Source organism: Flavobacterium sp. GQ95 (assembly GCF_059758655.1).
The window spans coordinates 115,343-170,651 of the sequence record NZ_JCAXEB010000003.1 but is presented as its reverse complement, the minus strand read 5'-3'; the positions used below and the strand labels follow the sequence as shown (position 1 = coordinate 170,651).

General features: G+C 34.1%; 69 protein-coding genes and 1 tRNA gene (2 of these 70 cut by a window edge). 49 read left to right on the top strand and 21 right to left on the bottom strand.

The window, feature by feature from the left end; genetic code table 11:
- Positions 1-255: the 5' end (the start) of a Crp/Fnr family transcriptional regulator gene (locus tag AC6CH4_RS07915; protein WP_498101835.1), read on the bottom strand. Its footprint begins 423 nt before the window's first position; only the first 255 of its 678 coding nucleotides appear in the window; its start codon is at positions 253-255; its stop codon lies off the left edge, out of view.
- 108 nt (positions 256-363) lie between these two features.
- Positions 364-1,506, bottom strand: a complete 1,143-nt coding sequence (locus AC6CH4_RS07910; protein ID WP_498101833.1) for an acyl-CoA dehydrogenase — start codon at positions 1,504-1,506, stop codon at positions 364-366.
- 484 nt (positions 1,507-1,990) lie between these two features.
- Between AC6CH4_RS07910 and AC6CH4_RS07905 the strand changes: the two genes are divergently transcribed.
- The 3 genes from AC6CH4_RS07905 to AC6CH4_RS07895 all read left to right on the top strand — a co-directional run bounded on the left by AC6CH4_RS07905 (position 1,991) and on the right by AC6CH4_RS07895 (position 5,156).
- Positions 1,991-2,566, top strand: coding sequence for a chalcone isomerase family protein (locus AC6CH4_RS07905; RefSeq protein ID WP_498101831.1), 576 nt, complete (start codon positions 1,991-1,993; stop codon positions 2,564-2,566).
- A gap of 142 nt (positions 2,567-2,708) precedes the next feature.
- Complete coding sequence (locus tag AC6CH4_RS07900; RefSeq protein ID WP_056189076.1) at positions 2,709-3,935, top strand: Glu/Leu/Phe/Val dehydrogenase dimerization domain-containing protein; 1,227 nt, start codon at positions 2,709-2,711, stop codon at positions 3,933-3,935.
- A gap of 315 nt (positions 3,936-4,250) precedes the next feature.
- Positions 4,251-5,156 carry an energy transducer TonB gene (locus AC6CH4_RS07895; RefSeq protein ID WP_498101829.1) on the top strand — a complete coding sequence of 302 codons (906 nt, stop codon included), beginning with the start codon at positions 4,251-4,253 and terminating at the stop codon, positions 5,154-5,156.
- A gap of 942 nt (positions 5,157-6,098) precedes the next feature.
- Here the strand turns inward: AC6CH4_RS07895 and AC6CH4_RS07890 are convergent.
- Positions 6,099-6,896 (bottom strand): XRE family transcriptional regulator, encoded by a 798-nt coding sequence (locus AC6CH4_RS07890; RefSeq protein WP_498101827.1) that lies wholly within the window; start codon positions 6,894-6,896, stop codon positions 6,099-6,101.
- Between the two features lie 90 nt (positions 6,897-6,986).
- Here AC6CH4_RS07890 and AC6CH4_RS07885 point away from each other — a divergent pair, with 90 nt between their 5' ends.
- From AC6CH4_RS07885 to AC6CH4_RS07820, 14 genes are all read left to right on the top strand, one after another.
- Complete coding sequence (locus AC6CH4_RS07885; RefSeq protein WP_498101825.1) at positions 6,987-7,193, top strand: hypothetical protein; 207 nt, start codon at positions 6,987-6,989, stop codon at positions 7,191-7,193.
- Between the two features lie 3 nt (positions 7,194-7,196).
- Positions 7,197-9,176 (top strand): transposase family protein, encoded by a 1,980-nt coding sequence (locus tag AC6CH4_RS07880; protein ID WP_498101823.1) that lies wholly within the window; start codon positions 7,197-7,199, stop codon positions 9,174-9,176.
- 33 nt (positions 9,177-9,209) lie between these two features.
- A complete protein-coding gene (locus tag AC6CH4_RS07875; RefSeq protein WP_498101821.1) occupies positions 9,210-10,055 on the top strand; it encodes an AAA family ATPase in 846 nt (281 codons plus the stop codon).
- Positions 10,055-10,495 (top strand): helix-turn-helix domain-containing protein, encoded by a 441-nt coding sequence (locus AC6CH4_RS07870; protein ID WP_498101819.1) that lies wholly within the window; start codon positions 10,055-10,057, stop codon positions 10,493-10,495. The genes AC6CH4_RS07875 and AC6CH4_RS07870 overlap by 1 nt, the downstream gene beginning before the upstream one ends.
- Positions 10,479-11,114: a P-loop NTPase family protein gene (locus tag AC6CH4_RS07865; protein ID WP_498101817.1), complete on the top strand. Its 636-nt coding sequence runs from the start codon at positions 10,479-10,481 to the stop codon at positions 11,112-11,114. The genes AC6CH4_RS07870 and AC6CH4_RS07865 overlap by 17 nt, the downstream gene beginning before the upstream one ends.
- A gap of 10 nt (positions 11,115-11,124) precedes the next feature.
- Positions 11,125-11,520, top strand: a complete 396-nt coding sequence (locus tag AC6CH4_RS07860; RefSeq protein WP_498101815.1) for a hypothetical protein — start codon at positions 11,125-11,127, stop codon at positions 11,518-11,520.
- 2 nt (positions 11,521-11,522) lie between these two features.
- Positions 11,523-11,660, top strand: coding sequence for a hypothetical protein (locus tag AC6CH4_RS07855; RefSeq protein WP_498101813.1), 138 nt, complete (start codon positions 11,523-11,525; stop codon positions 11,658-11,660).
- Positions 11,657-11,989 (top strand): hypothetical protein, encoded by a 333-nt coding sequence (locus AC6CH4_RS07850; protein WP_498101811.1) that lies wholly within the window; start codon positions 11,657-11,659, stop codon positions 11,987-11,989. Before AC6CH4_RS07855 ends, AC6CH4_RS07850 begins: the two co-directional genes overlap by 4 nt.
- Before the next feature lie 22 nt (positions 11,990-12,011).
- Positions 12,012-12,716, top strand: a complete 705-nt coding sequence (locus AC6CH4_RS07845) for a DUF3164 family protein (protein WP_498101809.1) — start codon at positions 12,012-12,014, stop codon at positions 12,714-12,716.
- 4 nt (positions 12,717-12,720) lie between these two features.
- Complete coding sequence (locus AC6CH4_RS07840; RefSeq protein WP_498101807.1) at positions 12,721-13,155, top strand: hypothetical protein; 435 nt, start codon at positions 12,721-12,723, stop codon at positions 13,153-13,155.
- A gap of 225 nt (positions 13,156-13,380) precedes the next feature.
- Positions 13,381-13,524: a hypothetical protein gene (locus tag AC6CH4_RS07835; protein WP_498101805.1), complete on the top strand. Its 144-nt coding sequence runs from the start codon at positions 13,381-13,383 to the stop codon at positions 13,522-13,524.
- Complete coding sequence (locus AC6CH4_RS07830; RefSeq protein ID WP_498101803.1) at positions 13,525-13,887, top strand: hypothetical protein; 363 nt, start codon at positions 13,525-13,527, stop codon at positions 13,885-13,887. It abuts the gene before it with no gap.
- Positions 13,884-14,216 carry a hypothetical protein gene (locus AC6CH4_RS07825; protein ID WP_498101801.1) on the top strand — a complete coding sequence of 111 codons (333 nt, stop codon included), beginning with the start codon at positions 13,884-13,886 and terminating at the stop codon, positions 14,214-14,216. The genes AC6CH4_RS07830 and AC6CH4_RS07825 overlap by 4 nt, the downstream gene beginning before the upstream one ends.
- A 1-nt stretch (position 14,217) precedes the next feature.
- The gene (locus AC6CH4_RS07820) at positions 14,218-14,652 is read left to right on the top strand and encodes an LvrA C-terminal domain-related protein (RefSeq protein WP_498101799.1); all 435 of its coding nucleotides are present in this window, start codon (positions 14,218-14,220) and stop codon (positions 14,650-14,652) included.
- 101 nt (positions 14,653-14,753) lie between these two features.
- Here the strand turns inward: AC6CH4_RS07820 and AC6CH4_RS07815 are convergent, their stop codons facing one another.
- The gene (locus tag AC6CH4_RS07815; protein WP_498101797.1) at positions 14,754-15,299 is read right to left on the bottom strand and encodes a DUF6705 family protein; all 546 of its coding nucleotides are present in this window, start codon (positions 15,297-15,299) and stop codon (positions 14,754-14,756) included.
- Between the two features lie 12 nt (positions 15,300-15,311).
- Positions 15,312-16,739 carry a hypothetical protein gene (locus tag AC6CH4_RS07810; protein WP_498101795.1) on the bottom strand — a complete coding sequence of 476 codons (1,428 nt, stop codon included), beginning with the start codon at positions 16,737-16,739 and terminating at the stop codon, positions 15,312-15,314.
- A 606-nt stretch (positions 16,740-17,345) separates the two neighbouring features.
- Here AC6CH4_RS07810 and AC6CH4_RS07805 point away from each other — a divergent pair.
- The gene (locus AC6CH4_RS07805; protein WP_498101793.1) at positions 17,346-17,576 is read left to right on the top strand and encodes a hypothetical protein; all 231 of its coding nucleotides are present in this window, start codon (positions 17,346-17,348) and stop codon (positions 17,574-17,576) included.
- A gap of 84 nt (positions 17,577-17,660) precedes the next feature.
- Here the strand turns inward: AC6CH4_RS07805 and AC6CH4_RS07800 are convergent, their stop codons facing one another.
- The 8 genes from AC6CH4_RS07800 to AC6CH4_RS07765 all read right to left on the bottom strand — a co-directional run bounded on the left by AC6CH4_RS07800 (position 17,661) and on the right by AC6CH4_RS07765 (position 23,895).
- Complete coding sequence (locus tag AC6CH4_RS07800) at positions 17,661-18,548, bottom strand: phage head morphogenesis protein (protein ID WP_498102338.1); 888 nt, start codon at positions 18,546-18,548, stop codon at positions 17,661-17,663.
- Between the two features lie 380 nt (positions 18,549-18,928).
- Positions 18,929-20,200, bottom strand: a complete 1,272-nt coding sequence (locus AC6CH4_RS07795) for a phage portal protein family protein (RefSeq protein WP_498101791.1) — start codon at positions 20,198-20,200, stop codon at positions 18,929-18,931.
- 1 nt (position 20,201) lies between these two features.
- Positions 20,202-20,693: a phage morphogenesis protein gene (locus tag AC6CH4_RS07790; RefSeq protein WP_498101789.1), complete on the bottom strand. Its 492-nt coding sequence runs from the start codon at positions 20,691-20,693 to the stop codon at positions 20,202-20,204.
- Complete coding sequence (locus tag AC6CH4_RS07785; protein ID WP_498101787.1) at positions 20,683-21,114, bottom strand: phage protein Gp36 family protein; 432 nt, start codon at positions 21,112-21,114, stop codon at positions 20,683-20,685. The genes AC6CH4_RS07790 and AC6CH4_RS07785 overlap by 11 nt, the downstream gene beginning before the upstream one ends.
- Positions 21,114-21,590 carry a hypothetical protein gene (locus AC6CH4_RS07780; RefSeq protein WP_498101785.1) on the bottom strand — a complete coding sequence of 159 codons (477 nt, stop codon included), beginning with the start codon at positions 21,588-21,590 and terminating at the stop codon, positions 21,114-21,116. The genes AC6CH4_RS07785 and AC6CH4_RS07780 overlap by 1 nt, the downstream gene beginning before the upstream one ends.
- Positions 21,587-23,143, bottom strand: a complete 1,557-nt coding sequence (locus tag AC6CH4_RS07775; RefSeq protein WP_498101783.1) for a hypothetical protein — start codon at positions 23,141-23,143, stop codon at positions 21,587-21,589. Before AC6CH4_RS07775 ends, AC6CH4_RS07780 begins: the two co-directional genes overlap by 4 nt.
- Complete coding sequence (locus AC6CH4_RS07770; protein ID WP_498101781.1) at positions 23,136-23,624, bottom strand: terminase gpP N-terminus-related DNA-binding protein; 489 nt, start codon at positions 23,622-23,624, stop codon at positions 23,136-23,138. The genes AC6CH4_RS07775 and AC6CH4_RS07770 overlap by 8 nt, the downstream gene beginning before the upstream one ends.
- Positions 23,608-23,895, bottom strand: a complete 288-nt coding sequence (locus tag AC6CH4_RS07765) for an oxidase (protein ID WP_498101779.1) — start codon at positions 23,893-23,895, stop codon at positions 23,608-23,610. The genes AC6CH4_RS07770 and AC6CH4_RS07765 overlap by 17 nt, the downstream gene beginning before the upstream one ends.
- A gap of 174 nt (positions 23,896-24,069) precedes the next feature.
- Here AC6CH4_RS07765 and AC6CH4_RS07760 point away from each other — a divergent pair, with 174 nt between their 5' ends.
- From AC6CH4_RS07760 to AC6CH4_RS07650, 23 genes are all read left to right on the top strand, one after another.
- The gene (locus tag AC6CH4_RS07760; RefSeq protein WP_498101777.1) at positions 24,070-25,071 is read left to right on the top strand and encodes an HK97 family phage prohead protease; all 1,002 of its coding nucleotides are present in this window, start codon (positions 24,070-24,072) and stop codon (positions 25,069-25,071) included.
- A 29-nt stretch (positions 25,072-25,100) separates the two neighbouring features.
- Positions 25,101-25,946, top strand: a complete 846-nt coding sequence (locus tag AC6CH4_RS07755) for a hypothetical protein (protein WP_498101775.1) — start codon at positions 25,101-25,103, stop codon at positions 25,944-25,946.
- A gap of 1 nt (position 25,947) precedes the next feature.
- Positions 25,948-26,358 (top strand): hypothetical protein, encoded by a 411-nt coding sequence (locus AC6CH4_RS07750; RefSeq protein WP_498101773.1) that lies wholly within the window; start codon positions 25,948-25,950, stop codon positions 26,356-26,358.
- Between the two features lie 3 nt (positions 26,359-26,361).
- Entirely contained in the window at positions 26,362-26,775 is a 414-nt protein-coding gene (locus tag AC6CH4_RS07745; RefSeq protein WP_498101771.1) for an N-acetylmuramoyl-L-alanine amidase, read from the top strand.
- Between the two features lie 3 nt (positions 26,776-26,778).
- Positions 26,779-27,285 (top strand): hypothetical protein, encoded by a 507-nt coding sequence (locus AC6CH4_RS07740; RefSeq protein ID WP_498101769.1) that lies wholly within the window; start codon positions 26,779-26,781, stop codon positions 27,283-27,285.
- Positions 27,282-28,457, top strand: coding sequence for a DUF2586 family protein (locus AC6CH4_RS07735; RefSeq protein ID WP_498101767.1), 1,176 nt, complete (start codon positions 27,282-27,284; stop codon positions 28,455-28,457). Before AC6CH4_RS07740 ends, AC6CH4_RS07735 begins: the two co-directional genes overlap by 4 nt.
- The gene (locus AC6CH4_RS07730) at positions 28,457-28,873 is read left to right on the top strand and encodes a hypothetical protein (RefSeq protein WP_498101765.1); all 417 of its coding nucleotides are present in this window, start codon (positions 28,457-28,459) and stop codon (positions 28,871-28,873) included. The genes AC6CH4_RS07735 and AC6CH4_RS07730 overlap by 1 nt, the downstream gene beginning before the upstream one ends.
- 72 nt (positions 28,874-28,945) lie before the next feature.
- Positions 28,946-29,521 carry a hypothetical protein gene (locus AC6CH4_RS07725; protein WP_498101763.1) on the top strand — a complete coding sequence of 192 codons (576 nt, stop codon included), beginning with the start codon at positions 28,946-28,948 and terminating at the stop codon, positions 29,519-29,521.
- A gap of 220 nt (positions 29,522-29,741) precedes the next feature.
- A complete protein-coding gene (locus tag AC6CH4_RS07720; RefSeq protein ID WP_498101761.1) occupies positions 29,742-31,577 on the top strand; it encodes a tape measure protein in 1,836 nt (611 codons plus the stop codon).
- On the top strand, positions 31,577-32,176 hold the full coding sequence (locus AC6CH4_RS07715) for a DUF6046 domain-containing protein (protein WP_498101759.1): 600 nt from the start codon (positions 31,577-31,579) through the stop codon (positions 32,174-32,176). The genes AC6CH4_RS07720 and AC6CH4_RS07715 overlap by 1 nt, the downstream gene beginning before the upstream one ends.
- Positions 32,176-33,141: a late control protein gene (locus tag AC6CH4_RS07710; protein ID WP_498101757.1), complete on the top strand. Its 966-nt coding sequence runs from the start codon at positions 32,176-32,178 to the stop codon at positions 33,139-33,141. The genes AC6CH4_RS07715 and AC6CH4_RS07710 overlap by 1 nt, the downstream gene beginning before the upstream one ends.
- Positions 33,141-33,644 carry a hypothetical protein gene (locus AC6CH4_RS07705; protein ID WP_498101755.1) on the top strand — a complete coding sequence of 168 codons (504 nt, stop codon included), beginning with the start codon at positions 33,141-33,143 and terminating at the stop codon, positions 33,642-33,644. The genes AC6CH4_RS07710 and AC6CH4_RS07705 overlap by 1 nt, the downstream gene beginning before the upstream one ends.
- The gene (locus AC6CH4_RS07700) at positions 33,645-34,031 is read left to right on the top strand and encodes a hypothetical protein (protein ID WP_498101753.1); all 387 of its coding nucleotides are present in this window, start codon (positions 33,645-33,647) and stop codon (positions 34,029-34,031) included. It begins immediately after the preceding gene.
- Complete coding sequence (locus AC6CH4_RS07695; RefSeq protein ID WP_498101751.1) at positions 34,009-34,308, top strand: hypothetical protein; 300 nt, start codon at positions 34,009-34,011, stop codon at positions 34,306-34,308. Before AC6CH4_RS07700 ends, AC6CH4_RS07695 begins: the two co-directional genes overlap by 23 nt.
- Entirely contained in the window at positions 34,301-35,140 is an 840-nt protein-coding gene (locus AC6CH4_RS07690) for a nucleotidyltransferase (protein ID WP_498101749.1), read from the top strand. Before AC6CH4_RS07695 ends, AC6CH4_RS07690 begins: the two co-directional genes overlap by 8 nt.
- Positions 35,130-35,594: a hypothetical protein gene (locus tag AC6CH4_RS07685; protein ID WP_498101747.1), complete on the top strand. Its 465-nt coding sequence runs from the start codon at positions 35,130-35,132 to the stop codon at positions 35,592-35,594. Before AC6CH4_RS07690 ends, AC6CH4_RS07685 begins: the two co-directional genes overlap by 11 nt.
- The gene (locus tag AC6CH4_RS07680) at positions 35,591-36,403 is read left to right on the top strand and encodes a hypothetical protein (protein WP_498101745.1); all 813 of its coding nucleotides are present in this window, start codon (positions 35,591-35,593) and stop codon (positions 36,401-36,403) included. The genes AC6CH4_RS07685 and AC6CH4_RS07680 overlap by 4 nt, the downstream gene beginning before the upstream one ends.
- Positions 36,403-37,659: a hypothetical protein gene (locus tag AC6CH4_RS07675; RefSeq protein ID WP_498101743.1), complete on the top strand. Its 1,257-nt coding sequence runs from the start codon at positions 36,403-36,405 to the stop codon at positions 37,657-37,659. The genes AC6CH4_RS07680 and AC6CH4_RS07675 overlap by 1 nt, the downstream gene beginning before the upstream one ends.
- 21 nt (positions 37,660-37,680) lie before the next feature.
- A complete protein-coding gene (locus AC6CH4_RS07670; protein ID WP_498101741.1) occupies positions 37,681-38,100 on the top strand; it encodes a hypothetical protein in 420 nt (139 codons plus the stop codon).
- Between the two features lie 8 nt (positions 38,101-38,108).
- Complete coding sequence (locus AC6CH4_RS07665; protein WP_498101739.1) at positions 38,109-38,528, top strand: DUF1353 domain-containing protein; 420 nt, start codon at positions 38,109-38,111, stop codon at positions 38,526-38,528.
- Positions 38,529-38,708: 180 nt separating this feature from the next.
- Positions 38,709-39,536 (top strand): DNA adenine methylase, encoded by an 828-nt coding sequence (locus tag AC6CH4_RS07660; protein ID WP_498101737.1) that lies wholly within the window; start codon positions 38,709-38,711, stop codon positions 39,534-39,536.
- An 86-nt stretch (positions 39,537-39,622) separates the two neighbouring features.
- Positions 39,623-39,940, top strand: coding sequence for a hypothetical protein (locus AC6CH4_RS07655; protein ID WP_498101735.1), 318 nt, complete (start codon positions 39,623-39,625; stop codon positions 39,938-39,940).
- A 144-nt stretch (positions 39,941-40,084) separates the two neighbouring features.
- Positions 40,085-40,489 carry a hypothetical protein gene (locus tag AC6CH4_RS07650; protein WP_498101733.1) on the top strand — a complete coding sequence of 135 codons (405 nt, stop codon included), beginning with the start codon at positions 40,085-40,087 and terminating at the stop codon, positions 40,487-40,489.
- A gap of 207 nt (positions 40,490-40,696) precedes the next feature.
- Here AC6CH4_RS07650 and AC6CH4_RS07645 read toward each other — a convergent pair whose 3' ends face one another.
- Positions 40,697-41,092 (bottom strand): ExbD/TolR family protein, encoded by a 396-nt coding sequence (locus AC6CH4_RS07645; RefSeq protein WP_192187029.1) that lies wholly within the window; start codon positions 41,090-41,092, stop codon positions 40,697-40,699.
- A 3-nt stretch (positions 41,093-41,095) separates the two neighbouring features.
- Positions 41,096-41,791 carry a MotA/TolQ/ExbB proton channel family protein gene (locus tag AC6CH4_RS07640; RefSeq protein ID WP_498101731.1) on the bottom strand — a complete coding sequence of 232 codons (696 nt, stop codon included), beginning with the start codon at positions 41,789-41,791 and terminating at the stop codon, positions 41,096-41,098.
- A 132-nt stretch (positions 41,792-41,923) separates the two neighbouring features.
- On the opposite strand from AC6CH4_RS07640, the gene AC6CH4_RS07635 reads away from it, so the two are divergent.
- Positions 41,924-43,150, top strand: a complete 1,227-nt coding sequence (locus AC6CH4_RS07635) for a bifunctional folylpolyglutamate synthase/dihydrofolate synthase (protein WP_498101729.1) — start codon at positions 41,924-41,926, stop codon at positions 43,148-43,150.
- Between the two features lie 179 nt (positions 43,151-43,329).
- Positions 43,330-43,404, top strand: a tRNA-Val gene (locus AC6CH4_RS07630).
- Here AC6CH4_RS07630 and AC6CH4_RS07625 read toward each other — a convergent pair.
- The 3 genes from AC6CH4_RS07625 to mobA form a co-directional block, all read right to left on the bottom strand.
- On the bottom strand, positions 43,395-44,918 hold the full coding sequence (locus AC6CH4_RS07625) for a recombinase family protein (RefSeq protein WP_498101727.1): 1,524 nt from the start codon (positions 44,916-44,918) through the stop codon (positions 43,395-43,397). The genes AC6CH4_RS07630 and AC6CH4_RS07625 overlap by 10 nt on opposite strands.
- Complete coding sequence (locus tag AC6CH4_RS07620) at positions 44,902-45,057, bottom strand: hypothetical protein (RefSeq protein WP_498101725.1); 156 nt, start codon at positions 45,055-45,057, stop codon at positions 44,902-44,904. The genes AC6CH4_RS07625 and AC6CH4_RS07620 overlap by 17 nt, the downstream gene beginning before the upstream one ends.
- Positions 45,058-45,209: 152 nt before the next feature.
- On the bottom strand, positions 45,210-45,641 hold the full coding sequence (gene mobA, locus AC6CH4_RS07615) for a conjugal transfer protein MobA (protein ID WP_498101723.1): 432 nt from the start codon (positions 45,639-45,641) through the stop codon (positions 45,210-45,212).
- 223 nt (positions 45,642-45,864) lie between these two features.
- On the opposite strand from mobA, the gene AC6CH4_RS07610 reads away from it, so the two are divergent.
- Both AC6CH4_RS07610 and AC6CH4_RS07605 read left to right on the top strand, forming a co-directional pair.
- Positions 45,865-46,548: a nucleotidyl transferase AbiEii/AbiGii toxin family protein gene (locus AC6CH4_RS07610; RefSeq protein ID WP_498101721.1), complete on the top strand. Its 684-nt coding sequence runs from the start codon at positions 45,865-45,867 to the stop codon at positions 46,546-46,548.
- A gap of 40 nt (positions 46,549-46,588) precedes the next feature.
- Positions 46,589-46,903 carry a DUF6922 domain-containing protein gene (locus AC6CH4_RS07605; RefSeq protein WP_498101719.1) on the top strand — a complete coding sequence of 105 codons (315 nt, stop codon included), beginning with the start codon at positions 46,589-46,591 and terminating at the stop codon, positions 46,901-46,903.
- A 168-nt stretch (positions 46,904-47,071) separates the two neighbouring features.
- Here AC6CH4_RS07605 and AC6CH4_RS07600 read toward each other — a convergent pair whose 3' ends face one another.
- Both AC6CH4_RS07600 and AC6CH4_RS07595 read right to left on the bottom strand, forming a co-directional pair.
- Positions 47,072-47,422: a hypothetical protein gene (locus AC6CH4_RS07600; protein WP_498101717.1), complete on the bottom strand. Its 351-nt coding sequence runs from the start codon at positions 47,420-47,422 to the stop codon at positions 47,072-47,074.
- 857 nt (positions 47,423-48,279) lie between these two features.
- Positions 48,280-48,537: a helix-turn-helix domain-containing protein gene (locus tag AC6CH4_RS07595; RefSeq protein ID WP_419137916.1), complete on the bottom strand. Its 258-nt coding sequence runs from the start codon at positions 48,535-48,537 to the stop codon at positions 48,280-48,282.
- A 240-nt stretch (positions 48,538-48,777) separates the two neighbouring features.
- Between AC6CH4_RS07595 and AC6CH4_RS07590 the strand changes: the two genes are divergently transcribed.
- Both AC6CH4_RS07590 and AC6CH4_RS07585 read left to right on the top strand, forming a co-directional pair.
- Complete coding sequence (locus tag AC6CH4_RS07590) at positions 48,778-50,337, top strand: type I restriction-modification system subunit M (protein ID WP_498101714.1); 1,560 nt, start codon at positions 48,778-48,780, stop codon at positions 50,335-50,337.
- A 47-nt stretch (positions 50,338-50,384) separates the two neighbouring features.
- Positions 50,385-51,593, top strand: a complete 1,209-nt coding sequence (locus AC6CH4_RS07585) for a restriction endonuclease subunit S (RefSeq protein ID WP_498101712.1) — start codon at positions 50,385-50,387, stop codon at positions 51,591-51,593.
- 70 nt (positions 51,594-51,663) lie between these two features.
- Here the strand turns inward: AC6CH4_RS07585 and AC6CH4_RS07580 are convergent, their stop codons facing one another.
- Positions 51,664-52,764: a restriction endonuclease subunit S gene (locus AC6CH4_RS07580; protein WP_498101710.1), complete on the bottom strand. Its 1,101-nt coding sequence runs from the start codon at positions 52,762-52,764 to the stop codon at positions 51,664-51,666.
- 75 nt (positions 52,765-52,839) lie between these two features.
- Here AC6CH4_RS07580 and AC6CH4_RS07575 point away from each other — a divergent pair, with 75 nt between their 5' ends.
- Positions 52,840-53,766: a tyrosine-type recombinase/integrase gene (locus AC6CH4_RS07575; RefSeq protein ID WP_498101708.1), complete on the top strand. Its 927-nt coding sequence runs from the start codon at positions 52,840-52,842 to the stop codon at positions 53,764-53,766.
- A gap of 101 nt (positions 53,767-53,867) precedes the next feature.
- Positions 53,868-55,309 carry the 5' portion of a type I restriction endonuclease subunit R gene (locus tag AC6CH4_RS07570; protein ID WP_498101706.1) on the top strand. The gene runs 1,432 nt beyond the window's last position, so the window shows 1,442 of its 2,874 coding nt (coding positions 1-1,442); its start codon is at positions 53,868-53,870; its stop codon lies off the right edge, out of view.

Here is a 55,309-nt window from a genome sequence, read left to right as displayed (position 1 = left end):
TTCGCCAAACAAATCTCCTTTTTGAATAATGTCTTTTATGGTTTCGTTTCCATTATCATCAACAGCAACAATCTTGATATTCCCTTTTTTAAGTAGAAATATTCGTGGTACATCTGAAGAAGAAAAATAGATAATTTCGCCTTTTGAAGCTTTCTTAAAACCTGTAATAATACACAATTGTTTAATTTGAGAAAAACTCAAAGTCCTGAACAACTTATGATCGCGCAAATACCAATACTTTAATTCTTCGTACATAAAAACAATTTTCTTTATGTAAAGGTAGCCAAATTATAGAGCAAACAAAAAACCCTTTCAGACAGAGAAGTCTAAAAGGGTTTTACAATTTATTTTTTCAGAAGAAAATTATCCTGCGATAACTGATCTTGAAATTACGATTTTTTGAATTTCAGAAGTTCCTTCATAAATCTGAGTAATTTTAGCGTCACGCATAAAACGTTCTACATGATATTCTTTTACGTAACCGTTTCCGCCATGAATCTGAACTGCTTCTATAGCCGTGTCCATTGCTACCTGCGAAGCAAATAATTTTGCCATCGCTCCACTTACATCGTAGTTTTTATTTTGATCTTTGTCCCAGGCCGCTTTCATACATAAATGACGCGCCGCTTCGATATTAACTGCCATGTCTGCCAATTTGAAGGCAATTGCCTGGTGATTGCAGATTTCTGTTCCGAAAGCTTTACGTTCCTTAGAATATTTCAAAGCCAATTCATACGCTCCAGAAGCAATTCCTAAAGCCTGAGAAGCAATTCCGATACGACCTCCGGCAAGCGTTTTCATAGCGAATTTGAATCCGAAACCATCTTCACCAATTCTGTTTTCTTTTGGAACTTTTACATCACTAAACATTAAAGAGTGTGTATCAGAACCACGGATTCCCATTTTTTGTTCTTTTGGTCCAATTGAAAAGCCCGGCATGTCTTTCGTCATGATCAGGGCATTGATTCCTTTATGCTTTTTCTCCGAATGTGTTTGTGCGATTACTAAATAAACTGAAGCCGTATTACCATTAGTAATCCAGTTTTTTGTTCCGTTTACCAAATAATGATCACCCATATCAATAGCGGTAGTTTTTTGAGAAGTTGCATCACTCCCTGCTTCCGGTTCACTTAAGCAAAAAGCACCGTGAATTTCTCCCGAAGCTAAACCCGGTAAATATTTTTGTTTTTGTTCTTCAGTTCCATATTCCTGTAAACCCCAACAAACTAACGAGTTATTCACAGACATTACTACAGAAGCAGAAGCATCAACTTTAGAAATTTCTTCCATTGCAATTACATATGAAATAGCATCAAGTCCGCTTCCTCCGTATTTAGGATCAACCATCATTCCCATGAAGCCCAATTGCCCCATTTTTTTCACTTGTTCTGTTGGAAAAATTTGTTTTTCGTCGCGTTCAATAACTCCGGGCAGCAATTCGTTTTGAGCGAAATCTCGGGCTGCTTGCTGAATCATTAAATGCTCTTCGGTAAGATTGAAATCCATAGTCTGTTAGTTTTATTGTTTTTTTTAAACCAAAATCGAAAAAACTTCGTTAATAGAGATGATTTGGTTTACGTTTTTTTATTTGTTCTTGCTTTTAATGGCCTCCAAAGATAATTTTTAAAAGTCAAATTAACAATGCACGCATATAAAATTAATAGATCAGCAACAATTACGATAACGTTTTCGTAATAATTCTGATATTTTGACTCAGAGACATCAATCCTGCAAGGATTTCTTTAAAATTTAAGAATATAATTGAGCATAAAAACATCATTACTAAAAAAATTTAGTAAAAATTTGATATGAAAAAGATTAAACAATTCTTAAAACGGGTATTTGTACGTAAAATAACTCTTACTAATTTGATTATTAATCTAATACGTTAAAAAAAATCAAAAATTGCAGCAAAAAAACATATAGGATAACAACTAAATATTAATAAATTAACATTATTTTTGCCTAAAAATTATTATTTCGACAGCTTATGAAAAAGATTTTACTATTACTTACATTCCTTATTAGCGCACAATTTTCTACGGTTTCTGCACAAGCCACATTAGAAGTAAACGGTGTAACAGTTCCAAGAAAAATTGAAGTACAAAATAAAACAATGCAACTTAACGGTGCTGGCGGAAGATCAAAAATGTGGCTGGAAGTTTACGTTCAGGCATTATATTTATCGCAACTAAGTCAGGATCCAAAATTCATTATTGACAGTGATACAGAAATGGCAATCAGAATTGAAATTACCTCGTCTATGGTTTCTTCAAACAAATTGACAAAAGCCATGAATACTGGTTTTGAGAAATCTGCAGGAAGTAATTTGGAAGAATTAAGACCAAGAATTGAGCAATTTAAAACACTGTTGAGCGACCCAATTACTGAAAAAGACGTTTTTATATTATGGTACAACCCGTTTGACCAAACATTAAACGTTATTAAAAATGAAGTTGTAAAAGGAAAAATTCCTGGATTTGATTTCAAAAAAGCATTATTCGGGATTTGGTTATCAGACAAACCAGTTGACGAAACTTTAAAAAAGCATTTATTAGGAATATAATTTCCTAAACCTCATAAAAAATTAAAGCCGAAAACGTTATGTTTTCGGCTTTCTTTTTTTCTTTAAATAAAATTGCTGTAAAATACATTATTCGCATTATTCTATTTTATACTTTTACGCAAAATAAACATATCACAACAAAATGAAAGATTTATTACAGCAATTTGAAAATAAAGAACCTGAAATTGTTTTTAACTGGAAAGATTCTGAAACAGAAGCAGAAGGTTGGACAGTAATTAATTCACTTCGTGGAGGAGCCGCAGGAGGTGGAACAAGAATGAGAAAAGGCTTGGATATGAATGAAGTTCTTTCTTTGGCTAAAACAATGGAAGTTAAATTTTCAGTTTCCGGACCTGCAATTGGAGGCGCTAAATCCGGAATTAATTTTGACCCGAACGATCCCCGTAAAAAAGGTGTTTTGCAACGTTGGTACAAAGCGGTTTCGCCTTTGTTAAAAAGTTATTACGGAACGGGTGGTGATTTGAATGTTGATGAAATTCACGAAGTTATTCCGATGACGGAAGAATGTGGTGTCTGGCATCCGCAGGAAGGTGTTTTTAACGGACATTTCAAACCAACCGAAGCTGATAAAATAAATAGAATTGGTCAATTACGTCAAGGTGTTATTAAGGTAATTGAAAATCCTAAATTTTCACCAGATGTAACCAGAAAATATACTGTTGCCGATATGATTACAGGTTATGGCGTTGCCGAAGCGGTTCGTCATTTTTACAATACTTACGGTGGAGATATTAAAGGTAAAAAAGCAATCGTTCAGGGATTTGGAAATGTTGGATCTGCAGCAGCTTTTTATTTAGCCGAAATGGGTGCCAAAGTAATCGGAATTATTGATCGTGACGGAGGATTAATTAATGAAGAAGGTTTTTCTTTTGAAGAAATCAGAACATTGTTTTTAAATAAGGACGGAAACAAATTAGTTGCCGACAATATGATTCCGTTTGAAGAAATCAATTCAAAAATATGGACTATTGGTGCTGAAATTTTCACTCCTTGTGCTGCTTCAAGATTGGTGGCTCAAAGTCAGATTGACAGCTTAATCGCAAACGGATTAGAAGTTATTTCTTGTGGTGCGAATGTTCCTTTTGCTGACAAAGAAATTTTCTTCGGATCTATTATGGAAGAAGTGGATCATAAAGTAAGTTTGATTCCGGATTTTATTTCGAACTGCGGAATGGCGAGAGTTTTTGCTTATTTCATGGAGAAAAAAGTTCAAATGACGGATGAGGCTATTTTTAATGATACTTCAGAAATTATAAAAAATGCGATTGTTAAGGCTCATGCTTTGAATCCATCCAAAACAAATATTAGTGCAACTGCTTTTGAGATTGCATTGAAACAATTAGTATAATATTTTTTATACTCTTCTTTTAAACGGGCTAATTTATTTAGCTCGTTTTTTTTTGGCTTAACCGCAAGGTCCGCTAAGGTCTACGCAAAGTTCGCTAAGCGGTTTATTTTTAATCTCGCAAAGGCGCAGAGGCGCAAAGAAAAACTTAAAAAAGAAAAACTTTGCGACTTCGCGTCTTTGCGAGAAATAAGTTAGCGTTCCTTGCGTAGACCTTAGCGAACCTTGCGGTTAAATTCGGCCCAGCCTTTAATTCTAAACAATTTTTACTACTTTTAAGCGTTTTTAATTAGATACAATACAAAATTCAGAATCATAATGAGTTCCACTATTTCTTCAGATAAAAAGAAATCACTACTACTCACCACGGCGATATATGCAGTCATTTTAGTATTACTGTTTTTTATACGCTTTTGGCCTCCATACAACCCGGAAAATAACGTAGCACTTGCAGAAGGCGGTGGCGGCGGTGGCGTGACTGTGAATTTTGGAGACAGCGATTTAGGGTCTGGAGCGAATTATAAAAGCGAAGTTTTAAACGTAAAAAATCAGGCAAAAGCGACTCCAGCCAAATCAACTCCGGATGAGGCAATCATAACGCAGGAAAATAGCGCAGATGATGCTAATGATGTTGTTATACCCGTAAAAGAAAAACCTAAAAAACCAACTCCAGTTGTAAAACCGGAAACAAAACCAGTTCCTCAAAAACCAAAAGTTTCGAATTCGACAAACGATGCTTTATCGAGTATTATGAAAGGATCAAACAAAGGCGGAGATGGAGATGATAAAGTGGCTGGAAATAAAGGAAAAGCTAACGGAAGCCTCGGTTCTAATGGTTATTACGGCAGCGGAGGTTCTGGTGGCGGAACAGGCGGTGGAAACGGAACCGGAAATGGTATTGGTACCGGAAGCGGTTACGGAGCCGGAAGCGGCGGTGGTTCTGGCGGTGGATCAGGATATTCTTTAAATGGTAGAAAAGCACTTTCGAAACCCAAACCAAATAGCGACTGTAGCAACGAAACAGGTACGGTTGTTGTACAAATTACAGTTGATAAAAATGGTAATACTATCAGTGCCATTCCAGGAGTAAAAGGAACTACAATTGCTGCTAAATGTTTAAGAGAACAGGCTAAAATGGCAGCCATGAACACTAAATGGGATGCAGATAGCAATGCCCCGGCAAAACAAACGGGAACTATTACTTATAATTTTAGTTTGAATTAAAACACTAATTGCACTAATTATCACTAATTATAATTAAACATAAAAAAGGCTTTCTGAAATACTTCAGAAAGCCTTTTTTGTTTTCATCCCAGCTAGTATGTCATTCCGAGGAACGAGGAATCCCCGCGAGAAGCTCGACAAAGATTGGCTACTTTTCGTTGTGGAGTTACTTGCGGGGATTCCTCGTTCCTCGGAATGACAAACAAGGCGATAAAAATGTTAGTGAGGTTGCTTCGTTCCTCGCAATGACATCCTTTATGGTTACTTTATCTTAAATCTTTACTCTTGACTCTTTATTCTTGCCTCTTTATTCTATGTTCTATATTCTATGTTCTATATTCTATGTTCTATATTCTTTTCTCTTTCCTCCGCGTGAGGGATAGGAGGAAGCTACCGCAGTAGCCTGGATAGCCCGACTATAGGGGGTATAACCAAAAGTATCAATATACTTAAACCAAAAAAGCCCTAAAAACCCAATAAAATAAGGGCATAACCCCAAAAAACCGTAAATAGCAACTCAAAACGAAAAGTATTTTAAATGCCTACTATCTACACTTTAATTGCCATTATTAAACACTTTAAACGAATTAACTACAGTTAATATGGTATTTCAACCGTATTAACACCCCTATCCCTTTAAAAACGACATTTAAGCACCTTTTTCGAGCCGTTTAAATATTATTTAAGCGGTTTTTTTATGCCTTTATATTACGGTAGTAATTAAAATGCAATAATGAAAAATTTATACTTTGGGGTTACTTTTGGGGTTACCGTTGGGGTTACTTTTTTATTTAAATAATATATCTATAATATATGCTTAATACTAACAAGCGTTTAAAAAAATAATAAAACATAACCTTTCGTAGGGGGATAATCCCATAAAAAATAATACACATTATTTCCTAACACATTGGCTAACTGATTTTTAATATTTGCTTTTGATTAAAATGTCCTCTTAATGACATGCCAAATACTATAAACATCATCTAATGAATAGGAAAAAGGTTTTGAATCCGGATTACGACTTGTTAAAATAATCTCTCCATTATCAGTTAATGATTCAATGTCTTTATGAAAAATTCCTGTCTTTGCAATAATTACAAAGCCATATTTAGTTTTATGAAAACCGCTAGTCCAAAGAGTACGATTTACCTCTCTTCCTAAAATATCGGATCCAGAAGGGGTGTCATATCCTCCTTCGTTCCACATGCTTTCTCCTAAAGTCTCAAATCCTCTGTAATTACCTCTTCCAATATGATCAACTCTAAATGTAATAGTTGAAAAATCCTCTTTTAATTTGACTTCATCAAACATTTGTTCTACATAAGACGCATGAGCGCTAAATGGTATTTTTAAGACCTCAATTTTTATTGTTCCATCAGGATAAATAAAAAATTTATTTCCATTAGAGTTTGTGAGTTGCTCAGGTTCAAGGTTATCATCAAAAATCTTAACCTCGTCTATTTTATCTGGTACAGTAGTAAAATTATTCAAATATTGATTCTCTTCTGATAAAATCAACTTTCCATCACCCGACACAATAGCAACTTTGTTTATATTTTTATCAATGGCACATAGTTTATCAATAAATTTTTCACTTAGAGGTACTTTTTCATTTAAAATCTGAGAAAAAGAACTCTTTGTATATCCCATTAATTGCGCTAATTCGGCATCATTATCAGCATATCCTTGATAAATCAACCATTTGCACACCTTTTTAATCCTTTGTAATACAGTCATTTATAAAATAATATAAAAAAAGTTTATATTCACTTGCTATAAAATCGAAACAATGTTTATATTTGTGTTAAATAAAACACAGTTTAAGCAATGAACAAACGTACAGAAAAAAATCAGAAATACAATGGAGAAGTCATTAAAGCTCTTATGACAAAGTATGGGTTTAAAGCTAATTACATCAGGATGTCAATACGTGGAGAGCGTGTTGGAACAATACCTATACAAATTCAAGAAGAATATAAGAAACTTGATATAGAAGCAAAAGCCGCTATACAAGCTTCATTAAAAAAAATATAAACTATGTTTCAATACCAACAAAATACGCTCTGCATAGCTTCCAGTTGGATGGTTGAAAACAACATCTTTTCAGAAAGCAACTATAAAAAAATGTGCAGGATAGGAAAAATAAAAAAGCTTTGCATCGGAGGTAATGGTCGTAAAGCATTAGTTGCTTATGAGTCTATTCCTGAACGCTTCAAGAAGCTTATCTGCGAAAAAGTGGGTGATCCATACGCAAGCGTCAAAAACATCGTCTTTAGCGATTACATTAAATGGGATCACAATGCAGAACAATATTTCAGAGATTATCTTTTAGAAAATGGCTCTCATCTACCTGAAGAAAAACAAAAAGAGTACACCCATCAGGCTGTTGTATTTAATGCGGTTAAGCATATTGCGACAAATGTTGTTGTACAAAAACGTTTTGGAGGTAAAAAACAAATGTGGGATAGAATGCTTGAAGCTATTGGAAATTTGCCTGAAACTTGGTTACATACACGCTATAAGAATGTAATTTCATTCAAAAGAGCGATCCAAAAATATGAAGATGAAGGCTATGGTGCAATAGTTTCAGGCAAATGGATGAACAGCAATCCTTCTAAAATTGTCGATGACGTTGCGGATTTTATACTATCTCAATATTGTCTTCCTGTAAAATACACTATTTCGGAAGTTTTGAGAATTTACGAATCTGTACGTGAAGCCAAAGGATGGAAAAGTTTAACAGAGCGATCAATTGGTGCATGGCTTGACAAAACAGAACAAAAACGCATTTGGATGTTAGCACGTGATGGACGTGACGAATACATGAAACATTTTGGTCACACAGTAACAAGAAAACGCTCAGAATGGTTTCCGAATGCTTGGTGGGCTATCGATGGTACTAAGTTAGATTTGGTACACTTCGCCAACAATAAACAAAAGATGGCTGCTGAACTTAAAATAAACGTTGTTCTTGACGTTTACAGCGAAAAAATTATTGGTTGGGATATTGCTTACTCGGAAAATCATGCATCACATTTCAGAGCCGTTAAAATGGCTGTTAACGAATCAGGTTGCCGTCCATTTCTTTTTACTTACGATAAGCAATCGGGACATACCTCAGGAAGAATGCAGGATTTATATAACAGACTTGTTGCAAAAAGCGATGAAAAAGAAGGATTGACAGGTGGTACACACTACAGTCATAAAGTAGGCAGGAAATCAAGTCCAGCAGAACAAATATTTAACAGACTGCAACAACAAGTAATTTCTAAGATGTGGTTTTCGGATAAACAAGGTATCAAGGTAAGAAAAGCAACCAACAAGCCAAATACCGATTTTATTGTTGAGTATAAGTCGGCATTACCAACGGTTGACGAATTCAATAAAATATTCCAAGCCTTAGTGAATAAATGGAATTCAGGAAAACAAGAAGATTGGGAATATAACAGGTTAGAAATGTACAATCAAAAAACTGAACACCGTCAGGAAATCAACATTATGGATCAGCTTTCAATGTTCTGGATTGATGAAACTAAAGTAAAAAAATACTATGCTCACGGAATGCCACTTACCGTTGAAGGTAAAGACTATCTCTACGAAGTGTATGACCAAAACAATAATGTTGATTTGAATTTCAGGCAAAAATGGGTCGGTGAAAATTTAATAGTGCGCTATGATCCTGAAAGATTAGATGAATTTGTTGGGCTTTATGAGTTAACGCCATCAGGAGAAAAGAGGTTTATTGCTTACGCTCAATCTAAACGAATGCATGAATCTATTCCAGTGCTAATGAAAGATAATTCAAAAGCACTATTACTTCAAGACATTGCTATTCGTGATGCAGAATTAAAACGTGATCAGGAAGCTTACGAAAGATTAATACAACGTAGTGGAATTAGTAGAGAAAGCCTAATTGAAGAACAAGAACTCATGGTTAAGTTTCAGGGTCATTTACCCAAAGAGGAGCAAATGGCAACAGATAGCGGTTCTTTTCACTCGAGATTTTCAAAATATTAAAAACTGTTTAAACCCTTATTAAATCTATTAAAAATGATACATCAAGAAAAAATACAAACTGTAGAAGCACTAGAAAGATTTATTGTGCAAAAAGGATCACAGAACCAAGTTGCCGCTGGTATGGCTGGAGTATCAGCAGCAACATTATCGCAAATGCGCAATCATAAATGGGATTTAATTGCTGATGAAATGTGGCGTAAAGTTGCTAAATATGTCGGTGTTACAGCAAGCGGATGGAATTATGCAGAAACCCGCAACTCCCAAGAATTAGAATTGTTTTTCAATGATAGCCAGCAATTCTCATTAGTAATGGCTATTACAGGCAAAGCTGGTGCAGGAAAATCAGAAACGGCTAAAAAGTACGAATCTGAAAACAAAAATGCCTTTTTGTTGTCCTGCAATGAATATTGGGACAAACGTTGGTTTCTTCGTGAATTGCTGGCAAAAATGGGTAAAGATCATGCGGGCTTAACCTTGCCGGAAATGATGCACAAAGCCGTTTTACTTCTAAAATCATTAGAATCCCCAATCATTATCTTGGATGAAGCCGATAAACTAGCCGATAACGTATTGCTGTTTTTCATCACCTTATATAACGCACTTGAAAATCACTGTGGCATCGTGCTAATGGCAACACACTTTCTCGAAAAAAGAATTAGAAGAGGAGTTGCAATGGAAAAAAAAGGCTACAGAGAAATTTACAGCCGTGTTGGGCTTCGATTTATTGAACTTGAAAACACCAGCTACAGTGATGTTGAAAAAATATGTATCGCAAATGGTTTGGAAGATACTGCAATCATAAGAACTATATCAAAAGATTGTGACGGTGACATGAGACGTGTAAGAAGATTGATTTTTTCACATAAAAGAGCATCATAATGGACTTTCGATATCATCCAATAATCGAAGGGCTTAGGATAAACGAAGATGGCACGGAGATTTATTTTAATGATGTTTTGTTAAGATCATTTGAAAATGATAAAACAAGGAAAAACCCAACTCTAAAAGTAAATTTCATCAATAAAGCACATTCAGTAACGAAGTTAGTTTGTGAGGCTTGGAACGGGTTACGAGAACATTCAGGACAAAGAGTAAGCAAAATTAATTCACTTTCTAATAATCACTATTCGAATTTAGAATGGAAAGAAGGATCATCAAACGGTGTTGGGAATTTTAAGCAAAAACTACAGCAATCTGATGTTGATGAGATTGGCGAGTTATTAAAAAATAACCAATCTGTAGGCAAAATAGCCCAAATCTACAACGTCAATACTGCAACTATTTACAGAATTAAAAAGAAGTATGACAAAGATAAATAGAGCCTATTCTGTATCAAACGTTCTTTCAAAAAAATTCAATCCTCTTGGATTCTCTGGTGAGTGGGAAACCACACTTGGAAGTCCTGATAAAGCTTTTTCGGCAATTATTTTCGGCGGTTCCGGTCATGGTAAAACAGAAGCAGCAATAAAGTTAGCCAAGTATCTGACCAATTTTGGCAAAGTGGCTTACGATTCTTTAGAGCAGGGACTTTCTGCAACAATACAAAATGCTCTTATAAGAAATCATATGGATACCTGCGGTAATTCGTTCATTTTGCTTGATAGAGAGCCGTTTGATGATCTTATGCTAAGAATGAGTAAACCAAAATCGCCGGACTTTCTTTTTGTCGATTCTGTTCAATATACAAGGATTAACAGAGCACAATACTACCAATTAAAGGAATTGATGCTGAAAAAGGGCAAAGGAATTATTTGGGTATCGCAAGCCAAAGGAAAAGAGCCTAAAGGAGCGTTGGCGGATGATATTAGATACGATGTTGATTTAAAATTATGGGTTGAGGGATTTAAGTTATTCCCTGATGGAAGGTTAAACGGAGGAGGCGAACCATTCGTCATATCTCCGGAGAGAGCAGCAAAATATTGGAAAGAAATTATTTAAAAGTACAGTTATGAGTAAAATATTCACAAAAGAATCAGCAGCAGATTATTTAATGAGCCATCTAGAAGTATGTAAAACCAAAGAAGATTTAATACTTGTCTTCTGGTTTTATTGGGTTGAAAGTGTAACAACAAATGCAATTGACTTTCAGAAAGTCTTAGCTCGCTCAGCAGTTAACAAATGGTTTTTAATCGAGTTGCAAAAAGAAGAAAACGAATTCAAAATGCTAATAGCAAAACACCCTGATACAATAGGAAAAGACAAAGATTGGCTCTACTGCAAATGCATCAGTAGATTAATGTCACGATTTCCCAAGGCATTACTGGAAGATGCAAAAAAGAGAGAGCAGAAAACAACGAAAGTATCAGGTATCAGAATAGAAATATCAATCGAAAAACTAAACTAATCATGACAACACAGCAATTGAAAAACAAAAAAGCCGAACTAGAACAATGGCTTATAGACAACCCGAATCACCCAAACCAAGTAGAAGTACAAAGTGATTTAAGAAATGTAATTGATAAACTTTTAGAAAAAAACAAATGATAAACTCAACCATAACCGAGCAGGAAGCGCAAGCACGTTTAGACTTCCTAGATACTATAAACTCTTTTTTGTTTGAAGATATTCCGGTGATTATTAGAAACGAAACCCAATATCGAAAGCGTGATATTCTAACTGATGGTGAAAAGATTTGCCTGAGTCAAGAGAGAGCTTCCTTAAGGGATTTTCTCTCTTACAAGAGAGGAGAAATTGATAAAAACCAAGTAAGACAATATAAAGTTTCAGAAAAGATCGAAGGAAAAATAGCCACTTGTGTAATTATCATTAAGCAAACCAACTGGCTACAAACATTTAAAAAACAAAATAATTAATCTATAAAAAACATAAAGAAATATGAACACACAAACATATCCAGTCGCAAAACCAATTATTGATTTATCAACTTATAGCCCAGCAGAGTTAAGAGCTGCACTTGCAAAAGTGGAATCAAAAAAAGACAAAGATCGTGAAGCCTATAAAGAACTAGTTGAGCAAACAGTGCCAAAAGCTATCGCCATGTTATTGCAAGCTTCAGAACTTCTGTCAATCGCTAAAACAGAAGCGTTTAAATACTTCGAGAATGTTTTAAAACTTAAAGCTGATGTCTATGGAGTTAAAGAAAAACAAATGACGCATACTTTTTCTTATGAAAAAGGAGAGATTACAATTGGATACAGAATAAACGATGGTTGGGACGATACTGTAAATGCCGGAATAACGAAAGTTGAAAAATTCATTGCATCATTAGCCAAAGATAAAGCAACAGCAGCATTGGTAAGTATGGTTTTTAATTTACTGAAGAAGGATTCGAAAGGAAACTTAAAAGGAAGCCGAGTTTTAGAACTTCAAAAATTAACTAAAGATTTCAATGATGAAGAATTTACGGATGGCGTTGACATTATTTCTAAAGCCTATAAGCCGAAAAAATCTGTTTGGTTTTGCGAAGCTTCAATAATCAATGATGATGGTTCTAAAACGCCAATTCCTCTTTCTTTAAGTGCTGTAGATTTTTTAAAAGGATACCAATTTGACTTTTTCAATGAGCCAGTCAAATCTTAGGACTATGGAAGATTTAGAAATATTAATGGCAACAAGGGATCAAAAAAGATTGATTGCCATTAATACTCCAAATAAAGACACCAAAGAAGAATGGGTACAATGGGCTACTGCTGATGTAAAAAAGACCTCGACAAATCATTTGACATTCGACCAGGCGAATATGATTTTGAAACAGCTTGGACAAAAAGAACATGTGAAAAATCTTTGGTCTGCTTTTGACAAAAATAACCCTCAGCATATGTCAATTTTAGCCACTATGCGAACGGCTCAATGGGTAAAAAAAGTAAATGGTAAAGAGGTTGCTGATCTTGAAGTTTTAGATCACTTCTTAAAAACTAAATCTCCTGTAAAAAAGCCTCTAAAGAAAATGACTTATGAAGAAACCAGTAAAGTTATTTACGCCTTAAATCAAACAGTAAAATGGATATTCAAGAAATAGAAGAAATTAAAACCTCGCTTCACTGGCTTATGTTTTTTTGTTTTTGTTCCGGATTCATGTTTGCTCTTGCAATATGGTACTTTAAACCAAAGAAAAAAAAGAAACATAAAACGAAATTCATCAAGGAATTGCAAGACCTGTATTGCTTAGAATGCGAGATAGAAATGCCTGTCAAAGAAAAACACGGACGACTTTATTGCGCAAATTGTAAACTCTATCATTAGTATGGAAAAAGCGACTACAACCAAAACATGTGTAAAACACAAGCCCGTAATAAGAGTAATTGAAAGTGTTGGAACTTGTGAAACAACAGCACTTTTTTGTACGGAATGTAACAAACAATTATCACAATCTAAAACAGAATGTTAAATGAAATCAATAACAAAACTAACTGAAGTAATTAAGAAACTTCAAAAACAAAATCTTCTCACTGATCGACACATTTTCTATTTGACAGATTTTCATAAAACAAAAATTGGAAACTCAGTAGCGAATAAGATAATAAATCAACGAATAGTTGAGCCAACAAAAGGGCTTGGAAGTTGGTTTGAAACAGAATGGAAACTGCGTCGGTCAGTTGGTGAGCATCTTGGAGTAAAAATATTCTATGATCGAATACGTAATCAATTCTTTTTTCATGTCAAAAAAGGTACTTACGATTTAGATACCTATGAAATATGCATCGATAAAATTAATTACTTAAGCCGATTAGGAGAAAAATTACAACCATGAAAATAGATATAAAATTATCACCGCAAACACTTATGATTATAGCGGCAACGCTGCAACCTATTTATAATAACAAACCACAAACTAGGAGAGATAAATCGACAGTATCAATCGCTTTAGATCTTGTTAGTAAATTAGAATCTAAAGCAGGTGCTATTAAAAAACAATCGAACCTGTTTGATGAAAAAAAAACTATGAAAGTCACATTAAAGCATCATGAAGCTGATATGTTAGAACTCTTATTGATTCAACAAATTAAGGACGTGGACGATAATTATATAAGATTACAAATTCAGAAAACAATCAACATTTTAAATCAAAAACTAGCTTAAAATGAGCCTTGTTAGAACTTACACCGTAAAAATGCAATCGGGCGATATATGGCTGTTTAAATACAATTTAAATGGTGTTTTAATCTTCTTTAATGTATTAGAAGGAGACCTAACTCCAAAGCAGGAAAAGTTTCTTTATCTCGACGGAAAATTTCCGTGGAAAGAAGACCACATAAAAGCTTGGACAAAATTGTATAAAACGACTACCGTTGAAGTTGGAGAGCCGGATCTGTCCTTTAATGCATTTTGGAAGATATACCCATATAATCCACTTTCAAAGAAAAAGCTTGCATTGGAAAGATTCAATAAACTAAAAGAAGTTGATAGGATCAAAATCTTCTTAAAGACACCGGAATTTATAAAAGAGAAGAATAAACAAAATTCTCCTTTTCCTTATGCAGAGGTTTATGTTAATCAACGCTGGTGGGATCAATGAAGAAACTTTTAAAACAGGCTATTATTTAATGAATAGTATATATTTAAATTAGCTTAGGAAATAACAAAAAAGCCAATCATTTTGAGATTGGCTTTTAATAGTTACTGCTTGATTAATGAAATATCTTTTTTCACAGGAAGTATTTGAACTACACCACGACAATCACCATCACTTGCAAACTCAAGGGCAGGAGCTAAACTAAGTTTCATTTCGGTATCTTTAGCATATATAAAAACATCTCCCGACTGCCCACAATTATAGTTTTTACCGGTATAATGTAAAACATAATAACTTCTGTTTTTACCAAAACTCGAACCAGTTATTACCAGTATATTATCATTCGGCAAGTTTCGGGTATCCTCTATTACTTCGCCCGTATTGGAAGTAATTAAATATCGTATTGCCAATATATCCTTAAAATAATCCGGCATATTACCCTTAATTTTTGTTACAATAAATGTATAATTTTTGTTGTCATATGAACCTTTCCATGTTCCCAGATATTTATTGAGCCAGCCTTCCGTATCTTTAAAATATGTTCCAGATGGAATTTCATCGTCTTTAAACTGGGTTCCAAATGGAACTGTCTGCTGTGCAGTGGATGACAATGTTATCATGATACTTGCTACTAGAATTATTTTTTTCATGTTCTTTATGTTTTAACAATTAGTATTTACTATTTTTTTCTTGGCATCCAATGTTTTTTTAGTGCTGGTTTTATTCTTATTGATTTTATGAAGTTCTATACCCCTAATATAGCTTTTGTCTTCTAAAAATTTCAAAAATGAAGCTTCTTTACTTTCGCCCGTTTTTACAACCTTACTACCATCGGCAGATTCTATTTCAAAATATGTTGCATAAGAAGCGTCTAAACTAGTCCAATTAAAATTAAGATTGATCTGATTTGGATCACCAGTAAAGCGCATTTGATAATTTCCATCACTTGTTATAACTGAACCATATACCTCACTAATAGGTATATTATTGATTTGTGCGTTTTTCACCACTCTTAAAAATTGTTTAATGTCCGCTGGTGAAAATATTTTGATCGTTTGTCGTACTTTATTACTTCCGTCAGGATTTGTTTCACCCGTTTCATAATCATTTAAATGAGTATGAATATAGCCTATGATGTCGGATGTTAAATTAAAATTTAATCCATCTGAAGTGGCAGTACTAGCTCCAACTGGAATCGCTGTGAAAGGTCCATTTTTGCTTTGAGAATACCCAGTTTCATATTTTAATCCAGTTTTTTTGCTTAATTCCTCTATCTTGGCATTAAAATTTGCACTGGTCAGTTGCTCCCTTATTCTACCGCAGGGATTAGTTTGTCCCTGTTGTCTTCCGCCACCTCCACTACTTCCGCCACCATTTCCAGTATAACCGTTGGCAGTTCCTCCTGATGTATCCGTACCTATTGGAATATAAACCGAAACGGGGTTTTTGTAACCATTAATAAGAGGTGGCATATTTCCGAGTACGGTTCCCGGCAAAGAAGGAGGTGGATTTCCGGAGCCAGTACCGCCTCCACAAGGTTCTTCTTCACAACCATTATTACTTGGCGCTTTATTTGCTAAATTATTTAATTTCTCCATACTCGTTACCTCAACAAAACCATCTTCTACAAGAATACCCTCAACAAATTTAGCAGCTCTGACAAAACCTTTTTTTAAATCCCATACAACAATTTTGCCATTAAATTTTTCCAAATTAAAAGGTAAATCGGAATCAGGATAAAACTCGAATAACAATGCCTCATAAGTTAAACCTATTTTATAAATGTAAAGCTTTTGTTCCCAATTTTTATGATGCGGGTTATTAACTTCTGTAATTGGAACAATATAAGTTTCTGTTCCATCTTCTAACTTTGCTACTTCCGTTCCTTGCCAGTCATAATTTAAACTGTGCGCCTTTTGAATATTAGTACCTGTATGTTCATATAGCTTAAACCAATCTTTAGCCATAATAACTTTTTCATCCTGAACTGCTGTTTGGATTTTTGATGATTCATCATTTTCACAGCTCAATATGACTATAGCCATACATGATAATAATACTTTTGAAAATGTTCTTAATTTTTGTTTCATGCTTATATAAATTAGTTAATTACAAGAGAAAAGTTGAACAATAGCTCTATTTTAAGAGCCGGGAATTGTCTAATAAAAAAGATGCTCACTTCGTGAGCATCTTTAAAATACCAATGATAAAAAACGGGAATTCCAAACGTGCGAATTCCAAAAAATTGTTATGACATTTAACATTTCAAAACTAGTCAAGAAATAGCAATACGTAAGAAAAAACACCACTCAGCGATACACGTGTAAGTAAAATTTTATATAAATTATTTATATTTAATTATTTAGGATATTATTTAACTTAGAATGAGTAGTAAAAAAATAACTGCTTGATAATATACCTCTTTAAAAACTACAGGTTAGTATTTTTCCCTATAGTTTGGAAATCACTCTTCATCAATTGTGTAAAGTGCATGTGATGGTTGATCCCTGTTACTCCATATATTAAAAATCAAAATAATTAAGCTTCTAAATTGCTTTAGGCAACTGTTGTATTAATAATTTCTTGAAGCTTTTAAAGCGACACAATATTTTTAACATAAAAAGCCACTTATTATAGTGGCTTTGTCTTTTAAAAGTTCTTTTGAAAATTAACTATAACTTATTTATCTTTGCCTTATGACACGCAAAGAACGACTTACCGAAAGAAACAACCAAGTAAGAAAGCTTTTCTACGATCTACAGGTAAAAAATCCTAAATGGCGTATTGATGCTATCATTGAAGAGGTTGGAAATAAATCCTTTTTGGCAAACAGGACTGTCGAGGCAATTGTTAAATATGAAGGTATTTACAATGATAATGCTAAACCTGCTGAATCTTCACAGCAGACATTGTTTCAATTTTTATAGTATTTTATTATAATTTTTATATATTTGTAGTGTTCTATCTACGGACAGAGCAATAACGTAGCCTCCCTCGGGAGGCTTTCGTCATTAATAGACCTGCTCTATTTTGCCTGTCTTTCTTAAAAGCCAAACTTCATCAATGTTTTGACCTTCTTTAATACGGAAATTAATAACCTTTAAATAGTGGTTAATTGTTGATCCGTCATCCATAAGAACCAGTCTTGAACTTTGCTTTAAGCCACGTTTAAACATGTTAGATAGCGACTGAGCATTTGCCACTTCAAAACCTTCCAGCTCGTAAAACAAACCATTAACCATAAAGTCCGGACATTTTCCTTCGAAGGCTGTTCCTACTAATTTGCCATAAATCTCAGAATACAAAGGAGATTTCAAATTTACTCGTGGAAGTATCTTTGTAACGTTTCCTTTTTTGGCGAAAAACTCGCAACATTTAAGCAGATCAGCATAATCACTTGAATTTACATTTACAAGGTTATCACTTAAAATCTGTCCTCCGTTTTTGAAGGTTTTTAAAACTGATGTCTTATAGTTTTCAACTTCCAGTAATCGAGTGGCTAACCTTTCAGCCTTTTCAATTTCGTTTTTGCTTAAACCTTCTTTATAGGCAATTTCTCCAAAAACTTTTCCGCTTAAAGCTGCATTATTATTAAATGCTGTTTTACCAGAAATATCAGGAATATGTGTGCTAACCTCTTCATCTGTTTGCTCTACATCACAACGACATCCCCAATCATTGGGAGTCATATGAGTTTTCCAAAAAGGGTGATTGATTGGCAAAACTAAACCGTCCCACTCTCGGTGTTGTTCTCGGGTTCTACCATCATTGATTGCATTATATTTTAAGTTTGGGTATAGATCTGAATCAGCTTCAAAACTTTTCCATTTCTCCACACTAACTGCCGTTGCAACTGTATGATGATATTCTGTCTTTAAATATCTTTTATTGTAATCAATGTTTAGCGCATCTGCTTTCTTTTTGTATTGCGACCACGGTACAACTTTACCATTTTCCGTTAGATAGGATTCAAGCTCTTTTCTGAAACTTGTTTCTTTAAACGCTGAGAACTTTGCAATATCATTTTTTAATGATAAGGCTAAATCTTCATCATAAAATTCAGATGAAGGATTATAGCCAACATTTAATCCTTCCGATAAATGATCGTAATAATATTTTGCAAGCTTACTTTGGTTCTCTGGAGAAACCGATCGTTCGTCAAATAATTGCCGGATATAATTTTCAAAGAGCCCACTTAAGTTATTATCATTTTTATCTAATTGTATTACTTCATGCTCTGTATCACAACATTTAGAACGATAATGTAATTTAAGCAGGCTTAAGGCTTTCCCTTGCTTTTATTCTCTTTTAATTGACTTTCGTCTGAAGGCATTCTTTCAATTTCAACACCATAAGTTTTTTCAATGTATGTTTGTTTTAAAACATACCCATTGGTCATAAGTTCGCTGTCGATCTCAATTTGATCTTTTGCAACAATTGTTTTTTCAATAATGATTTTTGCGTTGTCAGGAATTTTATAACCCAATTTTCGCATTGCCGGAACTAGCCTTTTATTTAAAAAAGAGAGCATTTTTTTTCTATCAGAAGTTGTTACTTCTTTAAGTGTATTTTCATGGACTTCTCCCTGAGACCTGCTTGAACCGTTTTCGGTTGTCATTGTTTGGTGCAGGATCAATTTTGAAAGTTCTTTATCCAAAGCCTGAATTTTCATGTAAAAAACATTGAAGGAATCGGTTTTTGAATTTTCCTTTATTTCAACTTCAGTACCAATTGGAAAAACTCCATAAGGCGCACTTCCCATCTCTTCAAGCCATCCGGCAACTTCATTTTTAACCGTTTCGCTTTGTGATGCTATTTTAGCAATTCGAATAGGCACTCCGAATAATTCCTCAAATTCATCCCAACTTCCCCAACTGTGACGTTTCAATATTGTATAAACCGCCGCTTTTTCAAGTATCCCAATATTGCTGTAGAAATTAGCATATAGCAATACATCATCGACCTCTGAAATATCAAGCCCTGTGTTGCCGTTTATATCATTTAAAAGTATTTTTTGTCCAGGAACAATTAAGCCTCTTTCAATGGTTTCTACTTCCTTAATATTTCCTTTTTCAAAGTCTTTGATCCAGATAAATGTTTCACCTCTATAAATAGATTTATGTGCTTCATCCAGTACCACATCAAACCATTCCTGATCTTTTATAAGATCAGTTAATTTATCGTCTTTTATTCCGTCTATAGCGAATATATAATCCTTGTTTGTTGTTCGTAGGGTTCTATCCTCTGTAACTGCCGTTAAATGTCCATCCAACATGATATCCTCATACACTTCCTGCATTGGATAAAACCTTGGGATTTCAGATTGATAGAAAGCATAACGAGCTGCTTGCCAATCATTAATTTCTTTTCGATATAAACGACGTTGACGTCTAATAATATCAACCATTAAATTGGTGATCTTATTTATATTGTCTGAATCATTGCTAGATAAACTTACTTTTTTCCCGATTGCATTTCCTAAAAAATTGAATCTGCTATTTATTACAACCTTTTTGGTTGTTTGTTGTGTTTTATTAAATATTGACTTCATATTATCTAAGTAGTTTGTCTAATTCCTTTTTAATTTTTTGGCTTATTTGACCATCTAAGTACCTTGATTTCCCCATGAATTGACGTTTGGGCATTCCATCCAGACCTTCATTATGTCGGGCTGTATATTTTTTATGTGAACTGAAATGCACCTGATTACTAGCTTTTATGATATTGGATTTAAAGGAGTTTATTAATTTATCCCCGCCAGTATCATGTCCGACTAATATCGCCCTGTCAGCATTTCGAAGCCCAAACCGTGTCATGTTTCCGGCATTGCGTCCTCTTGAATACCTTGTCAAATCCCTTCCGTTTTTATCAGTAGTTTTTCGCTTTTGCCATTTTTGAATACCAGTATCATTAAAGCCCTGATCCCTAAAATTTTTCTTTATAAACTTTAAACCTTCAACACCAATTATTCGTAATGATTTATCGGGAATCTCTTTTGCTGCCTTATTAAGCATGTTTTGAAGATCATTTAAACTACCAGCCATTTTGATAATTTTTTCGACTGCCAAGTTTTAAGAAGGTTGCAGGTTTATCGGGGTTTCCATCTCCGTCAGTATCTTCGGTTCTAACTGGCAATTGTGGTTTTATTTTTCCAGTGGATACTTTCTCTAACCACAACAAAGCTTCGTCAGCTCTCACTTTTGCAGCCTCATTTACATTCTTTGTCCTACGAATATATATATCGTGAATAACCAGTCCTTTAAGGTGCTTTAAAAGCGTTAAACTTCTCTGGTCACCAGTAGCATTGAAGATTGTTTCCGTATCGTAATATTGAAATAGATAAGTAGCCATTAAATCAATATTTTCTTTAATTATTTCGGTTACAATGGAATCATCATTGTTAATGATTTTGTTGATTATTTCATCAACTCCAACGGTTTTTAATTCTGTTTTTTCTAAAAACATTATTCAGTTATTTTAAGTTTTTGATAGGTGTATTTTGGATTTATTAATCTGTAAATGGAGGTTTCAAACGAAAGCCTATAGCTCATGATTTCTTCGCCTTCCTCTACAGGTTCTTCATAAATATGATTTAATGGTTTAAACTGGTCACCTTGAATCCCCTGAAGCTTTTCGACAATATTATCGATGATATCAATTTCAATCAAACCGTGCTCGGGATCTGATGTACTATCGTTTTGATCCATCCATCCATCTTTACAATAAAAAGTTACATCAAGAGTACATTTGCCTTCTTGTTTTTGTTCAACCATCATTGCCCATGTAATTGATCTTATTTCAATAAGTGCAGCAGTATAATAGCTCGGGTAATTATCTTTTCCGTTGCTAAATTGCTTTCGTTGTAAATCGATCAATTCGAGCTCCGGAAGTTCTTTTAGTTTTTCCTTTACTTTTATGAATAATTCTTTACGTGGTGTCATACTCTTCGAGTTGTTTTTCGTTTACCTATTAATGGTTTAGTTGTATTTTCTTCTTTTTGAGAATAGCCAAAAAGCAATCTTCCCTTACGGACACATTGTTCTAAAGCATCTAAAACATCATCAGGAGTTGTACATCCTTTTTCGAAAGCAGTTAAATGCTCAAAAGTTTTTTCCATATCTGGTGTGTCTTTTAAACGTTCATCGAAAGTGATTAAACCACGCATAAAAGCACTTGTTAATGTAGCGTCAATATTATCATGTTTATCTCCTGAAGCATGATCGGGTATTGGAATATCAACAGCGTTATTTTCTTCACATGCGACTAACCAATCAGGTTCGTAAACTATTTTTTGCGCTGCTGTAGCGTCATAAAATGAAATAATTGACATTCCTTTTTCGTTAAATTCTCTTTGCCATTCGTAATGGGTGTTCATAGCTTCAGGACGTTCACATTGTCTGTTAAACAATTTTAATACATGTGCCCTGCCTTTTTCGAGTGAAACAACCGCTCCTCCTTTAAAATTTCCATTTTTAGTATATGATAAATCCCAAAAAGAAATGAGACCAGTAAAAATTTGATTACCATGTGTTTTTTTGTAGCGAATCCATTCTGCTTTAATTCTCTTTCCTTTTTCGATAGGATTATTAAAATCCTCTCTTTGGCTAGTATGGAAATCGGTATCGTTAACAATGTCCTTGCATTCTTGTTTGGAGTATCTCTCAGGCCAACTTGGGTTAAAATTGTCATCACAAAGATTTACCGTAGAAATTTTAAAGTTTGGAGATTTTTTGTTTTCCTCGGCATACCCATCAACTATTCCGTTTTTAACGATATAATTATTTGCCATCACCTGACGAAAACGACCTTTTTGACCAGCCTTACCTAAATCACCAGTTAATTTTTGAACATTTTCTCTAGTTAATTCAATATTTTTAGCCTGCTTTCTGTCTTCTAAATCATCCATTGAAGCAAAGTCTGGTCGGTTCGCATTATTACGCAAACCCCTGAAAGGCTGGTTTAACCCTAAAGCCTTAAACATCTTTTTATCATTGGTCTCAAATTGCCCGTCAGCCCAAGAGCCATATTGCATTTGCATTCCAAAATCCTTGATGTAACGTTCATTACTTTCAAGGTGCATTTGAACATCAGAAAGCAACAGCTTTCCTGCATCGAGCGTACGTCCGATTATTAATCCAAAATTGACTTGGTTATTTTCTTTAAGATGTGTAAGGTTTCCAACATTGGTATGAATTGATTTAGCAGCTCCACGAAACCAACGACGTTGTTGTTTGATTAAAGGATTTTTAAATAGTTCTAAATAACTAGTTAAATGAAATTTTGCACACGGAGCATCAGCCAAAGCCAAACCTGAATTTACACCATAATAATACTCAAAGAATTCAAGATAGTTTTCAGGCTTTAAAAGATGTTTAATTCTGGCTTCTTGCTCAGCAGATGATTCTTTAAATAGTGAATGACTTGAAAGCAACTGAATTCTTTTCGACTCCCTATTGTACTTTTCTAATGCTTCTTTTAGTTCTGTTTTAGTCATTGCTTACAAGTTCATTTACATACTTATCAAAAAACACTCTGATAGACTGCAATAATTCTAGGATATCATCTCGCTTTTTACCTGTGTTTGTTCCTGCCAAAACAATCATGAATTGACTAAAACCATCGAAGCTTTCCATAGTATGGACAGCCCTTTTTCTATCGTCATCCATTCGATCCCAAGCAGCAGAAATTTTGGCTAAATCATCGGCTTTATGAGCTGGTTTTTTACCGTCACGAATATCCAGCACGTATTGTAAAATCAGTTTTTTGATTTCACTTGGACGAATGCTGTTTAATTCTTTTTCATTATCCCAATCATACAATTCACGCCAATTGGTTAATGTTTTTACACCTACTCCGATTATTTCAGAAATGTTAGTCATTGAAAATCCCTTGACAAACAAATCTTTTGCCTGACTTTTTTTATAATCGCTTTCAGCAGCAGTCATTCTGCCTTTGGTTTTATTTGTAGTAGCCATCAATGTTTAGATTTCCGTTTTCCTCAAACTTTATATTATTAATTATCATTCCGTCATATTCAAGATTCTTTTTAGCCTCAATCAAAAAAGGCATAAAATCATCTTCATTTAGCAGATTGTGAATTGCTGCCCCTAATTCGGGAAACTCCTTGTATTCTCCTTTGCTTGCCAATAAAATGTGCTCTTGATGTTGGTTAGCAGAATAACCGATTACGATATCACCGTTTTGGATATCTAAATCCCCTGTTTTATTTAAAAGTATATCAGTCATAGGGCAAAATTCGATATATAATAAGGCTATAAAAATTTACCCTTCAAACCTTGTAATGTTTTGATACAATGGTTGTTTCGATTCCACACAACCGTTGATGAGCTATTTTTTTTTACTTCAAAAACGCTCCAATTTTGCCCCATCAAACATTACAAACACATAAAATTATTGCCAATGAAACACGACTTTGTAGTTAATACAGAAAATGTAAATGAATATAAATACAGGGTTCTAACAAGTGGTATTGACTACGAGCAGTATCTGAGAAATCCGGTTGTTTTATATCTACATAATAGAGAAAATTATCAGGAAGAAATCAGAGGTAGCGAAGTCGTAGGAAGGTGTATTGCCCTGACTGTAAAAGGAACTGATTTAATAGCTACAATCGAATTTGATGAGAAAGATCCTTTTGCAAAAAAAATTGCTGGAAAAGTTGAGCGGGGTTTTGTTCGAATGACTTCAATTTATGCTGACGTAATTGAAACCTCAATGGATCCTGAATTGATTTTAGAAGGTCAGGCTTACGAGACTGTTACTAAGTGCAAACTCGTCGAAATTTCAATAGTTCCTATTGGTGGAAATGATGGTGCGTTAAAACTTTCAAGAGGTGGATTTGATCCTGTCAAACTAAACAAAGTAAATATAAATAAAACTGAAAATATGTCACAATTTAAAACAATTGCTATTGCACTTTCATTAAGTGCTGATGCAGATGAAAATGCATTATTAAAAGAAATCAATGTTCTAAAATTATCCAAAGAAACTGCTGAAAAAAAGATCAAATCTCTTGAAGATAAGTTTTCCAAATTAACCAAAGATGAAGGTACACAATTAATTGATAAAATTGTTGAGTTGGGTCTTTTGCCTGAAGGTTTAAAAGCAATTCAGCTTTCTGCCTATGAAGCTGATCCAGAAGGTCAAAAAGTGATTTTAACAAAGCTAATTGACGAAAAAGAAGCTGACAATGTACAGTCAGAAAATAACGGAAAAATCAAAGAGGTAGTTCTAAAAGGTAGATCGACTATACCTGCGAGTAAAGATTCTAATGAAACATTTGACTATTTACAAAAACATGATCCGGTTAAGCTTGGTAAAATTAGAGATGAAGATCCTGCCAAGTATGCACAGTTAGCTCAGGATTATTCTAAAGGAGTAAGACATCCAGAGACAAAATAAATAATTAATCATTCAATAAAATATAAAATATGGCAGATTTACAAAAGGAAGTTTGGATTGCAGGAATACAAGAAAATCCAATCCCCGACAACAGTTTTGTTTTTGCATCAACGGATAAATCCGAGTATGTAGATAACAACAAGTTACATTTAGCTGAAGCAGGTATTGAACCAGAAGTTCATGAAAACTACTTTGCAGGAAGCGAAACAGATTTACCTATAGCAACAATTACGGATATTCCGAATGAAGTTGTATTAAATACTTATTCAACAGACAGAACACGACACAGAAATCTTCAGGAGATTGAATTACAGTATAACAAACGTGCATCTGTAACTAACCGTCACAAAGCAGCATTAGCTAAAAACATGGGAGTAAGAGCTGCCTTTGCATGGTCTCCAGCTGTAGATAATGCGTTTAATAAAATCCTCGTAGTTGGTGCGGGTAAATTTATTGATTCGGTTATTAAAATGAAGGCATTTTACAGAGGTTTGGATATGTACGATAATTTAAATATCTGCTTGACTGCTGAACACATGTCGATGATCGAGCAAGAAGATTACAAATTATATAAACAGATACTTGACGGTGCGAAAACTCTTTACGGTTTTAAAATCTTCCATTACAACAAAACAGCTTTATATACTGCTGCTAATGTAAAAAAACCATTTGGAACGGTTAAGGCAGTTGATGATAAAAATTGTTCTTTCACGTGGTGTTCTGATGAAACATTTAGATGTTTTGGAGATACAGAACTTTTCGAAACTATTCGATCTGCTGCATCTCAGGCTGACGAAATTTCTTTCGCTCAAAGAGCTCTCGTGGGTAATATTCGTGCTTCAAATCCTAAATATTTAGGAGCAATCTTGAGTTAATATGGAAAAGGTAGAAGCAAAAGCAACGGCATCAATTACTGATGCCATTGCGCTGATAGTGACCAATTATTTTGCGCAAACTAATGCGAAAGATACTGTTTACTCTACATCAGACGGGAATGTTTTTGAAAATGTAGGTTTTGCAACAAATCATGCCTCTACATTGGTGGACAAAAATGTAACACCTCATAAAAATGCAACCATTATTGAGGTGATTGACGAAGAAAATTCAATAGATGATGGGATTGTTTTAAATCCTGAGCAAACAGAGCTTTTAAATAATGGTCTGGTAAAGGACAATTATAACAAATTGAAACAATTAGTTCACTTTTTAGAATTGGAGACAACTGACCAAAAAGCGGAAACAATTATCAAAGCTTTGGAAGATTACAAAGCTAAAATCACAAAATAAATTATGCCCAGAACTATAAAGTACATAGCCGTTCATTGTACGGCAACTTCTCAAAAAACGAGCATTAGCGCAATTCAAAGCTATTGGCAAAAGCAATTAGGCTGGAGGATGCCCGGCTATCACTTTATTGTTAAACCTGATGGTAAAATTGTAGAACTCTTGCCAATTGAACAGGTTTCGAACGGTGTTCAGGGCTTTAATAGCCAAACTATTAATATATCTTATATAGGAGGTGTAGATCAAAATAACAAGCCAACCGATAATAGGACACCCGCTCAGAAAGCAGCTCTTCTAAAGAAGCTAAAAGAATTAAAAGCAAAATTTCCACTGGCAAAAATTCAGGGACACAGGGATTTTCCCAATGTCCACAAAGCATGTCCGAGTTTTGATGCCATGAAAGAATATAAAGATTTATAAAAGATGAAAAGAATAAATATAAAACTCAAATTTTTGTTGATTTGTTTTGTAGCTGTTTTTTGCTTTTTGACTTCCTGTCGTTCCAAGCGACAGGAAACTCATAAAACTAATACAACTATCGAAAACACAAAAGAGAACATTGTGAGCTATAAAGACACAACTCTTTATGCTCCAAAGTCAGAAACAAGTTTAAAAATTCCTATTTCTGAATTGACATTTAAGCCTCGTTTAAATGGTATTGAAAAGCCTAAAGTTTTTACTCAGAAGAATGGGAACGCAACGGCTAAAGTACGGATCGTTCATGATTCAATATTTATTATAGCTACATGTGACAGTTTAGCAATAACGGCAAAAATTAAAACTCAACTCGAACGGGAATATCGGTCAAAAGAAAGAGCCGATAAATCTAATAAAGTTACTAAAACAGGCTGGACGCTTTTTGACTTGTTTGTCGCTATGGTAGTTGGTTTTATAATTTGTTATGCCCTTAAATTATTTAAAATAGTATGAGTTTACCAAATATAAAATTTAATATCTCCAGCAATGGCTTGGGGCTATTGCAGGCTGACATACAAAAAATACCAGGATTCGTATTAACGGGCGTAACAGTAACCGGATCAAACAAAGTCACAGTTGGAAATTCTTATCAAATTTTCTCACTGGAGGAAGCTGTTAATTTAGGTATTGAAGAAACCGGAACAAATGCTTTTGCTTACAGCCATATCAAAAGCTTTTATGATGAAGCTAAAAAAGGGGCTGAACTTTGGTTCATGCTCGTTCCTTCAACAATCACACTTGAAGATCAAGCCGATTTAACCAAAAGTTACGCTAAGAAGTTACTCTCTGATGCAAAAGGAAAAATAAGAATCTTAGGTCTTTTAAAGAAATCAGGGACAACTGAAACAATTACTGACGGACTTGACAACGATGTTCATTTGGCTGTTGTGAAAGCTCAGGGGTTAGCACAGGATTTTAGTGATCGCTATTTTCCGGTTCGTATTTTGATTTCAGGAAACAAATTTGATGGAATTGTCGCAAATCTTAAAGATTACAGCACTACTGATTACAATAAAGTTTCGATTTTGATTGCAAATAACAACGGTTCTAAAGAAGCTTCAATTGGACTCGCCCTTGGAAGATTGGCAAGTATTCCAACTCAAAGAAAAATTAGCCGTGTAAAAGATGGAGCTATAGAGCCTTTCGCTGCCTATTTTACAAATGGTGAACCAATTTCGACATTGGACACCGCTTGGGACGCTATCGATGCCAAGAATTATACATTCCTAAGAAGCTTTGCAAATAAGTCCGGTTTTTACTTTACCGGAGACAAAACATTAACTAAATCAACGGATGACTTTAATAGTCTTGCACGAGGTCTGGTAATGGATGAAGCAATTTTGATCGCTTATACTACTCTTGTAGAGGAACTTTCAGATGAAATTCCGGTAACTGCATCAGGAACGATTCATCCGGCAATTATAAAAGGCTGGCAAAACGCAATAGAGCGTCAAATCAAGGGGCTTATGGTTGAAGAAGGCAAACTCTCAGGAGTTAAAGCATTCATTGATGAAAATCAGGATGTTTTAACATCAGACAATATTGAGGTACAACTTCAATTGCTACCTGTTGGCTATAGTGATTTCATAACTGTGAACATAGGATTCACAACAACACTTGAATAATGGCAGAATATAGTAGTAAAAATTATTCTTGGAATGATATTTCTATTGCTCTTGGCGGTAGAATCATTGAAGGTGTAGATGAAGTAGAATACACCGCCAAACAAGAAAAAACAGTTTTACGTGGGCGTGGCGTTGTTGGTCATAAAATTGTCAGAGGAAACAAAGATTTTGAAGGTAAAATAGTTTTATGGCAAAGCGAGGTTGAAGCCATGATCAAAGATGCTCCAAACAATGATATTCTGGCTTTAAACTTTGATATCATTTGGAGTTTTGCTCCAAATGACGGAGGCGCAACGGTTACCGATGTCCTTGTTAGTTGTGAGGTTAAGGAATATAAAAAATCAATGAAACAAGGAGACCAAAATATGCTTGTAGAATTGCCGATTATTTTCTTAGAGATTAAGCACCAGCAATAAACCAAATAAATTCAAAACATATAAAAAACCATTCTTTTTCGAAAGAATGGTTTTTTTAAAACAACAAAAGCAATGAATAAAAATATAGCAATAATTGGAGAACAAAAGATTACGCAGGCAATTATAAACGAATGGAAGGATAAATACGGAGGTGTTTACGAATTGCCAGTTGAAGACAAAACGGCTTATCTGCGTGAGCCTAAAATGAAAGATTTTAAGAGATCATTTACAGCCATGACAAATGGCGGAAACCTAGCTTTTGGAGAAGAAATGATCAACCTGTTATTTATTGGCGGTGACGAGGAAATTAAAACCAATGATGAGTATTTCCTGCCTGCAAGAAAGGAGATCAAAGATTTTTTCAATTTTGACGAAGCCGAAATTCAATCAGAAGGCAACAACTCAATTATTACCATTGGCGATTTTAAATGCAAATTAAGAATCATTACCAGAAATGACATCAAACTTGCTGAAAAGAAAAACCCAAGTGATAAAGCTTTTGTAACTCAGGAAAAACTTTTTGAAGCGGTTTGTATCGAAAAAGACGATGCTTTTAATGACAGGGACAACGCTTCTATCAGGTTTCCACTTTATCAGGCAATAGAGAAATTGCAAAACAAAAAAGTTGCTTACCTAAAAAAGCTTTAGACGAGGCGGTCATTGATATTCGTGACGCCTCATCTTTCAAATTAGCGAGTACTAATTCGGAAGGAAAAATACACATCAATATTAGGCTGTTCGATGCCTATTTGAAATACTACATGCACATTAGAAAACCCGAAAAGCTGAGTGATAAATCTTGGTGTGAGGAGATTCAAAATTTGCATTACATAAGAACAAAAGAAAAAGAATCCTCTCAATAAAGTTTATGAACGCCTACGAATTTATAGTAAAAATGAAAGATTATGCCAGTAACGGCTTAAGGCAAATTGCCAGCTCAGTTGGTCAGGCTTCGCATAATGTTGATGGTTTAAACAATAATCTTCATAAAGTAGAAAAGACATCCAATGTTGTTGGTAATTCAATGAACAGATTAAAAAATATCATTGCGAGTGTCTTTGCGATAACTGCCATCTGGTCATTTACCAATAAGGTAGTTGAAGCTCGGAGTGAGTATGAAAAATTTAATGCCGTCTTAACAAACACTTTTCAATCCGATAAAGTTGGGGCTGGGGCACTCAGCATGCTGACGGATTTCGCAACGAAAACCCCCTTTGCGCTGAATGAACTCACAGGCTCTTTTGTTAAACTCGTCAATCGGGGTGTTTTGCCCACACAAGACGAAATGACCAAATTGGGAGATTTGGCATCCTCGCAAGGAAAAGGATTTGACCAGTTAACTGAAGCAATGCTCGATGCTCAAACCGGAGAATTTGAAAGGTTAAAAGAATTTGGTATCAAAGCTTCTAAAAGTGGCGATATGGTTAAGCTTTCTTTTAAAGGCGTCACCAAAGAAGTAAAAAATAATTCCGATGCCATTACCGATGCATTATTGCAGTATGGACAAATGAAAGGTGTAGCCGGATCAATGGAAGCGATCTCTCAAACACTTGGAGGGAAAATTTCAAATCTTGGTGATCAATGGAATAGTTTTCTGGTAGCTGTTGGCGGAGAATCGGGTGGAATATTTACAGGGGTAATTACCATCTTAAGTATGGGACTGGCTTTTTTAAGTGACAATTTAGGCTATATCTCAGAATGGTTTTCAATACTCTATTCCATGATTGCTCCAGTTGTAATTGCACTAAGTGAATTTATACGGGTTGCATTTGGCATTACTGAGGCGAGTGATGCTCTTAGTATTTTCGGAAATATCATGATGGGGGTTCTAATTGGTGTTAACTGGCTAACAACCGGACTACAAGGAATTATTGAGATTGTAACCCCTTTTGCAACTGAAATTGTTGCTTTAGCTGCTGCATGGTGGTTATGGAATAATGCGCTGGGAATATTTAATGCCCTGATGCTGGTGAGTCCTGTTACTTGGGTTGTACTGGGAGTTATGGCTTTGATTATGGTTCTTGGTATGGTTATGAAATATACCAGTGGATGGGGCGAAAGTTGGAAACATACTATAAATGGCGCAAAATTTCTATGGCAAACATATACTGATTATGTCAAGTTTAGTTTTACAACACTGGTTAATACCTTAATGATAGGTATTGATAAAATAAAACTTGGCTGGTATAAATTCAAAGAATCCGTCGGGATGGGCGATTCTACAGATAATCAAAAAATGATCGCTCAGATTAATGGTGATGTTGAAGCTCGAAAAAAAGCGATTACCGATGGTTACAAAAAGATGGTCGACAGCGCATCAAAAGCTAAAAACGAGTTTAGTCAGGTCGGAATTAAAGTTGATACCGATGGAATTAAAAAAGATTTCCAAGCCTTAAAAGACAAGTTTAGTAATGCCGGAGCAAAGAAAGATGGCGGAACAAGTGCTTATGATGATTACTTGGCTAAAAACAAAGGTCTTGCAGGTGGCGGAGCTGGCAAAGGTCAGGATGCAAAAGCCAAAAAAGACACTATTGTTTCCGGAGGATCAAAAATGACACATATAACGGTCAATATCGAAAAGCTTCAGGATGACACCAAAATATTTGTTGAAAGTACAGAAAAAGGAATTGAAAGTTTAGGCGAGAAAGTTCAGGAAATGATCTTAAGGGCTGTTAATAGCGTAAACCAAATGCAAACCGACTAATGGCTCAGTTTAATATAAAAGAAATACTTATACGGTCTGCATTGGATTATGTCGGACCTCATTTTCCCGAATGGTGGAAAAAGAACAAAAAAAAGTATGGACTGCCGGATTTGAGTGCTATTAACTCAAAGCAACTTTTGGGAGCAAAGTATTTCATGCAATTGAAATTGTCCTATAAAGATCAGGTATTTATGTTGCCAAATGAGCCTTTGGTATCCATTGGACTTACCAAAACAATTGTAAAGACTGTAACTGTTGGAAAATACAAGAAAGGAACTGTAAAGGAATATATCAATACAGATGACTATGTAATTTCAATCAAAGGGGTTTGTGTGGACAAGTACGATCCTGATATCTATCCTTCAGACCAAGTAAAAGCATTGAATGAATTGGCGAATATCAATGATGCGCTTCAGGTAGAGGAAAACGCTTTTTTTGAGCTTTTCGGAATCAGAAGCCTTGTAATTGAAGATATCCAATTCGATGAAATGATAGGAGAATCCGGGTTGCAAAAATATTCAATCAAAGCAATTAGCGACACTGATTTCTTTGCTGATTTAAACGAAAAAGACCAAGCAAAAATTAATCTATTGGCATAATGTTTATACTCGAGGGAAAGGTTGAAATAGGCGATTTTATTTTCAATGCGGTCAATGATATTGAAATTACAAAATCGGTAGAAGATATGGGAGACACCGCTATTATTAAGCTTCCCACACGATTTAAAGTAAAACAAAACGGTGAACAGAAATATACTGAAAATGCTATTAAAGTTGGTGATCCCGTAACGATTACTCTAGGTTATGAGGGCAAATATTCAGGTGTTGATTTTACAGGTTATGTCAAGAAAATCAGCCCTAAAATCCCCTTGGAAATTCATTGCGAAGATGCTATTTGGCTGCTCAGAAGAAAAAATATTACCAAAACTTGGGAATCAACCACAATGAAGGAAATCCTTCAGGAAGTTGTTAAGGATACGCCAATCCAATTAGCTCCTGAAATTCAGGATATAAAATTGGATAAATGGATTATTCGAAATGCTAACGGTGCGCAGGTTTTGGAAAGCCTAAAAAAAGACTTATTGATGTCTGTTTTTATTACAGATGAAGGGAAACTCTATTGTGGCTTACAGCAATTAACCAACATTGGACAAACAGTAGTATATGATTTGAATTTTAACCTTGTCGAGAACAGCCTTGAGTTTAAGAGCAAGGAAGACAGGAAAATTAAAATCAAATACACCTACATAGATGCTAAAAATCAAAGACAAAGTATTGAGGTTGGCGATCCTGATGGCGAACAAAGAGAATACCATACATCTGTAATTTCAGACATGAAAAAACTTGAAGAAATTGCAAAGGCTGAGATTGAAAAATTGAAGTATGACGGTTTTGACGGTGATGTGACAAGCTTTTTAATTCCGTTTGCAACACGAGGAATGAAAGCGAAATTTATCGATAGCGAACATCCAAATCGTGAGGGTAATTACTTTATAAAAAAAGTAGTCACCACTTTTGGAACTGGTGGGGCTAGAAGAAAAGTAACAATTGGAAATCGTTTGTAATGGATAAAAAGATACAGGACGCTTTTAGGAAGCTTCAAAAAAGAGATGTCGACACTTTTCCGGCAACAGTAATTTCAGTTGATAAAAACAAAGGTACGTGTGTTGTTTCAGATGATCAGATTGAATTTACAGACGTGAGATTGTCCTCTGTCATTGATGGAGATAAAAAAAAGTTTTTTCTATTTCCGGCTCTAGGCAGTTCAGTTCTTGTCAGCCCAATAAATGAAGATCTTAAAAAATTATATGTTGAAGCCTATTCAGAAGTTGAAAGCTTGGATCTGCAAATCAAAACAGTTCAATTTAGAGTTAGTGAATCAGGTTTTTTACTGAAAAAGGAAAATGAAACACTCAAAGGTTTGATTTCTGAATTATTAACCGCTGTAGAGAAAATGAGTTTTTTGGTTACTACAACAGGTGGAGCTGGCAATACTACAACGCTGGTAAATGCAGCCGAATTTGCAAGTATCAAAAATAGATTTAATCAGTTTTTAAATGATGTTTAAATGAATGAATTATTAATAGCGATAGGTGCAGTACTAACATCGGGAGGAACTGGATTTTTTACTTTTTTGTTTATGAAAAGTAAGTATAGGCAGGATGTGGAAAAGTTGAAAGTAGAAGTTTTACAGGCAAAAGAATCTGCTGAAACTACTGCAATTGAAAATGATATAAAACTATCGGGTCACTACAAAGAAATTTTAGATGATTTAAAATCCAGATATGAAACTAGGTACAAGGAATTTGAAGACCTGTTGAATAGAAAAGTGACAATGCTTGAAGAAGAGCTTAAACTAAAAGATCGAAAAATTAAGCTTCAGCAACAAGAAATCAACGAATTAAAAAAGGAAAACCGCTTACTTCGAAATCATGGAATCAACCGTCCTTCATAATCAAAATCTTTTTGATATCTCAATTCAGGAAAATGGAAATGTGCAGACTGTATTTGAATTGGCTTTGCTCAATGGCATTTCCATAACTGACAATATTGAGCCAGCTCAAAAAATAGAAGTTGCAAAAAGCGATCTGATAGTTCCTGAATTAGTGGACTATTTTATTAATAGGCAGCAAATAGTTGCAACAGGAGGTGTCGAAACTCTCCAAATTCGACCGACTGGAATTGGACACATGATAATTGAAAATGATTTTATAGTAGGTAAAAATGGCTAGAGAAATAGAGGTAATACAAAAAGAAATTTTAGATAGTATCGCTTCAAATGAAGCTTTATCTGCAATGACTTCAACAAGTAAAGTCGCAATTTACCGTCTGCTTACTTATGTGGTTGCATTTGCAATATGGAGTTTAGAAAAGCTTTTTGATATTCATAAGAAAGAAATCGATACTGCCATTTATGAGCAAAAATCAGGTACGCCAACTTGGTATAAAAATATGTCTTTAGGATTTCAATTTGGTTTTGACTTAATAGTTGATAGTGACAAATACAATAATACGGGTTATACGGATGATCAAATTGAAGCTTCGAGAATCATAAAGTATTGTTCGGTTAAAGAGTCAGCAGAAAGCAATAGGTTAATTGTAAAAGTAGCAAGTGAGCAAGACGATTTATTGACTCCGTTAACCCCGACACAAATTACAAGTTTCACGCAATATATCAATGAAATTAAATATGCAGGGGTTCAAATAAATGTAGTGAACAATCCGGCTGATAAGCTGCTATTGGACATGGACATCTATATTGATGTCTTGGTTATTGATGAGACTGGAAATAGTATTGCGAGTGGTGGCAAGCCAGTTGAAATAGCAATTAAAAATTACATGAAATCCCTGCCCTTTGATGGTGAATTGGTCATAAATGATCTTATTGAAAAACTAAGGGCTGTTGAAGGTGTAATCAACGCACATATAAAAACGGCAAGCTCCAGTTACTATGATCCCCTTACATCTTCCTATGTGGAATTTTCGCCTATAAATGTAAAAACGATACCTGTTGCCGGATATTTTGAAATAGTAAATTTTGATAATGTAAGTTATGTGGTTTAATCTAAATTATGAAAAGTTGGTATTGCTTTTAACTCCAACTTTTAAACGAAAGAAAGCAACAATAGCTTTTTTTAATTGTTTGGTCTTACCTATTTCTAAGCTTCATTACCTGTGGAAATTAAAAAGAACCGAAGATTGGTATAAACTTAATCATACGGGACAGGTTTGTTATTTACGGAAGGTTTTAAATGATAATCTTGATCCTTCATTGAGACGGATTTACATAGGAGAAGGAAATGCATTTCGCCGGAAATATATTTATACAAGAGGCGAAAAAAAACCTGTGTTTCTTGGTAAAATGTTCATCTATCAAAATGCCGAATATATAAGTACAGGTGCAGATTTTAACGTTTTTGTTCCATCTGAAATTATCAAATCATCACAACATCAATTAGATGCCTTAATTGTTTTTTACAAACTCGCATCAAAACGATATAAAATATACCCAATATGAACAGATTTAATTTTAATCAAAGTGTCGGTTTTCCTTTTGAAACCGATATCCTAGCTGACATACAGACAGCATACGAAATATTTAATGCATTTGGTTTTATCGTTGGAAATTTTGCGATTATTTCTGGCTGCGAATTAACAGGATCTAGTATTGGAGATGGCACTGTTTTCATTAATGGTGAATTATTGCTTTTTAAAGGAGGTGTCGCAACATCAAATGTCATTATTGTTGAGACTAAACAATCATTAGAATTTGAAGACGGAAACTCTAATGAAGTTAAATTCATTCGTCATGCCACTTTCGGAACTGCAACAACCCAATATCCTTGGAATAGTTTTAAAAGAGGATTTGAAACTAAAAACATTCCTGATGCTTTGGCATTAAAAGCCGATAAGAGCAATTTTGATGCTTTGGTATTAAGGGTTGATGCTCTTGAATTAAAGCCGAGTAATATTCCTATTGGACTCGTTGCTATTTGGGGAAGACCTTTAAGTGAAATACCAGCTGGATGGGAAGAATACGTAAATCTTAGAGGTAGATTTCCACTTGGTCAAAATCCTGATGATCCTGATTTTGCAACACTCGGTTCACCCGGAGGAAATAAAACTAAAAAATTATCAATTGCAGAATTGCCAACTATTTTCTTCAAATATTTGAAAGCGAAACCCGGACGTGGCTACAGAACGGCATCTGATGATTATCCTTTAGGAGCTCTTGAAGAAACAAATACTAATTCAATAGGTGGAGACCAAGCATTTAACATCATGAACCCGTACAGGATTGTACATTTTATAAGATATAAAGGATAATGGCAATAGTATCACTTAACACAATAAAAAATTGGTTTAGAACCGATTTAATCCCGACACAACAACAATTTTGGGATACATGGGATAGTTTTCGCCATAAGAGCGAAAAGATTCCGGTTGCTGAAATTGAAGGGATTAATGAGTTGCTTTTAAATAAGGCAGAAAAAGAAGCTTTAGACAATCATTTAAATAATGAAAATGCACATGCCACATTATTTGGACAAAAAGAAGATAAAACACAAAAAGGCATCGCTGGAGGTTATGCACCGTTAGATGAATTTACAAAGCTAGCAAGCCAATATTTAAAGATAATTGACAACTTGTACGATGGTGGCTCAACATCGATTTTGAGTGCACAGCAAGGGCTTGTCTTGCAAAATCAAATCGATGGCATAAATACACTTTTGTCTTCTGATAACATTAATCTTGATACAATTCAGGAAATTGTTGATGCAATTGAAAATGTTGAATCTTATTTGGCGACCATTTTGGTTAATGATTTAACTACAGGTGGGGTAACCAAAGCATTAACTGCTGAAATGGGTAAAACTTTAAATCAAATAAAACTAACCGCCACACTTGCAACGGATGCCGAAACGCAAATAACAACCGTTATTCCGGAAGATTTTAAAGTAATCAGTCGGGCAAAACTTAGCAATTGGTGGATTTGGATAAAATCCTCAGGTCATAATTTTTCCGGTCAGATGGTGTTTTCCGGCAATCTTTTTATTGAAGGTTTATCATTTTTTACTAAACCTGCTGAATTTACTGAAACCGCGATTTTTAAGGGTACAGCCAATAAAGCGCAATTGATAATTCCAAATAAAGCGCTTACCACTGTGCCTGTTGAAGGAGCGATCGAACGTGATTTACTTGGTAACTTATGGGAAACACATGATGGAATCAGAAGGCAATTAGTTTCTGCCCAAAGACCATCAAGGTCGATGTATGGGTATATCTCCAAAAGTCCAGGTGTTGAAAATGCTCCAACTTTAGTAATAGGTGATGATAATATTGGCGGTACTTGGACTTGGGAAAGTGGTGGAATTGGCGGAGCATGGTACTTGAAAAACCCCGGCAAATTTACCATTCTAAAAACCTTTGTTTTTTTGACAAATAATGTTGCGTACGACTCTCGGTGGGGTGCTGCGCCTCAAGATGCCGATAAAGTATTATTTGGATCAGTAAATCATTTAAATGATTGGGCTGATTCCGGAGCCTCAATGATGAGTGTTGAAATACGGGTGATTAATTAATAGTTTAAATTTTATAAAAAAATGCTAATAGAACAAAAAATTTCAAACAGTAAAGATTTCACAGAGGTTAATCGGACAATCAATATCGTAGGATTAAATATGAATTCTGATACAGCTACTCTGGATCTTTATTACCGCATAGTGTATAGCAAAAAGGGACAAGATGTAAGTCATTTATTCAATCCTCAATTACCTTCTTGGAATATCAATAATTCCCAACGAATGATGTGTAGGGATGAGAATTTTCTACCAATTCCAAATCCAAATTTCATAGAGCAAAAAGACGAAAACGGAACTGTAATAAATGAAATCGAAAGATTTGTGACAATGCCGGCTTTTGATTATATCAAAATGCTTATGCTCGATATGAATGTACCAATGAAAGCAATAATATCAGCGTATATCGCAGAAGAAGACAAAGATGGAAGGTTTAATTTTTAAAATAAAATATGCAGACAATTACATTATTAAACATTAAAGAAATTTTAATCAACAATGAAAATCCAATTGAAAAAAGCCGTGTCTATGGTTCAAATTCAAAAAACGAATATCGTTTATTAAAAGATGTGAGTGTCGAGCTCTCAAACGGCGAAATCCACACCATTTTAAAAGGTTTTAAGTGGGACTTAGCGAGTGTACCGTCTTTTTTGCAAGGAATTATAAAACCGGATTCTGATGCAGAAATCGCTTTTTTAATTCATGACTATTTGTACACTCATAAGATTGCAAGTCAAAAATTTGCCGACCATGAAATGCTTAAATGGGGACAAGCCGTAAACGGAACTCGAAATTGGTCTTTCAAAAACATTGATAATTATTTACGTTTTTGGGCGGTCAGATTTTTCGGAAAACGAGTTTGGGATAATTAAAAATTCCTAGGAGGACAGGAAGCAAAAAAAGTCCTCCAACAAAATTAATACTTTCTCAGGGTAATTAAAATTTAGCACAAAGCCAGCGTTGGAGGACAATATGTCTTCTAGTGCTGGCTTTGCTATTGTAATAATTATCCTGAGAGGTGCAAATATAATCAATCATCAATCAAAAATCGAATGGAAAAAAAGAAAATTTTTAAAGCAGCACCCTTGCCATTTATGGGGCAAAAACGTAAATTTTTAAAGCAGTTTGAACCAGCTTTAAAAAAGTATTCATCAACAGCAACTTATGTTGATTTATTTGGCGGTAGTGGTTTATTGAGTCATACTGTAAAATCAATCTATCCGAGTGCTAGGGTAATTTATAATGATTTTGATAATTATCGTTTAAGACTGGAAAACATTGAGAAGACTAATCAACTTCTTAATGATTTAAGGCTAATTTTAGCGGAATATCCTAAGGATAAAAGAATCGAGGGAGAAATTCGAGATCAGGTAATTAATAGGCTTTCGAAAGAAGATAAAACAGGCTATGTGGACTATATAACAATTTCTAGTTCGTTGCTTTTTAGCATGAAATATGCATTTTCTCTAAATGAGTTTAAAAAAGAAACGCTCTATAATTGCGTTCGACAATCAAACTATGATGCTGATGGATATTTAGACGGCATTGAAGTTGTTATCAAATGTTATAAAGAGCTATATAATTTATACAAAGATTTAGATAATGTTGTCTTCTTAGTTGATCCTCCGTACTTATCAACAGAAACCAAAAGTTATAAAGGCTACTGGAAACTTAAAGATTACTTGGATGTTTTACAGGTATTGGACGGCACTAAATATTTCTATTTCACATCAAATAAATCGTCTATAATTGAGCTTTGTGAATGGATAGAAACTAAAACGCCAATGAGTAATCCTTTTAACGGTGCGTATACCGAAACAATGACTGCTACAGTTAATTTTCAGTCTAGCTATACTGATATAATGATTTTTAAGCCGTGAACTATTCATTTTGATACAATTTAGGACAGTCAATTTTTATATAAATGCTGATTCCGTTATAATTTTGTAGAATTAATTTTTGCATTATGACACCATCAGAAGAATCAGCAATTGATGCTAATGTACTTGAAGCATCTAAATTACGAATGACGTCAATCGGTTATAAAGCTTTGGTGAGTTTACTCAAACATGGTAATTTAATGAGTTATGCATTTCGTGATTATGAAATTTTTGTCAGTTTTACAAGAGTGTTAAATCACGTACAATTACAATTTGAATATGTTCCCTTTGGTTTGCAACTTAAGGAGAACGCCAAGCTTAATTATTATCAAAATGTTATAAATCGTAAAGCTCAGGATTATAAGCCATCACATCAGCCAGCAATAAATCGAGTTGAAAGATGAACCAGATGAAAGCAGAATTGGATGGGCACAGAAAAGGTTTAAATAGTCTTTAAATGGTAACTAAAAGCCAATACTATTATGTATTGGCTTTTTAATTTTAGGCTTAATTATTTCAGTATATTTGAGAAACTTAAATAAGTACACATGGAAATTTTTATAGGTATAGCGGGTTTACTGATAGCGTGGTTAACATACCAAAAAACTTTCAATTCGAAACCTGATGAAGAAAGAAACAATTTATTAGGGGTTTTTATTACCACTCAAAAACTGCACTTAGAAGTACAGGCTATAATTCAAAAATATATTGATGATAATGATGGTGCAAATCATTTATTATATCCTGATATAACATTTCAGAAAATGCTGGATATGTATAAACAAGAGTTTGAAAAAGGACTATCCGATAAAGTTTTTCAAGATTTAAAGAACAATCAAATATATACTAAAAGTAATATTGCTACTTTTCAAAATATGATTGACACACAACATAATGCTTTATTACAATTTAAAAATCAGTTACTGTTTTTGACACCACCTACAAAAGACTAGAAACTCAAATAACCTAGTGTAAAGTAGCTATACTTACCTAATTTAAAATGTATTTAGTTTAACTGATACATATTTTTTTGATACTTTTGGCTTTGAAAAATCACACTTTTGGTTTTTCCGATTATACGACCGCAATAAAAAAATGGGCGAATCAACGTTATGCTGATTGGCCCATTTTTTTATTGTGGTCACGCCCTAAATATAAATCTACTTCGGACTTGTAGCAATTACGAACTTCAAATTGTTCTTCACTCCTATCTGCAATACATCAACTAAATCCTGTACCTGAAGGTTAAACGGAATGCGAACGACAACCGTCTGATCTTTATTTGTTCCGATCTTTGACATTAAACTCGTTTCCAGATTTTCGAAATCGACCGGTTCTTTGTCGATGTAGAATTTTTTATCTTCAGTAACCGACAAGCTAATTAGTTGCTTGTTTGTTTTTTCATTGGCTTTCGCTTTTGGCAAAGTCATTTTAATAACATTAGGATTTGCAAGCGTTGAAATAATAAGAAAAAACAACAGCAGGAAAAACATAATATCGCTTAACGATGAAGTCGCCACTTCGGCATGAAATCTTCTTTTTCTCTTAATAGACATACCTTATGCTCTTTGAATTATATTGACAAATTCTAAAATCTGTTTCTGAATTTTTAAAGCAAAATCATCAATTTTTCCGTTCAATAAGTGGTAAGCACTATACGCAATAATACCCACAATTAATCCAGAACCTGAACTGATCATTTTTTCGTATAAACCTCCGGAAATGTTTCCGATACTAATATTTTCTGTAACTGAGATGCTGTAGAAAATCTTGATAACCCCTGAAATTGTTCCGATGAAACCTAAAGTTGGCGCGATACCGGCAATAAGTCCAAGATGCCCTAAACGTCTTTCCATTTCGCCAATTTCAATATCGGCAGCGCGGTCCATGTTGGATTCAATTTCAGCAATTGGTCTTCCGATAACCAAAACCCCTTCTTTTAGAATATTTCCTGCAGCAGTGTTGCTTCTTTCTACAATTGTTCTTGCCAATTCAATATTTCCTGCATTTAGTTTATCACCCACATCCTGCATTAATCGGCTGTCAATTCTGGACGCTTTACTGATGTATAAATAACGTTCAAAAATGATATAAATAGTATAGAATAATAGGATAGCGATTGGAATCAGGAAAAAACCTCCTTTTAAGATAAATCCTAAAACTGAGATTTCGGTATTTGGTGCAATTTTTTCGATAACTACGTTAGATGCGGCGTTTGTAATCGTATCTGTTTGTTGTTGAATAAAACTAAACATATATTAATTCTGGTTTTTAATAATTAATTGTAAAAAATATTTGAAATTTGCAATAAAGATAATTTTCGCTGTAAATATAAAACTAAAAAAAACGGAAATTATTTCAATCTACAACTATTTTATCCAAAATAAATGAACTATCAAGAGACCACAAACTGGATGTTTAATCAACTCCCGATGTATCAACTTCAAGGCGCTTCGGCATACAAAGAAGATTTGACTAATATTAAATTATTGGCGGCACATCTTGATAATCCACAAAATCAACTAAAATGCATTCACGTTGCCGGAACTAATGGAAAAGGATCGACTTCGCATATGCTGGCCTCTGTTTTACAGGAAGCGGGATATAAAGTTGGTTTGTACACTTCACCTCATCTGAAAGATTTTAGGGAAAGAATTAAAATTAATGGTGAGGACATTTCAGAAGATTTTGTTATTGAATTTGTAGCGAAACATAAAAGCTTTTTTGAAGCCAATGACATGAGTTTCTTCGAAATGTCTGTTGGATTGGCGTTCGACTATTTTGCTTCTGAAAAAACAGATATTGCAATTATTGAAGTTGGTCTGGGCGGAAGACTGGACGCGACGAATATTATTACGCCTTTGGTTTCTGTTATTACCAATATTGATTTAGATCACACACAATTTTTAGGAAATACAACTACAGCAATTGCAGGTGAAAAAGCCGGAATCATAAAACCAAATGTTCCAGTCGTAATTGGAGAATATACGGAGGAAACTGAAGCAGTATTTTTAGCTAAAGCCAAAGAAAACAATGCGCCCATTTATTTTGCTGCTGATTTAATTTCGGGAGTTTTTCCTTCTGATTTGCTTGGCGATTATCAATTTCAGAATAAAAAAACCGTTCAACAGGTTGTTGTTGTTTTAAACTCACAAACCGATTTTAAAGTTTCTATTGATAACCTAAAAAAAGGTTTATTAAACACAGTAAAAAATACAGGGTTACAAGGAAGATGGCAGCAATTGGGAGAAAACCCTAAAATAATCTGTGATACGGCGCACAACAAACACGGACTGGCCGTTGTGATGCATCAGATTCAGAAAGAGACTTTTGAAAATTTACATATTGTTTTGGGCGTTGTTAATGATAAAGACCTGGATTCTATTTTACCACTCTTTCCTAAAAAAGCCCACTATTATTTCTGCAGACCCGATTCGTCTCGTGGTTTAGCCACCGAAATTTTAAAAGAAGCTGCAGAAAAATATGATTTAACCGGAGAAAAATACGACTCGGTTGCAATTGCTTTTGCGGAAGCCAAGAAAAACGCATCAGAAAATGATTTTATTTATGTTGGCGGAAGCACTTTTGTTGTAGCAGAATTGCCTTTAAACTAAGACAGGTTGCAAATGTTTAAAAAAGTTCAAAAAAAGCTCTTTTATAATAAATTCAGCACCAGCAACATAGAAAGAACATTAAAAAAACTTTAAATTTTTAGTCTGTTTTCTTTGCAGAACTCGAAAACTAGCGTATATTTGCACTCGCAATCACGAAATGATAGCAACCTAGTAAAATAGGGCGATTAGCTCAGCTGGTTCAGAGCACCTCGTTTACACCGAGGGGGTCGGGGGTTCGAACCCCTCATCGCCCACTTTGAGGGATTACCGAAAGGTTTTCCCTCTTTTTTTTGTATATAAGATATCCTTTTTCCTCCATTTTACTAGCATTACGAGAAAATATATCCAACATTGTAGGTGTTCGATATATACCCTCTTGGTAGTATAAGTTGCCATCGAACACCATGTTTACAAACTCACGTTTTTGAAGAGTGTTTGCACTGCTATAGACATGTCGTACATCACCCAGCAAATCCAAGTTACTATCCAGAATTTCGAAAGCTTTCCCATGATTTTTACTTAGTCTCTCTATTGCACCAGTAAGTGTCAGAATATGATCGCTGTAAGTCGAGTACCATCTTTCATAAGTATCCTTGTTTATTTCATCCTTAAACCATTTTTCTTCCACCGCATTTAATCGCTCTTGTATTTCTGCGAGTTCATGCTTTTTGTCTAAGGCTTTTTTCTGGTTTTCCTTTACTTCCTGTTCAATTGATAAGTAACTTCCATTTCTGATCTGCTTAATTTGTCTTTCAGGAACACTCATCAAATCACAGGCGTTTAAAAACTGCTCATGCGATTTTATCGCACTTATATTGTTATGCTTTGAATGCTTGCATTTATAATAGTAGAAGTATTTACCAGATTTACCACGTGAAGGCGCACCAGTCAATGGAGTTCCACAATGGCATTTTACAACACCCCTCAGTGGTATTTCATCATCAACGGTTACTTTTATCTTATCAGCCTTTTTCATTTTGGACTGTACCATTGTCCATGTAGTCTTATCAACAATTGGCTCATGAATAGCTGGGAAAAGACCTCCCGGCAAATCCTTAAATTGTTCAACCTTTACAAGCCCTGCATAAACAGGATTTGCCAGTACACGGTCAATAGCCATGTTCCCTTTTCTATCAAAACCAGACTGATAGGCCATTTCTTTGATTTTGTATAAGGGCACATCACGCAGAAACATCTCGTAAATTGATTGAACAATTTTAGCTTCTGTCTCATTTACTTCAAGATGGCGCTGTTTTCCTTCACCAACCTTGCTGTAGCCAAAAGGTTTCTCTCTGGTAAGGAAACGCCCTTCTTTGGCACGGGCAGTATAGAGTCCTCCACGAACTTTGATGCTTCTGTTGATATTGTCTTCTTCAGCTAGCAGTAATTGTAATCCTGCCCTGAAAAAGCTTCCCGGCGTATCATAATCAAAGATTATTCCTTCTGTAACGCTGATAATCTGGATGCCGTATTTTTTTTGGAATTGTTTCACCAAATTCATAGCTTCCCCTGCATCCCTGCTGAAACGATCAAGCTGATCCACAAGAAGGTAGTCCACAGATTTGTAATGTTTGGCAATAAATGCCTGAAGTTTTATAAAATCCGGGCGATCAAAAGTCTTGGCACTTTTACCTCTATCTATAAAAGAATCCACCAACTGAATATTGTTATACTGCAAATATTGATCTGTATACAATTCCTGTCTTTCAATTGAGCCATTGCTTTGTCCCAACTGGCTAAATCTTAAATATCTAATCGCCCTCTTCATATAATTCTTTTAATGTTAATGATACAATAATTTCAATCATTAAATTTACGAATTTTTGTTCTTTTTCTCTTTCTAAATCTTCATATATTTTTGATTTAATTTCATCATTTTCAAATAGTTCCTCCTTTAAACCTTCCATAACATACATTATTAAATTAATTTCGACACCGCGGTTCTCACAGTCTTAAAACAAACTTAAAACGCAATGATTTATCTCTGCTATTTACTGCGTTATATGGAAGAGAATGACTGCATTTGGCTTTATTAAAAGTTTAAAACAATGGAAAATATTTATTTTTTAAGATGCTTTATTTCAAATTCCTCTGTTAGCTGAATAATCTTTTTGGATAAAACAGCTAATTCTATTGTCTGCTTTTCCAGCTTGTACAAATATGCCGAAGCTTTCTTTTCGGAAAATTTTTGATATAGAATCTTGACAACCTGATTGTAATTTACCCCCATTGCCCTAAACTGGTTGTAGAAAGAGGTCAGGCGCATATAATAGTCCATTGTCGCTTTATCAATCTTAATTGTTTTGATGCCTTTTTGAAAAATGCACGCCGTTATAAAGTGTGCCATTACATTCATTCCAGACTGTTCAAACAGGGACAGGAAGCGGGCATTTTCTTCTTCAGTAAGACTGATGGAATAGCGGTGGACGGCGGGATCTATTTTGGAAGGTCTGCCTCCTTTATGACTATTGATTTTGCGGTTATTTTCCATAGCTATTATTTCTTGTGCCTTTTAAAAAATTTAAAAAGCAATAGTAGCTTATTACTTGCAGTGACAATCGGATATGGAAGGATTGGGAAGTATTTGGCTTATACTGTCCAACTTTGAATTATGCATCTGCCATTTGAAAGCAAAGCAAAGCCAAGTAAAGCCATTGGAGGACACTTTGGAATAACGTTCCGTTTTCGAGATTAATTTTCCGAAAACGAAAATTATGCTACACAAAGAAACAGTCAGCCAAGAGATGTGGGAACTGCTCCAAATGCTGATGAAAGATGAAATGCTGAATGATTTTAATCTCGTCGGCGGGACTTCGCTGAGTCTTCAGATCGGACACCGTTTAAGTATTGATATTGACTTGTTCACTGTAAAGGATTTTGATGTCCTGGCCATGTTAGGCCACCTAAAAAAATCACATGCTACTTTAAAGGTCGACAATATAGATACAAATACGCTAATGATAAAAATAGGCAGTATAAAGGTTGATATCCTAACCCATAAATATGCTTGGCAAAGCCCCGTACAGACTATCGAAAATGTGAGGTTAGCATCCATACTGGACATCGGAGCGATGAAACTTCATGCAATCTTTCGAAACGGCACAAGAATTAAGGATTTTGTAGATATGTATTTCCTTTTAGATCATCACCCGCTGAAGAAGTATTTGGAATCTTATCAAAGAAAGTACAATGGAGATCCTGCCTTAGCTCTTGTTGGATTAACTTTTTTCGACAGCATTATAAAAGAATTTGGCGTTAAGATGCTCAAAGGTAAAGAACACAAATGGTCAAAAATATCAGACAGATTAAAACAGGCTTCGCTAAATCCTGCCAAGGACTTTGCAATACCTAAAATATCTCCTCCAAAAAGGAGCAAAGGAGGAGGATATAAGCGTTAAAGGCTTGGTTAATTAAAAACAATTCATTAAATTTAATGCTATGAATCTAAAAGATAAAACGTCGACACCTGATTTTGAATCCAGCTTTTTTTGGGATACAGATATAGACAAGCTTAACTGGCAGAAAGCTTATAAGGCAGTTATTGCCCGTATCGTAGAACGTGGCGGTCAGCAGGAAATAGATGAGCTTGTGCGTTTCTATGGATATGATAAAGTAATTAAGGCAGTCCGTGACGAGATTTATTTTCTCCCCAATTATGCCATTGAGCGAGCTTTAAGATTCTTTCCTGAACTTAAAAAGGAAGAATTGTACTGTTACCTAAACCGTAAGGACAAACCGTATCACTGGATATAGTACTTCGGACAGGCAGGACATTTAAATTTGTACTACATCCCTAACTTGGGTTTTCTTGATTTATTTATTGCCTGTTCCTTATCCTGAGCGCAGTATTGTTAGACTGGCTTGTTCGCTGGCTTAGTGATTTGTTTTGGTTGGGACTCTCAACAGCCCCCTCAGGATTATTTACATGACAAAAAACCGTTTTACCGGGCCAATCAGATCCGAAGGCTTTTGAGGCTCTTTTTCATTTTCCTTAATTTTTATAAACAATAGCCTGCCCAAGAGTTTTCCCAATTCTGATTTGGTCGGATTTTTAAGCTGTCTCAGAAAATTCGACAGAAAATTGAAAATCACGTCTCCGCTTTTATCTACCTGCATAAAGGGCCTTTTCTTACTTTGGTTACCTTTTTTAATTTCTTTCTTTTTTTCGCCTTCAGGTTTTGGCGGTGTCAACGGCCTTTTCTTATTTTCTTGAAGTTCTTTTTTTCGTCTTCCTTTTTCATGATTCCTGATTTTGCGACAGAAGCTACCCATTTGGCATATACATTTCCTATTGCGACACTTCGTGGCTTTAATTGGCTGAATGTGGCGGGTATTGGATTGCCGAGGCTTTGAACGGGTTGGATTTTATATTTTTAATAAGCATCTAAACGAGAAATAATAAAAAGAAAACCAAAGTAGTGCGGGATAGCTTGGCCAGCCAAAAGACTACGGCATAATGTCTTGCTCGTCCCTCACAAGCCACCCTTCGGGACTTATTCCGTTTCCTTTTGGCCGATCTGCATCCCGTCCTTTCAAACTGCTTTCTTTTTCTTTTTTCCGTTTTTCTGTTTTCTTTGGAAAAATATTATTTTTCTTGGTTTGTCTATAGGTTCACTCATTCTTGTGCGCCTTGGCAGAAATATATCTGCAAAAATCTAAGGATTTGCATAAAAGTATTTTTAAAGTTTTAAAAGCATTTATATTTAATGTTTCGTTTTTGAAAAGTATGCAAAACGGCTATATGCTTATACAATTGAATACCCGCATACACAAATACATGATTACGTAATTGCATATATACATGCTTACCTGCCTGCTTACACAAATTATATAGCTATGAGTTAATCATTCCGATAACACCACTACAGGTCTATCTTAAATAACAATTTATAATTATGCTTGTACAGTTAAGAAAACACAGACTGTATATCTCTAAAATAAATAAGTTAAAAGTCATTCCAAAAAAAAGGGCATCAAGCCCTTTTCATTAATAATGCCATATGTAATAATGTGTTCATCAGAACACGGCAAGTTGTGTTTTGAGATGCTTGAAATGAATTCCGCATCTCAAAACCACTTGCCCTGCCGGGGGTTAGTAAAAAACTCCAAAGTCGTTTTTTAATTAGTTACTATTTACCATTCATAATTTTTTCAATGTCCGAATATTTGTAATACATAAGGCCGCCAATTTTAGTAAAAGCGAGCGTTCCATTGATCCGTAAATTTTGCAAAGTGCCGGCAGAAATATTCAGCAATTTTCGGACTTCATAAGATTTTAGCCATTGTTTTGCCTGTTGTGACTGAGGTCGAATGAGTTGTTTTAAATCATTCAAAAGAAGATTTCTGAATTCGTTTAAATCTTCACGAGTGATAACATCGATTAACATAGCGTAAGTTTTAGATTGTTATGATGCAAAATTACATAGTTTGGAAGGGTATAATTCAAAATGAGGAGTATACTTGACACCAAATAGGAATTATTATAGCCTTCCAGTATATCAAAAAATTAATAAAGATATCTCAATTAGTTTTTCACTGCAACCATAAGCCATAACACCAAAAGTTTATTACATTAGTGCCTTCTTAAGGATTATTAATCCCTAATCTTAATAAAACAATTATTTCAAATGTCAGAAGAACAGAAAAAAATATTAGAGCAACAGCTTTGGAATATAGCGAATACTTTACGAGGAAAGATGAATGCGGATGAATTTAGGGATTATATACTAGGATTTATATTTTATAAATATTTGGCTGAAAAAATGGAAATTTTTGCTAATTCCATTTTAGAACAAGATAATATTCAATTTAGAAATATTGATGAAAATACAAAAGAGGGTCAAGAATATATTGAAGCCATCAAAGAGGAATCCCTTGAAAACTTAGGTTATTTTTTGAAACCATCTGAACTTTTTAGCGAAATTGCAAAAAGAGGAAACAGTGGCAGTAATAATTTTATTTTGGCAGATTTACAAAAAATCCTGACCAATATTCAGCTGAGTACAATGGGAACTCAAAGTGAAGAAGATTTTGAAGATCTTTTTTCGGATATGGACTTAAACAGCAATAATTTAGGAAGAACGGCTGAAGCAAGAAACGCAATCATAGTAAAAGTTTTGGTGCATCTTGATGAAATTGATTTTAAGCTTGAACATACCGAACTTGATGTATTAGGCGATGCTTACGAATATCTGATTGGTCAGTTTGCTAGTGGTGCAGGTAAAAAGGCAGGAGAATTTTATACGCCACAAGAGGTTTCTAAAATTCTGGCAAAAATTGTCACAACAGGTAAAAATAGATTAAAATCAGTATATGATCCGACCTGTGGTTCTGGATCTCTATTATTGCGTGTTGCCAGAGAGGTAAAAGATGTCAATAATTTTTACGGGCAGGAAATGAACCGAACCACATACAATCTTGCCCGCATGAATATGATACTCCATGGGGTACATTATCTGAAATTCGACATAAAGCAAGAGGACACTTTAGAACATCCGCAACATTTGAATGATATGCCATTCGAAGCTATCGTAGCAAATCCTCCTTTTTCTGCCAATTGGAGTGCAAATCCTTTATTTCTGAATGATGATCGTTTTAGTCAATATGGTAAGTTAGCTCCAGCAGGTAAAGCCGATTTTGCTTTCGTGCAACATATGATTTATCATTTAGCAGAAAACGGTACAATGGCTATTGTATTGCCACACGGCGTTTTGTTTCGTGGTGCAGCAGAATTACACATTCGTAAATATCTTATAGAACAAAAGAATTACTTAGATGCAGTAATTGGTTTACCTGCAAATATTTTCTATGGCACCAGTATTCCTACATGTATTTTGGTTTTCAAAAAATGCAGAGAAACACCTGATGATATTTTATTTATAGATGCCAGCAAAGAATTTGAAAAGGTTAAAAATCAAAATATGTTGCGAGACAATCACATCACTAAGATTGTAGAAACCTATCGTAATAGAACAGTAATTGAAAAATACAGTCATCTGGCTAGTTTAAAAGAAGTTGCTGAGAACGATTATAATTTAAATATTCCTCGTTATGTGGATACATTCGAAGAACAAGAAGAAATTGACATCCAAAAGGTAATGTTCGAAATTAAAGAACTTGAAGCAAAACGAGCCAATCTCGATAAGGAAATAGATGTTTATTTAAAAGAATTAGAGCTAGTTTTTTAATTTCTTAAATCCTTAATGTTTTTAATAACGAAAAATAAATAATCGAGATGCCGAATAAAAAATTAAAAGTAGGTAACGTTCCTAATTTGAGATTCCCCGAATTTTCAGGAGTATGGGAAAAGAAGAAGTTGGGAGAGATAGCGGATTTTAAAGTAACCAATTCCTTTTCGAGGGATAATTTGAATTATGAAAATGGAATCGTAAAAAACATCCATTATGGTGATATTCATACTAAGTTTCAAACCTTGTTTGATATTTCAAAAGAAACAGTGCCTTATATCAATAAAGAAATCTCAATTAATAGGATTTCTAATGATTTTTACTGTCAAGAAGGGGATATTATTTTCGCAGATGCTTCAGAAGATTTAAATGATGTGGGGAAAAGTATTGAAATTTTTAATTTAAATAATGAAAAATTACTTTCCGGTTTGCATACACTTTTAGCAAGACCGAAAGCAAATTATTTTCAAAAAGGATTTAATGGATATTTATTAAAGTCCAATACTGTTAGATTACAGATACAAAAAGAAGCTCAGGGATCAAAAGTTTTGAGTATAAACGTAGATAGAGTTTCTACAATAGAACTTTCTTTTCCTAATCTCTCTGAACAACACAAGATAGCAAAGTTTCTATCTACGATAGATGAAAGAATTGCAACCCAAAACAAAATAATTAAGGGTTTAAAAACATTAAAGATTACGTTGAATAAAAAAATATTTTCCCAACAATTGAGATTTAAAGATGGAATAGGAAATGAGTTTTCAGAGTGGAATGAAGTAAAAATTGGTGATATTTTGAGTATTGGCAGTGGAAAGGATTATAAACATATTAAACAAGGGAATGTTCCTGTTTTTGGAACTGGAGGCTACATGACATCCATCGATAAATATCTTTATGATGGAGAAACAGTATGTATTGGAAGAAAAGGTACAATAAATAAACCGATGTATCATAATGGGAAAATATGGACAGTAGATACATTATTTTATACCCATTCGTTCCAAAACTGCATTCCAAAATTTGTATTTTATCTTTTTCAGACAATTAACTGGTTAGAATATAATGAAGCGTCAGGAGTTCCAAGCCTGTCAAAAAATACTATAAAAAAAATAAAAATTCACATTCCTTCTTTAAAAGAACAAGATAAAATTTCAAAATTTCTATATACTATCGATAACAAAATCCAAGATGAAAAAGCCCTTTTAGAACAGCTTGAAAAACAAAAGAAATTTTTGTTATCTCAAATGTTCATTTGAAAAGACTTTTGGTAGAAATGCAATAAATTCTAAACAATGGCTTTTTTGTTTCTTGCCAATGACGGAAAATTTAAATAAAAAGATTTTCCAATAAAAACTTTTTCTGTTGTACTAATTTCTGTAAAGCTTGTTTTTCTATATCGATTTTTGCATCAAAACTTCTAAGAAAATTAGCTATCTTGAATTGTTCTATAATTGAAGAAGGAACTATTAGAGGGCAGTTGAGCACTTCCTCTTTTTTTAAATTTGTTTGACCAACTCCTGAATCAAACGATAAATAATATTGATTTCGGTTTATCAAATAGTACAAAAATGGATTGTGGCAATCAATAGCACTCAAAGCACATATGCGTTGATTTAAAGTATATTTATTATTTTGATCAATTAAAAAACATTTGGCTAAAGCCCTGCCATTTGGAACATCACTCATGACCATTACAATTTCATCTTTAAATAATGGTGTAATACATTCATTTGAATGTTTCTTAACATCTCCATTCTGGGAAATAAATTTTGAATTTATAACGATATATTTTCCATTCACATCTATATAATTTTCGTGCGCTTTGCCATTACGAAATTTAACTAAGTCAGCTAATGTTTTTTCTTCCCAATCCGGAAAATCGTTTCCGTTATCATCCTTAAATCTTAATTCTTGAATGAATAACTTTTTACTCACCCCTTTAATTAAGGTTTTCAAATTCTCAATTATTTTGTTTTGGGTTGCAATTCTTTCGTCAATTGATGATAATATCGAAGATATTTTTTTTTGTTCTAAAATATTCGGTATAGGAATTTCAATTTCTTCAATTGTGCTCTTTGAAAGACTTGGAACCCCAGACGCTTCATTATATTTCAACCAATTTATTTTTTCAAAGACATAATAAATATATTTTGGTAAAGAATTTTTAAAAGAGTGTGTAAAAAAAAGGGTGTCTACTGTCCAAAACTTACCATTATAATACATAGGCTTATTTATTGTGCCTTTTCTCCCTATGCAAACACTTTCACCATCATATAAATATTCGTTCACAGAAATCATATAGCCTCCAGTACCAAAAACAGGGACATCGCCTTTCAATAAATGTTTGTAATCTCTTCCACTTCCAATTTTAAGCACATCACCTATTTTTCTCTTTTCCCATACTCCTGAAAATTCGGGGAATCTCAAATTAGGAACCTTAATGGTATTAAAATCCTCAATACTTTATTTCTTTCCTTTGGTTTTAATAAAAATTAAATAATAATGAATGATCAAAAACAAATTTTAGAGGTAATTAACCTATGGAAAACACAGAAAAAACAGTATGTAAAAAAATCAAGTTTTTCTGCTTATACACTTTTAATTGAGAACCACATTCTACCCATATTTGGTGATAAATATTCGATTGAGGAAGCAGAAGTGCAAGAATTTGTATTTCAGAAATTAGAGTCAGGTTTAAGCCAAAAAACAATTAAGGATATTCTAATCGTTCTGAAAATGATTCTAAAGTATGGAGCTAAACACAAATGGGTAGATTATAGCCCATTTGAAATACAGTTCCCAACAGAGCGAGAAAAATATACAATTGAAGTTTTAAACCGTTCTGATCAGAAAAAAATCATGAATTACATACAGGAGCATTTTACATTTCGAAATTTAGGAGTTTATATTTGCTTAAGCTCTGGGATGCGTATAGGAGAAGTTTGCGCTCTTACTTGGGAAGATGTTGATACGGATAATGGCGTTATCAGCGTTAACAGAACCATCCAACGCATTTACATTATAGAAGATGGAACCAGAAAAACAGAACTAATTTTAGACACACCAAAAACAAAAAACTCTATACGTGAAATCCCGATAAGCAAAGATCTATTAAGAATACTCAAACCATTTAAAAAAATTGTTAACCCATCATTCTTTGTTTTAACCAACGATGCAAAGCCTACTGAGCCAAGAACTTATCGCAGTTATTATAAAAACTTAATGGAACATTTGAAGATGCCAGATCTAAAGTTTCATGGACTGAGGCACAGTTTCGCAACAAGGTGTATTGAAAGTAATTGCGATTACAAAACTGTAAGTGTGCTTTTAGGACATTCTAATATTAGTACAACTTTAAATCTCTATGTCCATCCCAATATGGAACAGAAAAAGAAAGCAATCGAACAAATGTTTAAAGCTTTGAGGTAAACTTTTAAATTATGAATTAGGAGAAGTGAAAGAAACCTCTTTATTTTGTTAAATTTGATATTTTAAAAGATAAACATAACAACTCCTAATTCATAAATATTTTGAGCAAACAGTCTGAACAGATCTTAGAGGAACAACTTATTATCCAATTACAAAAATTAGGTTATAAATATAGGACTATTGCGAATGAAAAAGAGTTGTTGGCAAACTTGAAAACGCAACTTGAAAAGCACAATAACATTCAATTTAGTGATCCTGAATTTGAAAAAGTGCTGAATATTATCAACAAAGGATCAGTATTTGAAAAAGCTAAAATATTACGTGAAACAAAACATCATATTTTAAGAGACAATGGAGATAACCTTTATTTTGAATTTCTGAACGTAGAACATTGGTGCCAAAATGAATACCAGGTGACCAATCAGATTACACAGGAAGGGAAATATGAAAATCGTTATGATGTAACTTTACTAATTAATGGGCTGCCATTAGTCCAGATAGAACTAAAGCGCAGAGGATTGGAAATGAAAGAAGCTTTCAACCAAATAAACCGCTATCAAAAGCATAGTTTTGGAACAGGAAAAGGCTTGTTTCATTTTGTGCAACTATTTATAATAAGCAATGGTGTAAATACAAAGTATTTTAGCAATTTCGGTACACATAAGCAGGAATATCTTCAAACTTTCCATTGGACAGACGAGAACAATAATCCTCTCAACAACATTCTTAATGGTTTTACCGATACTTTCTTAGAGCCTTGTCATATCAGTAAAATGATATGTAAATACATTGTCCTTAATGAAACAGATAAACGCTTAATGGTACTTCGTCCATATCAATATTATGCCGTGGAAAGTATTATAAAAAAAGTAACCGAAAATGAAATATTAAATGGCTACAATGTTGAGAAAAATGGATATATCTGGCATACCACAGGAAGTGGCAAAACCTTAACAAGTTTCAAAGCCAGTCAAATTTTATCAAAAATTACAGCTATCAAAAAGGTAGTTTTTGTAGTAGACAGAAAGGATCTGGACTATCAAACCAACAAGGAATATGATAGCTTTAGCAAAGGCTCAGTCAGTTCAGCAACCAACACAGATGACCTTATCAGGAAATTTAACGATCCGAATGTTAAAATTATTGTTACTACCATTCAAAAGCTCAATAATGCTATTTCGGGTCGGAATTTAGCTAAAATGAAAGCTCTTAAAAACGAAAGAATGGTATTTATCTTTGATGAATGTCATCGTTCACAATTTGGAGATACACATCAAAACATTGTAAGTTATTTTGATAATATTCAATTGTTTGGTTTTACAGGTACACCAATTTTAGCAGAGAATGCCAATGGAGAAAAAACCACATCCAGTTTATTTGGAAAATGTCTTCATAAATATGTAATTACAGATGCTATCAGAGATGAAAATGTTTTGAGATTTTCGATTGAATATATTCAAACTTTCAAGAAAAAAGATAACATAATTGACTTGAAAATTGAAAAAATAAATGAAGCTGAAGTCTTTGAAGCTCCTGAACGTAA

Coding starts and splice junctions, on each gene's coding strand:
- AC6CH4_RS07910 (WP_498101833.1), bottom strand. CDS start 1,506: ATGGATTTCAATCTTACCGAAGAGCATTTAATGATTCAGCAAGCAGCC.
- AC6CH4_RS07905 (WP_498101831.1), top strand. CDS start 1,991: ATGAAAAAGATTTTACTATTACTTACATTCCTTATTAGCGCACAATTT.
- AC6CH4_RS07900 (WP_056189076.1), top strand. CDS start 2,709: ATGAAAGATTTATTACAGCAATTTGAAAATAAAGAACCTGAAATTGTT.
- AC6CH4_RS07895 (WP_498101829.1), top strand. CDS start 4,251: ATGAGTTCCACTATTTCTTCAGATAAAAAGAAATCACTACTACTCACC.
- AC6CH4_RS07890 (WP_498101827.1), bottom strand. CDS start 6,896: ATGACTGTATTACAAAGGATTAAAAAGGTGTGCAAATGGTTGATTTAT.
- AC6CH4_RS07885 (WP_498101825.1), top strand. CDS start 6,987: ATGAACAAACGTACAGAAAAAAATCAGAAATACAATGGAGAAGTCATT.
- AC6CH4_RS07880 (WP_498101823.1), top strand. CDS start 7,197: ATGTTTCAATACCAACAAAATACGCTCTGCATAGCTTCCAGTTGGATG.
- AC6CH4_RS07875 (WP_498101821.1), top strand. CDS start 9,210: ATGATACATCAAGAAAAAATACAAACTGTAGAAGCACTAGAAAGATTT.
- AC6CH4_RS07870 (WP_498101819.1), top strand. CDS start 10,055: ATGGACTTTCGATATCATCCAATAATCGAAGGGCTTAGGATAAACGAA.
- AC6CH4_RS07865 (WP_498101817.1), top strand. CDS start 10,479: ATGACAAAGATAAATAGAGCCTATTCTGTATCAAACGTTCTTTCAAAA.
- AC6CH4_RS07860 (WP_498101815.1), top strand. CDS start 11,125: ATGAGTAAAATATTCACAAAAGAATCAGCAGCAGATTATTTAATGAGC.
- AC6CH4_RS07855 (WP_498101813.1), top strand. CDS start 11,523: ATGACAACACAGCAATTGAAAAACAAAAAAGCCGAACTAGAACAATGG.
- AC6CH4_RS07850 (WP_498101811.1), top strand. CDS start 11,657: ATGATAAACTCAACCATAACCGAGCAGGAAGCGCAAGCACGTTTAGAC.
- AC6CH4_RS07845 (WP_498101809.1), top strand. CDS start 12,012: ATGAACACACAAACATATCCAGTCGCAAAACCAATTATTGATTTATCA.
- AC6CH4_RS07840 (WP_498101807.1), top strand. CDS start 12,721: ATGGAAGATTTAGAAATATTAATGGCAACAAGGGATCAAAAAAGATTG.
- AC6CH4_RS07835 (WP_498101805.1), top strand. CDS start 13,381: ATGGAAAAAGCGACTACAACCAAAACATGTGTAAAACACAAGCCCGTA.
- AC6CH4_RS07830 (WP_498101803.1), top strand. CDS start 13,525: ATGAAATCAATAACAAAACTAACTGAAGTAATTAAGAAACTTCAAAAA.
- AC6CH4_RS07825 (WP_498101801.1), top strand. CDS start 13,884: ATGAAAATAGATATAAAATTATCACCGCAAACACTTATGATTATAGCG.
- AC6CH4_RS07820 (WP_498101799.1), top strand. CDS start 14,218: ATGAGCCTTGTTAGAACTTACACCGTAAAAATGCAATCGGGCGATATA.
- AC6CH4_RS07815 (WP_498101797.1), bottom strand. CDS start 15,299: ATGAAAAAAATAATTCTAGTAGCAAGTATCATGATAACATTGTCATCC.
- AC6CH4_RS07810 (WP_498101795.1), bottom strand. CDS start 16,739: ATGAAACAAAAATTAAGAACATTTTCAAAAGTATTATTATCATGTATG.
- AC6CH4_RS07805 (WP_498101793.1), top strand. CDS start 17,346: ATGACACGCAAAGAACGACTTACCGAAAGAAACAACCAAGTAAGAAAG.
- AC6CH4_RS07795 (WP_498101791.1), bottom strand. CDS start 20,200: ATGAAGTCAATATTTAATAAAACACAACAAACAACCAAAAAGGTTGTA.
- AC6CH4_RS07790 (WP_498101789.1), bottom strand. CDS start 20,693: ATGGCTGGTAGTTTAAATGATCTTCAAAACATGCTTAATAAGGCAGCA.
- AC6CH4_RS07785 (WP_498101787.1), bottom strand. CDS start 21,114: ATGTTTTTAGAAAAAACAGAATTAAAAACCGTTGGAGTTGATGAAATA.
- AC6CH4_RS07780 (WP_498101785.1), bottom strand. CDS start 21,590: ATGACACCACGTAAAGAATTATTCATAAAAGTAAAGGAAAAACTAAAA.
- AC6CH4_RS07775 (WP_498101783.1), bottom strand. CDS start 23,143: ATGACTAAAACAGAACTAAAAGAAGCATTAGAAAAGTACAATAGGGAG.
- AC6CH4_RS07770 (WP_498101781.1), bottom strand. CDS start 23,624: ATGGCTACTACAAATAAAACCAAAGGCAGAATGACTGCTGCTGAAAGC.
- AC6CH4_RS07765 (WP_498101779.1), bottom strand. CDS start 23,895: ATGACTGATATACTTTTAAATAAAACAGGGGATTTAGATATCCAAAAC.
- AC6CH4_RS07760 (WP_498101777.1), top strand. CDS start 24,070: ATGAAACACGACTTTGTAGTTAATACAGAAAATGTAAATGAATATAAA.
- AC6CH4_RS07755 (WP_498101775.1), top strand. CDS start 25,101: ATGGCAGATTTACAAAAGGAAGTTTGGATTGCAGGAATACAAGAAAAT.
- AC6CH4_RS07750 (WP_498101773.1), top strand. CDS start 25,948: ATGGAAAAGGTAGAAGCAAAAGCAACGGCATCAATTACTGATGCCATT.
- AC6CH4_RS07745 (WP_498101771.1), top strand. CDS start 26,362: ATGCCCAGAACTATAAAGTACATAGCCGTTCATTGTACGGCAACTTCT.
- AC6CH4_RS07740 (WP_498101769.1), top strand. CDS start 26,779: ATGAAAAGAATAAATATAAAACTCAAATTTTTGTTGATTTGTTTTGTA.
- AC6CH4_RS07735 (WP_498101767.1), top strand. CDS start 27,282: ATGAGTTTACCAAATATAAAATTTAATATCTCCAGCAATGGCTTGGGG.
- AC6CH4_RS07730 (WP_498101765.1), top strand. CDS start 28,457: ATGGCAGAATATAGTAGTAAAAATTATTCTTGGAATGATATTTCTATT.
- AC6CH4_RS07725 (WP_498101763.1), top strand. CDS start 28,946: ATGAATAAAAATATAGCAATAATTGGAGAACAAAAGATTACGCAGGCA.
- AC6CH4_RS07720 (WP_498101761.1), top strand. CDS start 29,742: ATGAACGCCTACGAATTTATAGTAAAAATGAAAGATTATGCCAGTAAC.
- AC6CH4_RS07715 (WP_498101759.1), top strand. CDS start 31,577: ATGGCTCAGTTTAATATAAAAGAAATACTTATACGGTCTGCATTGGAT.
- AC6CH4_RS07710 (WP_498101757.1), top strand. CDS start 32,176: ATGTTTATACTCGAGGGAAAGGTTGAAATAGGCGATTTTATTTTCAAT.
- AC6CH4_RS07705 (WP_498101755.1), top strand. CDS start 33,141: ATGGATAAAAAGATACAGGACGCTTTTAGGAAGCTTCAAAAAAGAGAT.
- AC6CH4_RS07700 (WP_498101753.1), top strand. CDS start 33,645: ATGAATGAATTATTAATAGCGATAGGTGCAGTACTAACATCGGGAGGA.
- AC6CH4_RS07695 (WP_498101751.1), top strand. CDS start 34,009: ATGGAATCAACCGTCCTTCATAATCAAAATCTTTTTGATATCTCAATT.
- AC6CH4_RS07690 (WP_498101749.1), top strand. CDS start 34,301: ATGGCTAGAGAAATAGAGGTAATACAAAAAGAAATTTTAGATAGTATC.
- AC6CH4_RS07685 (WP_498101747.1), top strand. CDS start 35,130: ATGTGGTTTAATCTAAATTATGAAAAGTTGGTATTGCTTTTAACTCCA.
- AC6CH4_RS07680 (WP_498101745.1), top strand. CDS start 35,591: ATGAACAGATTTAATTTTAATCAAAGTGTCGGTTTTCCTTTTGAAACC.
- AC6CH4_RS07675 (WP_498101743.1), top strand. CDS start 36,403: ATGGCAATAGTATCACTTAACACAATAAAAAATTGGTTTAGAACCGAT.
- AC6CH4_RS07670 (WP_498101741.1), top strand. CDS start 37,681: ATGCTAATAGAACAAAAAATTTCAAACAGTAAAGATTTCACAGAGGTT.
- AC6CH4_RS07665 (WP_498101739.1), top strand. CDS start 38,109: ATGCAGACAATTACATTATTAAACATTAAAGAAATTTTAATCAACAAT.
- AC6CH4_RS07660 (WP_498101737.1), top strand. CDS start 38,709: ATGGAAAAAAAGAAAATTTTTAAAGCAGCACCCTTGCCATTTATGGGG.
- AC6CH4_RS07655 (WP_498101735.1), top strand. CDS start 39,623: ATGACACCATCAGAAGAATCAGCAATTGATGCTAATGTACTTGAAGCA.
- AC6CH4_RS07650 (WP_498101733.1), top strand. CDS start 40,085: ATGGAAATTTTTATAGGTATAGCGGGTTTACTGATAGCGTGGTTAACA.
- AC6CH4_RS07645 (WP_192187029.1), bottom strand. CDS start 41,092: ATGTCTATTAAGAGAAAAAGAAGATTTCATGCCGAAGTGGCGACTTCA.
- AC6CH4_RS07640 (WP_498101731.1), bottom strand. CDS start 41,791: ATGTTTAGTTTTATTCAACAACAAACAGATACGATTACAAACGCCGCA.
- AC6CH4_RS07635 (WP_498101729.1), top strand. CDS start 41,924: ATGAACTATCAAGAGACCACAAACTGGATGTTTAATCAACTCCCGATG.
- AC6CH4_RS07625 (WP_498101727.1), bottom strand. CDS start 44,918: ATGAAGAGGGCGATTAGATATTTAAGATTTAGCCAGTTGGGACAAAGC.
- AC6CH4_RS07620 (WP_498101725.1), bottom strand. CDS start 45,057: ATGGAAGGTTTAAAGGAGGAACTATTTGAAAATGATGAAATTAAATCA.
- mobA (WP_498101723.1), bottom strand. CDS start 45,641: ATGGAAAATAACCGCAAAATCAATAGTCATAAAGGAGGCAGACCTTCC.
- AC6CH4_RS07610 (WP_498101721.1), top strand. CDS start 45,865: ATGCTACACAAAGAAACAGTCAGCCAAGAGATGTGGGAACTGCTCCAA.
- AC6CH4_RS07605 (WP_498101719.1), top strand. CDS start 46,589: ATGAATCTAAAAGATAAAACGTCGACACCTGATTTTGAATCCAGCTTT.
- AC6CH4_RS07600 (WP_498101717.1), bottom strand. CDS start 47,422: ATGGGTAGCTTCTGTCGCAAAATCAGGAATCATGAAAAAGGAAGACGA.
- AC6CH4_RS07595 (WP_419137916.1), bottom strand. CDS start 48,537: ATGTTAATCGATGTTATCACTCGTGAAGATTTAAACGAATTCAGAAAT.
- AC6CH4_RS07590 (WP_498101714.1), top strand. CDS start 48,778: ATGTCAGAAGAACAGAAAAAAATATTAGAGCAACAGCTTTGGAATATA.
- AC6CH4_RS07585 (WP_498101712.1), top strand. CDS start 50,385: ATGCCGAATAAAAAATTAAAAGTAGGTAACGTTCCTAATTTGAGATTC.
- AC6CH4_RS07575 (WP_498101708.1), top strand. CDS start 52,840: ATGAATGATCAAAAACAAATTTTAGAGGTAATTAACCTATGGAAAACA.